Source organism: Rhodothermales bacterium (assembly GCA_034439735.1).
Classification (GTDB): Bacteria; Bacteroidota; Rhodothermia; order Rhodothermales; family JAHQVL01; genus JAWKNW01.
The window spans coordinates 57,672-112,540 of the sequence record JAWXAX010000302.1 but is presented as its reverse complement, the minus strand read 5'-3'; the positions used below and the strand labels follow the sequence as shown (position 1 = coordinate 112,540).

Here is a 54,869-nt window from a genome sequence, read left to right as displayed (position 1 = left end):
TCCCCGCGTACGCGGGGACCCATTGAAGGCTTGAGAATACCTCGCGTGATGTTCCTTGCTCGGAACTCCGCCAAAGTTAAAACTGGTATGGTTCCCCGCGCAGGCGGGAAACGAGCGAATCGACTTACGAAGTAATCCAGCCATCAGACTGGCATTTTTCTGGGTCCCCGCCTACGCGGGGATGACTTGCTCTCTATCGAATACGCAAATCTCGACAGTTTCTTAATGGTCCATATCCTTTATTCAAATCCCGAACAACCGCCGCGCGGTGACCGTCGTGGCCTCAGCGATGGCTTCCAGCGTGAGGCCCTTCACCTCAGCAAGCCTCTCGGCCACCAGCCGGGTGTACGCCGGCTCGTTGCGCTGCCCCCGGTGCGGCTCCGGCGCCAGGAACGGGGCGTCGGTCTCCAGGACGAGGTGCTCCAGTGGGATCTCCTTCACCAGCGCCGCGACGCCGCTGTTCTTGAACGTGAGCGTCCCGCCAATTCCGAGCAGAAACCCCAGCTCGATGGCCTCATCCGCCAGCCACGCCGGCCCGCCGAAGCAGTGGAAGATGCCGCGCAGACGCCGGTCGCCGGCGGCCTCTTCCTTTAGTATCCGCACGGTGTCGCGGTACACCTCCTCCCGCCCCTGCTTGTCGCGTGTGTGGAGGATCAGAGGGAGGTCCTTCACCATCGCCAGGCGGATGTGGAAGCGAAACGAGCGCTCCTGGTCGGCGTCGAACGAGCGGTCCCAGTAATAATCCAGGCCCGACTCCCCCACCGCCACCACCCGGGGGTCGTCGCAAAAGGTGGCAATGGACTCGAAATCGGCCTCGGTGGCCTCTTTCGTGTCGGAGGGGTGGAGGGCGGACATGGCATGGACGCCGGCGTGCCGGTCGCACAGGACAAGGGCCTTTTCGATGGACGGGACGTCGATCGCCGGCAGGACCATCACCTCCACGCCCGCCTGGCGCGCGCGGGCGACAACGGCGTCGCGGTCGGACTCGAAGCGGTCGTGGTACAGGTGGCAATGGGCGTCTATCAGCATTGCAAAATGAAAAATGAAAAATGAAAAGTGGGTCGCGATCAATGGGTAATGCACGCTGTTCGCATGATGAAGGCCAACGCCCCATCGCTATTCGCTAACCACGAATCGCTAATCGCTAATCGCCTGGACGCTATTCGCTAACCACGAATCGCTAATCGCTAATCGCCTGGCCCCATCGCTATTCGCTAACCACGAATCGCTAATCGCTAATCGCCTGGCCCCATCGCTATTCGCTAACCACGAATCGCTAATCTCAGACTTCCGTATCTTGCGCCAAACACCTGCCACGGCGTGAAACGTTTCCTTCAAATCGCTCCCATTTTTGTCATCCTCGTGCCCATCCTGGTCCTCATCCCGGCCGGGACGGTGGCGTGGGAGTGGATCCAGTTGGCCCGCATCGTCCCGCTCGACGGGCCGGGGGCGTCGGAGCGGGGGTTCGACTGGGTTTCGTGGCAGGATGTCGAGGGGGGGATCGTGGCTACATTCGTGGCGCCGCGTGGGCCGGCGGCCCGGGCTGGCATCCAGGTTGGCGACAGCTTTTTTTCGCTCGACCAGCAGCAATACTTCAACGCCGAGGACCTCAAGGAGGCCATCAACGGCATCACGCCCGGCAGTTCGCGGGGGTATGTGGTGCTCCGGGGGGCGAATCAACAGGTGGTCGAGGCTCGCGTGCGGGTCACCCGGTATCCGGCGTTTCTCTACCCGCTATCTTCGTCGCTATGGCAGTTTTCGATCTGGAGCTTCGCGCTCGCAGCGTTCCTCCACATCCTGGGCCTGCTCATCGTGGCGCCGCTGGCCATCCGCAACCGCAAAGCCAAGCGGGCCCAGCTGTCGCTGCTGCTCATCCTGACCTCTTCGTTCTGGATCTTCGGCAACTGGCTGCGTCTGTTGCTGGTCGAGACCGTCGGCCCCGCGGAAATCACGGGCGGGGCGTACGACCTCCTCTTCCAGATGCTCACCGTGCTGAGCATCCTGGGCTGGCTCATCTTCCCGGCCATCCTGCTGCGGAAGGTCCTGGGGGATGCGCACCTGATCGGCGCCGGCCGGCTCGGGCGCATCCGGCACCTCATCTACCTCCCCACCGTCATCTTCGCGCTCGCCGCGATTATTGCGACGGTTGAAGGCAACCTGGGACCTTTTTCGCTCGACAGCCTGATTGCCACATTGCTCCTGTACGCGTCCTGTTATGTCGCCCTGGCGGCCGCGCTGGTGCTGGCACTGTATGGCATCAAGGGGGACGAGGCGGAGGACATGGTCGGCGGCTGGAGCCGGACCGGCAGCGCGCTGACGCTGATCGTGGCCCTCACCATGGCGCTGCTGGTACTGGGGGTGTTGCCGCTGTTCGGGTCGGCGCCGGATGTCACCGCCGGCTGGCTCATCGTCAGCGCCCAGCTCCTCTCGCTCGGGCCCATGATCCTCGTCTCGCTCGCCACCCTGAAACAGGGCAAGATCGACCAGGTGCTCAACCGGGCCCTGACCTATGTCTCACTCCTCGGCGTTATCTTTTTCGCCTTTCTGGGGGGGATGGAGATCATGGAGAAATACATCGATGACTTCGTCGTGTCCCAGAAAGTGCTCGCCGGCTTTTATGTCGTCATCCTCCTGTTTGTATTCGAGCGCATCGTCCAGCGGCTGCGGTACTACGCACCCCGCTTTTTTACGACCGAGCGGCAGAGCCTGCGTCAGACGCTGAGCCAGTACCAGCGGCAGATGGGGACGATCGTCGACCTCTACGCCCTCGCCCGACAGACGACGCAGACGGTCGGCGAGGCGTTTAACGCGCGTTGGGCGGTGTTTTTTATCCGGCCTGACGAGGCCGCCTCCAGCTGGATTTCGGCTGCGTTTAAACCGCAGACGCCCTATGTGACCGAGCGTATCGCATCGACGGTGTGGCCGGCATTCGAGGCCGAGGGGAAGATCTGGGCGGTGATGCCGGAGCTCAACGAAAGCGCGCTGCCGGCGGACATCCACCAGCTGCTCAAGGAACGTGGGACGGCGCTGGCCATCCCGATCGGCGAGGCCGGCCGGCTGGAGGGGTTGCTGCTTATCGGCGAGCGCACGCGTCGGCGGGCGTTGTATAATCTGGAGGATCTGGATCTGCTCCGCGGCCTCAGCGGCCAGCTGGCCCTGGGCATCGAGCGGCTCGTGCTCGTCGAGCGGGAAAAAACGCTCATCCGCGTTAGCGCCGAGGCTGAACTCAAAGCGCTCCGCGCCCAGATCAACCCGCACTTCCTCTTCAACGCGCTCAACACCATCATCGCCCTCATCGAGGAACGCCCAAGCGAAGCCGAGGCGACCGTGCAGCATCTCGCGGCCATATTCCGGCACATCCTGAACACGAGCAGCCGGCCCTTTGTCACGCTGGACGAAGAGCACCGCCTGGTGAATCATTACCTGAGCATCGAAAAAGCCCGTTTTGGGGATCAACTGGAGGTGGAGATCGACATTGCTCCCGGGCTGGGCGGCCACCCCGTGCCGGCGTTCGCACTGCAAACGATCGTCGAAAATGCCGTCAAACACGGCCTCGAGAAGAAACGCGGCGTAGGACGCCTGCGGATCGCCGGCCGCCGCGTCGATGCCGGCGGGATCGAGCTCCAAGTGGCTGATAGCGGCGTCGGTATCCGGGACCTGTTCGAGGCGCACGCCGGCGAACAACCGCACGGATTTTACGGTATCGGGCTCCAGAACATCGCCACGCGGCTGGAAAAGTTGTACGGGGAAACGGACCTCCTCCAGATTCGTAGCAACCCCGAGCGCGGCACCCACGTCACCCTGCGGCTGCCGCGCCCCCCGGTCCTGGTCGATGCCCCCCTCGACATGCCGCCCGCTATCGGCGTCTGACGCCACGGACTCGCACTTTTCGCCTACGCCTATGTTGCGCACGCTGATCGTAGATGACGAACCACCGGCCCGGAAACGCCTCCGCACCATGCTCGCCGGCATGGTCGCCGAGGGCCGGCTGGATATCGTGGCCGAGGCCAGCGACGGCGTCGAGGCGCTGGAGATCGTCCAGAAACAACCGATCGATCTCCTATTCCTGGACATCCGGATGCCCGAACTCGACGGCTTCGAGGTGCTGGAGCGCATCGAAAAAGCCTCGATGCCCGTCGTCGTGTTCACCACGGCGTACGACAACTACGCGCTCCGCGCGTTCGAGGCGAACGCCATCGATTACCTGCTCAAGCCGATCGAGCGGGAGCGTCTGGAGGAATCCGTCGCCCGCGCCGAGCGCGCCGCCGGCACCCACGAAGAGCGCCAGGAAAACGACGACCGGCTGGCCAGGCTGTTGGACTGGATGGAGAACCAGACGGTCCGCACCGGGGCCTCGGTTCCGCTGCCGGGGTCCCCGGCGCCGTTCATGCGCCAGATCTCGATCCCGTATCGCGACCGGATCCTCGTCATCCCCATCGAGCGCCTCGCCTCCGCCGAAATCAACGAAAGCATCACGAGGCTGTATATCATCACCGAACCGACGGACCCGTCGAAGAACCGCGTCCGCCAGCACATCGTGAACTACACCCTCGAACAGCTGGAGGAACACCTGGACCCCGGCACCTTCATCCGCGTCCACCGCTCGGCGATCGTTCACATCGAACACATCAAAGAGATGATCCCCTGGTTCAGCGGGCGGTATAAACTCATCCTGACCGGCGGGCATGAAGTGATAGCAAGCCGCGAGCGTTCGAAGGTGCTGAAGGACCGCCTGATGGTCGACCTCAAAAAGTGACGACCGTTTTTCCTGCCGGGCCAAAACCGCTGCCGGCGGCCAAAAAATATCCTACGGAGGAGCTTTTTCAGATGAGCGCAGGTATATTCCGTTATTCTAGCGTGTCGATCCACCATTCCGTCGCTCTCACATGCCGCAGCACGACGCACGCCGCTGGGTATCGATCCTGCTCCTCGTGAGCGCGTTCGCTGCGCCGGCCAACGGCCGGCCACCCGTCGATTATTCCCCGGACCCTCAACGGATCGCGGCCCCCACCCCGTTCGACTCGGTGCAGGTCCGCCTGCTGAAAAGCGCGATCCCGCGGACGATCGTCGTGAGCGGCTCTAAGGGGCTCGATGTATACTCGGCCAACGAACCCAATCCCCTCCTACGCCTGGCCGCGAATGAAAAGATGACGATCACGACGAGTGGCTCGCGGCTGTTTTTTACCTCCGGGCAGGCCGGCGGCATCTACGCCATCCGGATGACCCTTCGCCAGCCCGAAGATGGCCATCTTCAAATCGAACTGGCCGAAGCACAGTCGAAGCCGACGCGGGAGCATCGCTATGAGGGCATCCTCAAGCTAGAGGTCGACCCCACTCGTGCATCGACTGTCAAGATGGTCAACCAGGTGGCGATCGAGGATTACGTTACCAGCGTGTTGGCGAGTGAGTTTGGTTTCGAGGAAATGGAGGCGTCCAAGGCGATGGCGATTTGCGTGCGGACGCTGTCGTGGCGGAGCCTGTTGCAAAACGGGCCGGACTACGAATTGCCCGACCACGATATCTGGCAGGTCTACCACGGCATCGGGCCAATAACTCGCACGGCGCGCGAGGCGACGCGTTTGACCGAAGGGCAGGTTCTGACGTACAGCGGCGACCTCATCGAGGCCGTTTATCATTCCTCCAGCGGCGGTGTCACGGCCAATCACGAAGACGTGTGGGATGCCCAGCTTGTCCTACCCTACCTCCGCGGCAGAAGGGATCCGACCGACGCCATTTCGCCCTATACGGACTGGACGATCGAGTTGCCGAAACGCGAACTGCTCGAAGCGCTCTCGGAGGACAATGAGATCAAGGTGACCGGCATCCGTACGGGAGCGATCGGGGACGATCGACGGGTGCAGGAAATCACGCTACTCCAGAGCGGCAGCGAGGGGCGAACAATCCGTAGCAATGCCTTCCGGCTTACCGTCAACCGGCGGTTCGGGAAGGATAAACTGCGGAGCACCCTGTTCGAGCTGGATAGTACCGACGACGCCTACATCTTCAAGGGAAAAGGCTATGGGCATGGCGTCGGGCTGAGCCAGTATGGCGCCCTTGAATTATCGCGCCAGGGGAAGCTGTACAATGAGATACTGGCGCACTATTTTGACGGCGCGACAGTCAACGTCCCGCAGAACCCGGACCAGCTGGTGGCCGCCGGCGACGGCGCGGTCGTCCCGACGTCCGAATCCCTCGGGCTGTCTTCCGACCGGTCGTCGACTCGCCCGGCAACCGAGGCTGTGACCCGGACGCAACCCCGGCCTACCCCAGAAGTAGGGCCCACCACCATCGCTTTCGAGGGACAGGCTCCGGCTCCCTCGTCGGCGCGCACCGCCAGAAAAACGGCGCGCCGCAAGATCGGCTGGTGACGGCCTTTCCTACCACCTTTGAACCAGTCTACCCCTTGGCCCCACGTAGTTTTGTACTCGTCTTCTTCGTGTTTCTCCTGTTCGCCCCCACGGCGGCGGCTCAGCTTGTGCCGGCGGAAACACTTTCGGTAACCCTGCCCGGTATCGCCATCGAAGCCACCCGGTCCCCGGCCGCCCAGGCCCCCCTTGCCGCGATGGAAATTTCGCGCCTCGAACGGGTGCTCTACGAGCCGGCGACGAGCCTCGACGATGTGCTCAGCGAGTTGCCAGGCCTGTGGGTGAACGACCGAAATAATGCCTCGCTGGGCGAACGGATGTCTATCCGTGGGATGGGCTGGAGCACGGCGTTTGGCGTGCGCGGCATCCAGGTGCTGCTAGATGGCATCCCGCTCACCATGCCGGATGGCCAGGCGATCACGGACATCATCGATCCGTCCATGATCCGCCGTGCGGAGATCGTCCGCGGGCCGGCTTCGTTCCTCTGGGGCAACGGCAGCGGCGGCGTCCTCTTTCTTTCCACCGACGACACCGCGCGGGAAGGTTATGCCCGCCTGCGCGCCGCCGGCGGCAGCGACGGCTTCCAGCAGCTGGCCGCCGAGGCCGTGGCCCTGCCGGGCCGACACCGAGTCCACGCCTTTGTGTCCGACAACCGCCGCGGAGGCTTCCGCGACTACAGCGAAAGCCGGCTCACCCGCGCCTCTCTGCATGGCGACGTGGCCGTAGGCCGGCAGACACGCCTCAAGCTGATGGGCGCCTTTGCCGACCAGGACGCGCAGAACCCGGGCGCCCTGACCCTCGAACAATTCGAAACGGACCCCCGCATGGCGGATAGCCGGAACGAGCCGGCCCAGGCCGCCAAACGGAGCACCCAGTTTCAGGTCGGCGGCACCCTCTTTCACGAGACCCCGGTCGGCGTCGCCCAGCTCACCCTCTACGGCATCCGTCGCGACCTCGACAACCCGCTCACGTTTGCGTATGTCGATCTCGGACGCGTCGCCGGCGGCGCCCGGCTCTCGTTCCAACGCGATACCGACCGCTATTCGATGGGCGTCGGCGCCGACGCCGGCCTCCAGTCGGACGACCGGATCAACCGCAACAACGACGCCGGCCGGCCCGGGGAAACGCTGTCGTTGGATCAGCAGGAGGACGTTTCGAGCGTCGCTGCCTACGGCTTCCTGACGGCGCACCTGACGCCGGCCCTTGACTTGAGCCTCGGCCTGCGCGGCGACCGGGTGGTCTTCACGATGGATGACCGCCAGCTCGCGAACGGCGACCAGTCCGGCGACCGCACCTTCTCGGCCGTCAGCCCCTCCATCGCCCTCGCCTACCGCCTCGGCGCAACGCAGCTCTACGGGAACGTGCGAACCGGCTTCGAGACGCCCACGACGACCGAGCTCGTCAACCGGCCCGACCTCACCGGCGGGTTTAACCCGGACGCCGACCCGCAGCGCGTTTCCGGCTTCGAGGCCGGCGCCCGGGGCGCCATCGGCCAGGCCGGCGCCCGGTTCGACATCGCGCTGTTTTCGATGCGCATCACAGATCGCCTCGCGCCGTACCAGACCGAGGAAGGCGGCGACCGCACGTTCTACCGGAATAGCGGCGCCAATACCCACCGGGGCGTGGAGGTATTCCTCAACGCCCCGGTTTCGCCGGCGATCGCCCTGTCGGTGACCTACAACGGCGGCATCTACGAATACGACGAGGACGACCTCGCCGGCTCTCGCCTGCCGGGCATACCAGACCACCGACTCATGGCCTCCGCCCGCTTTGCCCGCGGCCGACTGTGGGCCCGGGTGACAACCGAAACGGCCACCTCATACTTCGTGAATGATGCCAATACGCAGAAAAACGACGGCTATACGCTCATCGACCTCAACCTCGGCGCCCGCATCGACGCAGGAGGGGTCCAGGCCACGCCGTTCGTGCGGCTCGCCAATGCTTTCGATAGGAAATACGCCGGCTCGGTGGTGGTAAATGCCTTCGGCGGACGGTTTTTCGAGCCGTCGCCCGGCCGGTCGATCCAGGCCGGTGTGAACGTGACCTTGTAGAGACGCAATACATTGCGTCTCCAATGGACGGCCGGGGCGATGGGCCGACGCGATGGGGCGACATGATGCGGCGACATGATGCGGCGACGCGATGGGGCGACGCGATGCGGCGACATGATGCGGCGACGTGAGGCGGCGACGTGAGGCGGCGACGCGATGGCGGCGACGCGATGGAGACGCAATGTATTGCGTCTCTACGACGGGGGACGACCGAACCACGGCCCCTCTGTAACATCGGCGGCGCGGCATCCGTAGATCCCGTCGTTCCGATCTCGCCTTTCATTCTCCTGGAGCCGTCCATGCGTGCCGTAGAATCCACCGCCGTTGTCCTGCTGTTGTCCCTGCTCTCTTATTCCAACGCCGGCTGCAGCGGCGAAGCTCAATCCAAATCCCCCGAAGAAGAAAAGGCGGAAGAAACGACGATCCCCGTCGAAGCCGTGTCGGCCTCTCGCGGGACCATATCCGCTTACTACACGGGCACCGCTTCCCTGGAAGCAGAAGAAGAGGCCAGTGTTGCCACAAAGGCCGGTGGCGTCGTAACCGAGTTGTTTGTCGAGGAAGGCCAGTATGTCAAAGCCGGCCAGCCGCTTGCGAAGCTGGACGGCGAGCGCCTCGCGCTCGAGCTCGCCCGCACGGAGGTCAATCTCAACAAACTCAAACGCGAACACCTGCGCAACGAAGGGCTGTACGAGAAGCAACTCATCAGTGTCGAGGAATACGAGCGGATCCGGTCTGACTTCGAGGCTCAACAGGCGGCGTATAACCTGGCGAAACTGGAGCTCGATTACACGATGATCACCGCCCCCATCGCCGGCATCATCGCCCAGCGGTTCATCAAGATCGGCCATAGCCTGCGGGTGGGCGATCCGGCCTTCCATATCTCCGATTTCGACCCGCTACTTGCCGTTATGCACGCGCCGGAGCGTGAACTGGGCAAGTTGCGTGTCGGGCAGGAGGCGCGCCTCGGCGTGGACGCCATGAGTGGCAGCGTCTTCACCGGCTCGATCAAGCGCATCAGCCCGATCGTCGACCCCGCGACCGGGACGTTCAAGGTGACGATCGAGGTGCGGGATGCGAGCCGGCAGCTCAAGCCGGGCATGTTCGGGCGGATCCAGATTGTGTACGACACCCGCGACAACGCCCTCCTCGTGCCAAAAGAGGCCGTAATCGTGGAAGATGAAGTCGCCTCCGTCTACGTCGTGCGTAACAGCGAAGCCTTCCGGCTGGATATCGAGCGCGGCTACGGCGACACGCAGCATTACGAAATCCTCGCCGGCCTCGCCGAGGGCGACACCGTCATCACCGCCGGCCAGTCCAGCCTACGCGACAGCAGCAAGGTGGAGGTGATCTGGCAATAGGTTGCAGGTTGGCAGGTTACAAGTTGGCAGGTTTCTCAAGATGAAGGCGCTGCCCTTGCCCTGACGATAAAACCAACCTGTAACCTGCCAACCTGCAAACCTGCAACCTGCAAACCTGCAAACCTGCAAACCTGCAAACCTGCAACCTGTAACCTGCCAACCCTCAACCTCTCATGTCCCTGATCGACCTATCCATCCGCCGGCGGGTCACGATCGCCATGTTCACGCTGGCGGTGTTATTGTTCGGGGGGGTTTCCCTGAGCCGGCTGTCGCTGAACCTGCTGCCCGACCTCACGTTTCCGACACTCACCGTCCGCACCGCCTACGACGGCGCGGCGCCGGCGGAGGTTGAAAATCTGATCTCAAAGCCAGTCGAGGAGGCCCTCGGAGTCGTGAAGAACCTCGTCAAGATCGAGTCGATCTCGCGCACGGGGCAGTCGGATGTCGTCCTCGAATTCGCCTGGGGGGCGGACATCGACGTGGCGCGGATGGAAGTCCGAGAGAAACTGGACGCGCTCCAGCTCCCGCTCGAAGCGGAGCGACCGGTGCTGCTCCGGTTCGACCCGAGCCTGGATCCCATCATGCGTTTCGGGCTGTTCCGTAAGCCGGATGCCCCACTCATGGCGGACGCCGGCGCCACGCCAGTCGCCCTGGCCGGGGACGATAGAGCGACCGAGGAGCCTACGTTCAACGACAGCGAACTCAAACAGCTTCGCCGATTCGCCGACGAGCAGCTCAAAAAGGACCTGGAATCGACCGCCGGCGTCGCGGCCGTGAAAATCAGCGGCGGGCTGGAAGACGAGGTCCAGGTGCTTCTCGACCAGAAAAAGCTCTCCCAGCTCAACCTCACCACCGGGCAGGTCGTCCAGGTGCTGAGCGCGGAGAACGTCAACCTCTCGGGCGGCCGGCTCGAAGAAGGCGTACAGGAATACCTGGTGCGGACGGTCAACGAGTTCGGCACCGTCGAGGAAATCGGCGACGTGATCATCGTGCCGGACGGGAATGCGCCGGTATACCTCCACGACATCGCCACGGTGAACCTCGGCTATAAAGAGCGCGAGGCCATCACCCGGATCAACGGTCGGGAGGCCGTCGAAGTCGCCATCTACAAAGAAGGCGACGCCAACACGGTGGACGTCGCCCGCAACATCGAACGCCGGCTGGAGGCGATCCAGAGCAGTCTGCCGTCGAGCATGGCGGTCGAGAAGGTATACGATCAATCGACCTTCATCGAAAGCGCCGTCAACGAGGTGGTGAACGCCGGCCTCTTCGGGGGCCTGCTGGCCATCTTCATCCTGTATCTGTTTCTGCGGGATTTCCGGACGACGGTCATCATCTCTGTCTCGATCCCGGTGTCAATCATCGCCACCTTCAACATGATGTACGGCTTCGATCTGTCGCTGAATATCATGTCCCTCGGCGGCCTCGCGCTGGGTATCGGCATGCTGGTGGACAACTCGATCGTCGTGCTCGAAAACATCGCGCGCCATCGCGAACTCGGCGCTTCCCCCGTTGAGGCCGCGCGAACCGGGGCAACGGAGGTGACGCAGGCCGTAGTCGCCTCGACGTTGACGACCATCGCCGTCTTTTTCCCGCTCGTTTTTGTGCAGGGCATCGCCGGCCAGCTCTTCCGCGACCAGGCGCTTACGGTAACGTTTTCGCTGCTGGCGTCGTTGCTCGTGGCGATTACCCTGATTCCAATGATGGCGTCGCTCCGAAAAACGGGCGTAGCGGAGCCGCCGCCGGTACCTGTCCTTAAAGAGCCGAAGACGCGTTTCGGCCGGGCGATGCGGACGGCGCGGCTGGCGGTGTTCCAGCGGTTTCCAGACGCCGTCGCTCGCTATGTGTACGGCTTCTTCAGACTGGTCTCGCGGGGCGCGCGAATCGCCTTTTCTCCGCTCGTGGCCGGCTTCAACGCGGGGTACGGTTTCCTCGCCGCGCGGTACCTCCCCCTGCTCCGGTGGTCGCTCGGTCACCGCGCCGTCGTGCTGGGTCTCGCGCTTCTGGCATTCGGGGGATCGTTGGCCCTGGTGCCCCGGCTGGGGATCGAACTGATCCCGCAGCTCACCCAGGGAGAATTCAACGTGTCCTTCCGCCTCGCGCCCGGAACGCCGCTGGAGCAGACTGATCAGGTCCTGACCCGGATGCAACGAGCCGCGCTGGACGTGCCGGCCATCCAATCGTCCTTCGCCGTCGCCGGCACGGGCAACCGGATGGACGCCAACCCGGATCAGGGCGGAGAGAACTGGGGCGAGGTGCATATTGCCCTGGACCCCGCCGCCGGCTCCGACGGCGAAGCCACGGCCATGGACGCCCTCCGCACTTCGCTGCGCGGCGAGCCCGGGGTACAGTACGAATTCAGCTACCCAACCCTCTTTACGTTCGACACCCCGATAGAAATCGAGGTCTCGGGCTACGACCTGACGCGGCTAAAGGAGGTCTCCCAGGCTATCGCCGCCGGCCTGGCCGACACGGATCGGTTCGCCGACGTCAAATCCACCATGGAGACCGGCAACCCCGAGGTCCAGATCTTCTTCGACCGCGACCGCGCCGCGGCGCTCGGCCTGCCTGTGCACGAATTGGCGCGCCGCGTCGTAAGCAGCGTCCGGGGCGATGTGGCGACGCGGTATTCGTGGCGCGACCGCAAGATCGACGTGCTCGTACGGGTACAGGAGCGGGATCGGCAGGACATCGACCGGATCCGCGAGCTGATCATCAACCCGGAAAGCGACCGCCCCATCCCGCTGTCGGCCGTCGCCGAGGTGGTGGTGAATGTCGGCCCCGGAGAGATCCGGCGGGTCGGGCAGGAACGGGTGGCCATCGTTTCGGCGAACCTGGCCTATGGGGATCTGGGCGCGGCAGCGGAGGAGATAGACGCGGTGATCGGCCGTGTGGCGATGCCGGCAGGACTGTCGGTGCGGCTCAGCGGCCAGAGCGAGGAGATGACACGCAGCTTCCGCTCGCTCCTTTTTGCCCTCGTGCTGGCCGTTTTCCTGGTGTACCTGATCATGGCGTCGCAGTTCGAGTCGTTGCTGCACCCGTTGATCATCTTTTTTAGCATCCCGCTGGCCCTGATCGGCGCCGTGCTGGCGCTCTGGGTGACAGGCTCCACCATCAGTGTCGTCGTCTTTATCGGGATGATCTTACTCGCCGGCATCGTCGTCAACAACGCCATCATTCTGGTGGATGTCATCAATCAGCTTCGGCAAGATGGGATGCCGCGCGCGGAAGCCGTGCTCGAAGCCGGCCGGCTGCGGCTGCGGCCGATCCTGATGACGACGCTTACCACCGTACTCGGCCTCGCGCCGCTCGCCCTGGGCATCGGCGATGGCGCCGAGATCCGCGCCCCGATGGCCATCACCGTCATCGGAGGCCTGTCGGTCTCCACCCTGCTGACCCTCGTCGTCATCCCCGTCATGTACACCCTCGTCGACCGCAAGCCCGACGCCACGCCGACCACCGAACCCACATGAGCCTCACCGATCTTTCGTTGCGGCGCCCGGTGACGGTCGTCATGTCGTACCTGTCGCTCGTCGTCGTCGGCCTCATCGCCGCACGGCTGCTGGCGCTGGAGTATTTTCCGTCGGTGGACTTCCCGGGCATCTTCGTCCAGGTACCCTACCGGGGGTCCACGCCGGAGGAAGTTGAAAAACAGATCACCCGGCCCGCGGAAGAAGTACTGGCCACGATCAGCGGGCTGAAAGCGCTCAGCACCACCTCGCACGAGGGCGGGGCGGATATATTCCTCCAGTTCGATTGGGGTGAAGAGACTACGCTCAAGGGGCTGGAGGTGCGCGAGAAGCTGGATGGCATCCAGCGGCAGTGGCCGTCGGATGTAGAGCGGTATTACACGTTCCAGTTCTCGACGTCGGACATGCCGATCCTGATGATGCGCATCTCTTCGGAGCAGGATCTCTCGGGCGCCTACGAACTGCTCAACCGCAAGGTGAAGCAGCGTCTAGAGCGCGTGGAGGGCGTCTCGCAGGTGGAGTTGTATGGCGTGTATCCCCGCGAGGTGCGAATCGAGCTGCGGGCGGACCGGGTGGCGGCGCACCGGATCAACCTCGTCGACCTCGCCGACCAGCTCAGTAAGAGCGATTTTTCGCTGACCGCCGGCCGCATCACCGACAGCAACCGCCGATTCACCCTGCGGCCGCTGGGCGAACTGCACACGCTGGAGGAGATCCGCGATCTCGTGCTCAACCCGGATGGCTTGAGGCTCAGCGACATCGCGGAAGTCTCCTTCGAGCAGCCGGAGCGGACGGAAGGCCGGCACCTTAACGGGACCTACGCCATCGGTATGAACATCCAGAAGGAGTCCGGCGCCAACACCGTCGCGGTGAGCCGGCTGGTAGAGGCGGAGATCGAGTCGATCAAGGCGGATCCCGAACTGCTCGGCGTCAACATCTACTACATGGAAAACGCCGCCGACGGGATCATCTCCTCGCTCACGGATTTGCTCCAGAGCGGCGTCATCGGCGCCGTGCTTTCTCTCATCGTGCTGTACATCTTTCTCCGTCGGATGAGCACGACGCTCATCGTCACCCTGGCCGTCCCGATATCGATCATCATCACCCTCGGCGCCCTCTATTTCCTTGACTTGTCGCTCAACGTGTTGTCGATGATGGGACTGATGTTAGCCGTGGGGATGCTGGTGGATAATGCCGTGGTGGTGACCGAGAGTGTGCATCGACATCAGGTGATGGACCCGGATGCGCCATTTGAGGCGACACGGCGGGGAGTGAAGGAAGTGGCCCTGGCCGTGACAGCCGGCACGCTCACCACCGCCATCGTCTTCCTCCCCTTCATCGTCAGCCCGGCCGACGAGGTGACGCTGTTCATGAAACACGTCGCGATCTCCATCTGTATCGCACTCGGCGTCTCGCTGCTCATGTCGCTGACGGTCGTGCCTTTGCTCATGGCCCGCCTCAAGCCGTCGCCCGATTTGGTCGAGAAAAAAACCGCGATCGATGCCGTCGTTCGCGTGTACGACCGGGTGCTGGAGTGGCTGGTGGATCGGCGTTGGACCGCGGTGGGCATCACCCTGGCTACCCTGGTGAGCGTCGTCATCCCGGCGCGGTTCGTCACGATGGATTTTTTCCCCGACAACGATGGCACGGAGCGACGCATCGACCTGCACTACCACATCAACGGCTCGTACACGCTGGAACGGGTGGAAGAGGCTGTCGAACAGGTCGAAGCGTTCCTGTTCGCCAATAAAGAAGCGTTTGAGATCGAATCGGTCTACACCTTTTTCGAGCCTGGTTACGCCGAGTCTTCGCTCCTACTGGTATCGGCGGACTCGTCCGTACGCTCGCTTGAGGCCATACAGGACTCGATTCGCGCCGGCCTCCCGAAGCTCGCCATCGCCAATCCCTCCTTCAGCTGGCAGGGCGGCAACGACGAAGAAGGGCTCCGCATCATGATCTCGGGTGAATCCAGCGAGCGGCTCGTCGAAATCACGAACGAAGTCGCGCGCGTCCTGAGCCGGGTGGATGGGTTCGTGGATGTCCGTTCCGAAGCGGCGCGGGGGGATGAGGAGATTCAGGTGGTAGTGGACCGGGAACGGGCGCGGCAGTACGGTTTTTCGACGCAGCAGATCGCGAGCACCGTCTCCACGGCGATGCGCGGGTACAACCTGCGGCGATTCCGGACTCCGGACGGCGAGGTGGACATGCGGCTGGCGTTCCAGCGGACCGACCAGGAAAGCCTGGAGGATCTCGAAAACCTGACTGTTCAGGGGCCGGATAACGCCTCCGTCCGCCTGGCCTCCATCGCCCGGCTCGACGCCCGCCGCGGCCCGCAGTCGATCCAACGCGAAAACCGGATCACGATGCTGGGTGTGCAAGTCAACCTCGTCGGCCTCACCAAGGACGAGGGCCGGGAGCGTCTGGAGGCCGTGCTGGCGAACTACGAGCTGCCGGCCGGCTACGAATGGGGCTACACCCAGCGACGGAGCGACGAGGCGACCAGCGAGCAGCTGATGCTGATCAACATCGTCCTCGCGCTGATGCTCATCTACCTGGTGATGGCGGCCCTGTTCGAGTCGCTCATCCATCCGGCCGCGATCTGGTCGTCCATCGTCTTCGCCATCGTGGGCGTCTTCTGGTTCTTTTTTCTGACCAACACCACCCTCCAGATTATGGCGTGGATCGGGGTGCTGATCCTGATTGGCGTGGTGGTGAACAACGGGATTGTATTGATCGACCACGTCAACTACCTCCGCGGCACCGGACTGGCCCGACGGGAGGCGATCCTCCAGGCCGGCCACGACCGTTTTCGCCCGATTGTCATGACGGCCGCGACGACCGTGCTCGGCCTCATCCCGCTTTGTTTTGGATCGACCCAGATCGGCGGCGACGGTCCGCCGTACTTCCCGATGGCCCGAGCCATCGTGGGCGGGCTGACCTTTTCGACCGTCGTGACCCTCATCATCCTGCCCACGATCTACATCGTGCTGGACGACTTGCGGGAGTGGAGCCGGCGGGTCGGGTACGCGGCGCGAATCAAATCGAGCGATGGGGCGTGATGCGGGGCATGACCTTCCAGCTACCGCTTTCCACCGTCGTCACCGAGTCGCCCGAGGAGGCCGCCGCGTTCATCCGGCGCGGCCAGCTGGCGGCTTTTCCGACCGAGACCGTCTACGGCCTCGGCGCCGACGCCTTCCAGCCGGCGGCCATCGAGGCCATTTTCAGCGCCAAGAGCCGGCCGGCGGACAACCCGTTGATCGTCCACATCGCCTCCATCGAGCAGATCGAGCAACTCGCCGAGACCGTCCCCTCCGTGGCCCATGCGCTGATAGAGGCGTTATTCCCGGGGCCGCTCACGCTCGTCCTGCCCCGCCGCGCCGACGTGCCGGCGGGCGTGAGCGCCGGATTGTCGACCATCGCCATCCGCATGCCGCGCCACCCCGTCGCCCGCGCGTTCCTCGAAGCGTGCGGCACGCCCGTCGCGGCCCCGTCAGCCAATCGCTCCGGCCGGCCGAGCCCGACGACCTGGGAAGATGTCTATGCGGACATGATGGGCCGGATCGCCTGCATCCTCCAGGGGGACCCCTCCGACGTGGGCCTCGAGTCGACGGTGGTCGATTGCACCACCGATGAGCCGCTGATCCTCCGCCCCGGGGGCGTTACGCTGGCCGACCTGCAGGCGGTGGCGCCCGGCATCCGGTACGCAGATCTGAGCCGCCTCACCGAGGTGCGCAGCCCGGGTCTCCGCCATCGCCACTACGCCCCGCAGGCCCGCGTTGTATTGATCGACACGCCAGCAGAGGTCCCGGTAAACGAGGGCAATGCCTTTATCGGCCTCACGACCCATGCCCGCCCCCAGGCGCTGGGCCTGCACGAAACGCCGGCTGATACCACGGCCTACGCCCGCCTCCTATTCCAGTTTTTCCGTCGCTCGGATCGGGCCGACATCGAGACGATCTACTGCCAGCGCGTCGAGCCCGAGGGCATCGGACGGGCCCTGATGGACCGGCTGGAGCGCGCGGCTAAGGGGTGAAACCTATTATCCCCCGATCAGCGTGATCGCGACGGAGCAGGTGGGCGCCGGCTGGGCGACGACGAAGAGATCGCCGTAGGAGACGATTTCGCTGAATGAATCGAAAATGTACAGCCGATGTATACCGTTTTCGCTCAACAGCGAGGGGCTGAACTGGAAGATATACTCGCCTGGCGCGCCGGCATCGAGGATCGTATCGAGCACAAGCAGCGTATTGGCCGCGCCGAACGCGCGGAGGACGAGTCCGCCACGCACGCGATCGAACTGCAACACGCGCAGGGTGACGGTTACCAGGGCGCTGGAGACCGGGTTGGGCGCCGGCGGGCGATCGACAAACACGACGCCGTTGTAGACCGGCGCGATCCGCCAGTCGTCGGCGTCTTCGCGGCAGATGGCGCCGCCAAAGCTGTCGTCGAGGATGACGGTGGCCCCGGCCGGGAGCTGATTGGCGTCATCCACGAATTCCTCCTGGGCCTCCTGGGTGTCGCAGCCGGCCAGCGCCAACGCCAGACACAAACAGAAGGCACCACTACGCGGGACACCTGCGCGCAGGATACGGATGAGTTTCATACGATAGTCGCGGGACAGGACGGGTACCATGGGTATGGAAACGAAGGTAGGGTTGACGAGCGATGAGGTCTGTATTGGCGTCGATATCGGGACGACGAGCACCAAGGCCGTCGCCATCGACCGGGCCGGCCGCGTTCGGGGCCGGCGGGAGGTCGGTTACCCGCTCCTCACGCCGGACGACGCCACGGCGGAGCAGGACCCCATCGCCATTCGCGATGCCGCGTTCGAGGTGCTGCGCGAACTGGTGGCCTCGCTAACCGAGGCGCCTATCCGGGGCCTGTCATTCAGCAGCGCCATGCACAGCCTGATCGCGCTCGATGCCGACGGAAGCCCTCTGACGCCGTGTATCACGTGGGCCGATACACGCAGCCGACGCCAGGCCGACGCCCTACGGGGCACACCCGCCGGCGACAGCGTGTACGCCGCAACGGGGACGCCGATCCATCCTATGACGCCCCTGTGCAAATTGATCTGGCTAAGGGAAGATCACCCGGACCTCCACCGCCGCGCCCACCGTTTCGTCTCGATCAAGGAATTTGTCCTCCACGCGCTCACCGGCGAGTTGGCCGCCGACGCCTCCCTCGCCTCGGCGACGGGACTGTTCGATATCCGAACGCGCCAGTGGCATGCCGGCGCACTCGCCCTGGCCGGCATCGACGCGGGCCGGCTCGCGCCGCCGGTCCCGACCCGGCACCGCATCCCCGCGCTCCTTCCCGCCGCCGCGGCCGCCATCGGGCTTCCCATCGACACCCCCGTCATCGTCGGCGCCAGCGATGGCTGCCTTGCCAACCTGGGCGTCGATGCGCTGGAGCCGGGCCGATTGGCCGTGACGATTGGCACCAGCGGCGCGGTGCGTATCGCCACACAGCGGGCGGACTTCGACACGGCCAGCGGGCTGTTCAGTTATATCCTCGACGAAACGACCTACATCCAGGGCGGCCCGATCAACAACGGCGGCATCGTCTACCAGTGGTTCGCCGAGCGCTTTCCGGGTGGATCTCCCCTGGACATGGACACGCTGCTCCGTGAAGCCGGCACCCTGCCGGCCGGCGCCGACGGCCTGTTGTGTCTCCCCTACCTCCTGGGCGAGCGGGCCCCCTACTGGAATGCTCGTGCGCGCGGCGTATACTTCGGGATCAGCATCCAGCACACCCTCGCCCACTTCCTCCGGGCCGCGCTCGAGGGGGTTATCTTTACCCTGTATGCCATCGCCGAGCGCCTCGCCGCGAACGCGCCGCCCGTGACGGCACTCCATGCCACCGGGGGGTTCGTCCATTCTCCATTGTGGACGCAAATCCTGGCCGACGTATTCGGCCAACCGGTCCACTTGCTCGCGACAGGCGATGCCTCCGCGCTGGGCGCCTGCATCCTCGGCTGGGAAGCTGTGGGGGAACCCATCCCGCGGGAGGCGTTAGACGCCCTTTTCGCGGTCGACCGCGTGTGCCAACCCGATGCAGAGCGACACGCCGTGTATACGGACCGGTACCGTGCATTCGACACCCTCTACCGCCGGCTCGACGCCTCCTTCGCCGATCTCCTCCGATGAACGCACCGCGCATCGCCGCCGAGGCGCTCTACGTCCACCTCGGCCAGCGGACGGTCCTCGCCGGCCCGGGGTTCGAGGTAGCGCCCGGGAAGTTCACGGCACTCATCGGCCCCAACGGCAGCGGCAAGACGACGCTGCTTCGGGCGATCGGTGGGTTGTTACCGTATAGCGGATCCCTCACCCTCGCGGGCCGCGAGGTGGCCGCGTGGCCAGCCCGCGAACTGGCCCGCACGCTGGCCTTCGTCCGTCAGTCGGCGGCCGTTTCGTTCGACTTCACGGCGCGCGAGTTCGTCGCCCTCGGCCGGACCCCACACCGGCCCTGGCTGGGTGGTTCGTCGCCGGCCGAGAAAGGTCAGGTGGATGCCCTGCTCGATGCGCTGGACCTGACGCGTTACGCCGACGCGCCGGCTACCCGCCTCAGCGGCGGCGAACAGCAGCGTCTCTTCCTCGCCCAGGCCCTGGCGCAGGACACCGAGGTGCTGCTGCTCGATGAGCCGACACTACACCTCGATCTGTACCATCAGTACGACCTCATGCGCCGGCTCGAAGCACTCGTTCAGGCCGGCAAAACCGTCCTGGCCGTCGTGCACGACCTCGCCCTCGCCGCCCGCTTCGCCGACGCCGTGCTTGTCCTCCAGGATGGGCGCCTGGCCGCGGAGGGGTCGCCGGCGGAGGTGCTCACGCCGACCCTCCTCGCCGATGTCTTCCGCATGCAGGCGGACGTCGCCCTCGATGCCGCGCAGCGCCCTACCATCCTGTTTCATCAAACCCTACCTCTGTGAAAATCTACACCCGAACGGGCGACGACGGCACAACGGGCCTCTTCGGCGGCGGCCGCGTCTCCAAACACCACCTCCGCATCGAAGCCTACGGGTCGGTCGACGAAACGAATTCCTTCCTCGGCCTGGCGATCGCCCATGCCGCGGGGCATCCACAGGCGGATGGACTCGTCGAGGTGCTGACGAGTATCCAGAAAGACCTGTTCACGCTCGGGGCCGACCTCGCGACGCCGCTCGAAGCCAGGGCATCCGTGCCCCGCACGACGCCCGATCAGGTTACTCGCATCGAAGCCGAGATCGACCGGTACGAGGCCGAGGTGCCGGTGCTCAAGCACTTTATCCTGCCGGGTGGCCGGCCAGCCGGAGCGGCGCTGCATGTCGCCCGCACCGTCTGCCGCCGGGCCGAGCGACTGGTCGTGGCGCTCGCCGAGCAGGAGGCGGTCAACCAGCAATCGGCCATCTACCTGAACCGGTTGTCGGACTTCCTTTTCGTTCTCGCCCGCTGGGCCAACCATCGGGATGGCTCGGGCGAAACGCCCTGGATCCCTGGATGAAGTAAAGCCCGGGAGGTGCTTTTCTCGCCGGCCGTTCGTAGTTTCGACACCCGCCCCGTCAACGAAACTCCCTCCAACGCCGTGTAATCCCCCTACAGGCGCTATCAGGCACTTTCGCATGCCCCACCGACGACGTTCTGTGCTCGCCCTCCTGGGCACCTACCTGTTATTTGTCTGCCTCTTCCTGTTTTATCCGCGATCGACCGCCTCGATCGGGACCACGGGCGCGCCGCCCATACCGTTCACCTCCGCCGGCCTGCCGCTCATGTTCGACGCGTTCGGCATGCGCGAAGGGGCTTTTGCGATAACGGATGGCAGGGTCCAGCGCAACGAGACGTTCTCCGACCTCCTCACCCGGCACGGCGTCGCTTCTAATCGCATCCACACGATCGCCGAAACCTCCCGGCCCATGCTCGACGACCGGCGCATGCGCGCCGGCAATGCCTATCGGTTCTACTTTGCGCCCGACGCCCCCAAAGCGCCTCGCTATTTCGTATACGCGAAGAACGCGATCGACTTTGTCGTCCTCGACCTTTCCGACAGTCTCCGCATCCTCGAGGGCCACCGCGAGGTGAGCGTTCGCCGCCAACAGGCCGGCGGAGCGATCGACGGGTCGCTGTATGTGACGCTACAGAACCAGGACAAGGACCCACAACTCGCCGTCGCGTTGTCCGATGTGTTTGCCTGGCAGGTGGACTTCTACCGGATCATGCGGGGCGACTCCTTCGCCGCGGTGTACGAAGAGCAGTATATCGAGGGTGAGTCGATCGGTGTGGATAAGGTGCTGGCCGCGCGCTTCGTGCACCAGGGCCGGACGTATACCGCTTACCGCTTCGAACACGAGGGCCGGGTGGATTATTACGATGCAGACGGCAACGGCCTGCGCCGGCCGTTTCTCCGCGCACCGCTCTCCTACTCCCGCATCAGCTCCCGCTATTCCGGCAACCGGTTCCATCCGGTGCTGAAGCTGTACCGGGCGCACCTCGGCACCGACTACGCCGCGCCGGTCGGCACGCCCGTACGCGCCACGGCCGATGGGGTCGTCGAAGAAGCGGCGTACACAAAAAACAACGGCCGCTACGTCAAGATCAAACACAACAGCACCTACACCACCGGCTACCTGCATCTCTCCGGCATCGCGGACGGTGTGAAGGCCGGCGCCTTCGTCAAGCAGGGCGACGTGATCGGGTTCGTCGGCAGCACGGGGCTCGCCACGGGGCCGCACCTGTGTTACCGGTTCTGGCGCAACGGCACCCAGGTCGATCCGCTCCGCGAAGAGTTGCCCGACACGGCCGAACCCCTGCCCGATTCGCTACGGCCGGAGTTCGAGAAGATGAAGGCTGATCTCGCCCCATTGCTCCCGTAGGGCCACGACACAAACTGGCGATCGGTTTTCGGGAAGGAGACGCTTCACAGGAGCGTCTCTACGGGCGTGCCGGGGTCAATTCTGGCCTGATGGCACCTGCTCGTACGATTCGATGATATCTTTGGCCAGATACCGATCGTCGCTGTTGTAGTACCACGCGCGGACTCGCGGCAGCGTGATGCCGCCGGCCGAGATTTGCTCCTCAAAATACAGGTACTCCCCGTCGTTTTTGGCCTCGTCGTGGTAGAATCGGGCGCCGACGAGCGCGAACGTGGTGGGGTCGAAATAGAAATACCAGACGTCCCCGCCGACGGTCGGGTCGTAGGTGACGCGGACGGAGAGGGCCTCGCGGCCATTGAAGGTGGCGGTTTTGGCCTCGGCTTCGAGCGTGGCGCCGGCGTCTCGAATTTTCATCGGTAGCCCGTACAAGTATTCCTGATACCCGCGCCACCAGGCGACACCCTCGCAATCCAACCGGTACTTCTTCCGGTCGACTTCCGCGATTTCCGTCGAGCCGTCCAGCGTGGCAACACATCCCCCTTCGTCCTGCAGGCGCATTTCTATCCGCCGGCCCTCGCGTACGGTGGTCATGACAAACAGACCGGCAGGATAGTCGAGGACGACCTCCGTCAATCGGTCTTCGGCCTCCGGCCGGGTTTCTCGGAGCTGGAGCCGATGGGCACGCTGGTACCATACGCCGCCTGGATCGTGTAGCGCCAGGCTACGGGCCACCACATCGGTCGAGGCCGTCGGCTGGGCAGCCCCCGATCCCGGCGCGAGGCAGAGGAAGAGAAGCCAGGCAGCAGCGTGGGACACGTTCATGGGTGTCTTTATAACGAGGAAGAAGGCCAAACCATGCCCTCATGATACGCCACGAGACCGAGACGTGAACATGAAATCACATCACAAGGCTGGTCGCCATGGGGCGGTGTGACCGGATGACGTGTTTGTAATCTTTCTGGATCTCATTCCACGTTTCGATCGGCAACAACGTCTCTTCATTTTTCATGTTGACGAGTACATGATGCGGCCGGCCCGGGTACTGGGCGCAGAAGGTCAACCATTTGGCGTACTGCAGACCGAGACGCTCCGGACTATCGTACAGATCCTGGATCATCTTGAACCGTTTCAGCTTGTGGATCTGTTGCGAGAATCCCTCCTTACCGAGCGCCAGCTTCGGCATGAAGGCGATGGTCTCGCGCACGCGTCGTTCGTGGATTCGCTTCGAAAGCACGGGCTGCGGCACCCACAGGGTGACAAACACCACCTCGTCCGAGTCCGCGATGAGACCCAGCGCATCCTGCGCAAAGTATTCTTGCTTGCCGTTTACGAACGGCCCCAGGAAGTCATAATGCAGGACGAGCCGCTCGACCACCGGCTCGGCGATATCTTTCAAGGTGGCGGCGCGGGCATACACAAGCTGCTCCGGGTCGCCGAGATTTAGCGCCTTGACGATGCCGGGGAGTCCCCCCGCGTGGATTTTGTCCATGAGATAGGATTTCCCGGCGACCGGCGGACCGCCGAGTAGAAAGAGCTTTTTAGCGTGGACCATGGTGGATTCGGATGGCTAACGAGAAACTTTAAACGCTCATCATTTTCTCATCATACAGTATCATCGCGGGGCAAAATATCTCCAGAAAGAGGAAAAACTTCTGCCCCGAGATTTCCTGCTGACAGGCCGCCGATCGAACTTCAGGCGCCAAATCGCCGAGCGCGGCCTGGATGCATAGGGGATCGGCTATTCAGCGACATTACTTAAATGGCGTTCGGCAACCCCGCCGGCCGTGGTTTGTCTGGTAAGATATGAGTTCATCGGAGAAAATCGTATCCTACCGTTGGGTCCAGTTTATCGGTAGGGCCGGCGCAACGAGTTCATCCACTCATCTCCTCTGCTCCATGCGACATCGCTCATTGGTTACGCTTGCCGCCTCGTTCATCGCGCTACTGATCATGAACGGTTGCGCCAGCTTCAAACAAACGGGGCAGAACCCATCTCGCCTTCATCTGTCGGACTTCATGCAGCAGCTCTCGATGCAGGGCATCACGGCGCGTGAAGAGGGTCCGGTTTCTGAGACGACCATCACGTCCACTTTTGGCGAGCGGCTGCTGCTAAACGAGCGGGACATCGTCGATGTGTATTTCTTCCGGGACGAAGAGCAGGCCAAAAAGGAGTCCAACGTTGCGGAGACGCTCGCGCTCTACGAGGTGTACCACCAGGGTAGCATCATCCTGATCCACCGCGTCAGCTACGACCCGATGGTCCGGAACGCGATCGAGGATATGTTCGGGCTGCCGAAGTAACCAACGTTACGCGTTGATCCGTTGCGCGTTATGTGTTGCATCCTGGAATCACGCTCTACAGCCAGATAGCGCGTACCAACACACAAAACGTTCAACGCAAAAACGCGCAACGTGACACGGATCCCCCTCACTGCCGGCGAAACGGCGAATCGACAAACCGTGCAGCTGTCGGGCCGGTGCGGTTTTCGGGGATATCGGGCATCCAGATGATCTCTTCGACGGTTTTCTGGAGATAAAATAGGTCGTAGAGTACGGTGTCCGCGATGATGAGGGAATCCTGGCGGAGGACGAACAGCATATCGTAGGCGTTGACGGTGTCCGGCTGGGCCGGAGGCGGCGGAGTGTAAGCGAGGGCGTCCTCGTTGTAGTCCCACATCTGAAACGTAAACGCCTCCTCGTTGCGCTCGAACAGGATGCTCAGGGGCGCGTCGCGGTAGTTGCGTTCGAGCGAGCGGAGGAGGTCGTACAACACGGCGCGTTCGGCCTTCTGCCGGCTTGTGCGAAGTTCGGGGTCTCGCTCCGGGTCATAGACGGATGCGCGGTCGTTGGCGCCGTCGTACTGGGTGTTGGCCTCGAGCTCCCATCCGTTCATGAGGTCCTGCACATCTAACGGGAGGACGGGCGGCAGCTTGTGTGTTTCCATGGAGGGGTGGACGACGACCACGTCGTCCGGGCCGAAGCCGTTCCGAGTGATGTCGATCACTTCAAGGGAAGTCGTCTCGCCTTCGGTAAGGATGATGAGCGCATCGAGGAGGAAGGCGACGAGTTGGGGATCCTGGACTTCAACGACGGGCCGCGTGACCTGGCTAAAATCGAGCCGCGCCTGGCCCAACGCCGGCGTCGCAGCCGCCAGCATGGCGCCCGCCAGAATCGCGGTAATGGCAAAGGGTTGGATGGACGTCGTCATGTCGGTGGCTCGATTCGTCGACAAAAAGGGTGCGTGCGCGGCCTGACCGCGCCTGATCACATCGCGCGGTAGAGTTCGAGGTACTTCCGGGCCTCGGCGAAATTCCCTTCGGTGCGATGGAAGGTGGCCAGCAGGCCGTAGAGGGCTTTCTGGTCCTCGCCGGAGAGCCGTTCGACCTCCTCCAGCGCCCTCTCGGCCCGGCGTTTGGCCTCGGCGACGTTGCTCCGTAGCAGCTTCGCACTCTCGAGGTACGCGCGCGGCCGGTCCTGCCAGGGGATCGACGCCGCCTGCTCGAGGTACTTGAGGGCCGTCCGGTTATCCCGTTTTTCTCCCAGATAAATCATGGCCTGGTTGAAGCAGATCGTCCCGAAGGTGTCGAAATACCGGGTAGAAAGCGTATCCACCGGCACGCCGGCGGCATCGACGCGGGTCCGCTGCACGAGGCCCAAGAGCCGGTTGGCCGCCTCGTCCCCATTCCCGTTTTTATACTGGACGGCCGCCAGCCGCCACTCGGTTTCGTCGCGCGCCGGCTGGGTCGCAAGTTCTCCCAGGAGCCGGCTGAACCCGCGCTCGGCCTCGACAAGCTGGCCCTCCTGCTCGATCATGACGAGCGAATCACGCGCAAAGCTGGCGGCGATGTTGCCATTATCCCACCCGATCCACTGCATTTCGCCACGGACGAAATCGACGTCCTCGGGGATGCTGGCGAGCGCGAGGGCGCGTTCGTACGCGGCGAGCGCCGCCGGCGCGTCGTAACGCCAGACGTGGACGTCGGCCTGGCGGGTGACGTACTGGAAGAGCAACATGGAGTCCAGCGCCGCCTCGGCCGGATCCGGCACGAGGTCGTACGTGGCAAGGTAGACATACTCGGCGCGTTCGTAGTGCTGGAGCGCCGGCCCCCACTGGCGCGTCTGGTAGTAGTTGTTGGCGAGGGCAAGGAACAGGCTGTGCTGATCGGGGCGCAGACGCGTCAGCTTTTCCAGGACCTGTATGGAGGCATCATACGCATCCTCGCGACCGAGGCGTTGCGCCTGGGCCGTATACACCCGGGCCAGGACGCTCTGGGTTTGTTCGTCGAACGGGTTGAGCCGGATCGACGCCTCGAGGGCCTGTTGCGCCTGATCCAACAACACGCCCTGCCGGCGGAGCCCCTGCTCGGTATCGAGGTCGCCGGCACGGGATAGCTGGATCAACTCGTTCAGCGGGCCTGCCGCCTGGTTGGCGGCGCGCAACGCGGCGTCGGCGGCGGGAGCATCCACCCGGCCGGCGCTGTCGCCGGCAAGCTCGAGGTATTCCCAGAGGGTATCGCTGAAGGCCGTCCACGTCACCGCCTCCTCGCGGGCGCCACTCGCCTGCTCCTGATCCGGGATCGAGACAAACGAAGCCTTGCTGAGCGAGTCGGCGTAGGCAGCGACGGTGCTGTCGACGCCGGCGGGAATGACGAGCACCTCCGCCGTGGGCGGCGGGCCGGTGGGCCGCGTCGCGTTCCGGGAGCCCGAACAGCCGGCCAGCAGCAGGCTGGCGACGAGGACGATACGAGAAAGGGTTATCATACGTACGGGGTCAGATGGCATACCAAAAGTAAGACGCTCGAAACACGGCGAAGCCGCTATTCCGTGCGCGCCTGCTCCCACCAGGAGAGAAAGAGACCATAAAATTCACGCGAGTGTTCGCTCGAGGCGGCATCGCGCCGGGAGTTGACGGCGACAATATCGCGCCCGTCGCGGCGCACCCCGCCCTCCCGGAGATAGGTGCTGAGTTTCTGGAAGCTACGGTCGACGAGGTAGGTGGCCTCCTCCTGCTCCACCAGCACGATGTGTACCTCATAGAGGCTTTCCTTGCACATCAGGTAGAGCTCGTAGGCCTTCCCATCGATGGAAAACGAAGCGACGGAAGACAGGAACGAGGGGCGGTGACGCACGAGTTGACGAATGCCAATCGGCAATTCGGCCGGATTTTTTTTCATCCAATCGATGAGTTCGCGGACCTCGAGGTTCGAATATGCGTCGCCGAGTGCATCCAATGAGATCCGCTCGACCGCCGGCCCCTGCTGTAAACCGGTCACCTGCCGGGCCTGCTGCCCCCCCACCACGCGGGTGTCCCCGCCGACCTGTTCGCCGAGGCGGGTCCCCCCTTCTCCTCCAGCGCCCGAGGCCAGCGCGATGTCCGCGGTCCTACCGGCGCCGGCGCGTCCGCGGCTGCCGGTGGGCTGGGCGGTATTGAGCCCATCGAGCGCGCTGAGGTCGCCGATGCCGGAGAGGGCGTCGGCGGTTTCGACGCCGGCGGCGCCGGCCGAGGGCTGGCGCGAGCGCGTCGCCTCCGGCGCATCCTCCACCGGCAAGTCCAGCTCCTGCGGCAAGAAGGCGCTCAGATCCAGCTGATCCAGCGCGCTCACCGCCGAGGCATTTGGCTCGCGGGTCGTCTCGCGGGGCGCCGTCTCGGGCGCTTCACTCTCGGAAGCGGCCGGCTCAGGCGCGAGCACGGGCGCCGGCGGCGCGAACAGCGCAAAATCCACCTCGCGGAAGAGTTCTCGCGTGGGCTTATCGATGGAATACGAGGCAGCCACGAGCAGGCCATAACAGACCCCGCTAAACACGACCGTGGTCAGCAAGGCGCGGCCGCGTCGGCCGGCCGTGTCGCCTCTGGGTTCCGGTAATATCATGGCCCGCCCCGCCCGATCGCGGTGTTGATGTTCTTTTTGACGCCGAGCCGTTCGCAGAGGTCGTGCACATCCACCAGCCGCTGCATGACGGCATTCGGATGCGGCTCGATCACGACTTCGATCGCCCCCCCCACCGCCTCGTGCTCCTCGACGAGCCGGCGAACGAGGACTTCGAGATCCGCGATCTGCTCGACATTTACAAATAACGGCACATCGGTGGCCATTTCGCGAATCCGGTACAGACCCGATTCTTCGATTACGACGCCAATCATCCGTGTGTTGTCGTCTGGTGGATCCGCGGGACGATCCTGCTCGCTTCCCGGAAGCTGGATCTGCGAGATCACGGTCAGGTCGCTGATCATCAAAAACCCGAACAGGATGATCAGCCCGATGTCGATGAAGCGAATGATATATCCTTTGCGTTGCATCCTGCTTCGTGGAGTCGTTAGACGCCGTTGAGGTTGAGTTCGACTTCGATCGATTTCTGGAGGCCCAGTTCGTCGCACAGCGCCGCCACATCGAGCGCATAATGCACCGGAGCGTCCCAGCTGCTGCGGATGCGGATCTTTAGCGACGCGACGCCAGCCGCGGCCCGGCGCTGGGCCAGAAACCCGCGCAGCGCCTCGACGCTGCTGATGAGCGTCTGCTCGTCCTCGATTAGAAACGTGCCGTCCGGCAGGATGCCGATAAACTCGACTTCCTCGGTATCCATGGGGTGCAAGTCGGTCTCGCCGCTTTCGGGGAGCGCGACTTCGGAATCTTGCAGGTTCGATATGGTGATGAAGCCGAACAACATGATCAGCACCACATCGACGAATCGCATGATGAAACCGGAATTCGTCATTCCATCGCTCAGTTGGTGTGTGGGGAGGGCCGGCTCACGACATGGACATGGCCTGGAACTTCAGGTCCCGCCCGACGCCATCGACCGTCACCTTCACGGTGTTGAAACCGGGCTCGGTGCCCACGCGAAACGTGATGCCGATCTCACCGCGTTTGTCTGTCTTCGCTTTGATCTCCTGCTTCCCATTGTCGAACGAGCCATCGCCCAGTTCCACGACATACACGACGGGCCAATCGGAGATCGGGTTCTCGAACTCATCCAGCACCAGCACCTTGAGCGGCTTCGGTAGCTTTTCGCCGGCGGGGCCTCCCTGATTGTTGCCAAACTGTTTGAGTTTGCGTGGCAGACCGGGGCGCGCCATCATGGTGTGTTTGATCGACAGCCCCGGCGCCTCGGCGCCAGGCACGCTGGCGGTAAATGTCTGCAGGCCGGCGCGTTGAGGTAGATTCCAATCAAACCGGATTTCCCCGCGTTCGTCCGTCGTGGCCGACACCTCGGGCTCGCCCCCGTTTAGGCTGCTCTCCCCTTTGTCGACCGTCACCACGACCTTGCGGCCGGCCACGGGGCCATCGGCTTCATCCACGAGTTGCAGTACGACATGCTTCACCGTCCGCCCCGCCGCCTCTTCCTTGGGCGCGTTCAGCACACGAAGCGCGTACGGCGCCCGGGTGACGTCGACGGTCGCCGACTGGATCGACTTCCGAAGTGCCGAGGTGCCCGAGTCGCCGTACAGGCTGTTCGAAAAACGATCCTGCAACACGGCCTCTACATGGGCGATGGGTTTACCTTCGGGGGCCGGCCGCATGGATTCGGTTTTGACGACCGGGCTGCCCGAGACCGACACCACCGGTGCCAGGGTCTCGGTGAGCATGGTGTCGATGTCCAGATGCGTATCCCCGCCGCCTTTCTGTTGCGGGAGGGCGAGCTCCATGAGACGGAAGCGCAGTTCGTCCGACTTGCCGCCGATCCGTTCCAGCCGGCGGTTGAAAAAGCCGAACACCTCCGTGGAGCTCAGGTTCAGGATGATACTCACGACGAGGCCCATCAACGTTGTGATGAGCGCGAAGCCCATGCCGGTGAGGATGACCTGATCGTCCAACAACCCCTGGGAGAACACCGTAAAGATGCCCCAGACGGTGCCGAGCAGACCGAGGGCGCCGGCGGTGTCGGACATAAAATCCACCCGCCGCTTGAACGTGTCGAACCGATCCTGCTGATACCGGATGTAGTTTGCGATCTCGTCGTGCAGATCGGCCTGCGACTGCTGCGACTGGAAGACGTTGAGCATCGTCGCCTGCAGGCGGGCCAGCATGCTGTCCTTCTGGCCGGAGATCGTCTTGATGATCTGCGGCAACCCCATCAGGCGAAAGTCGATGTGCTCCAGCGTGCGAGACTCCCGACGGTCGGACATCAACTCGAACCACTTCAGGCAAACGAGAAACATGCCGATGATGAATACGCCAAAGATCGGCCAGCGCAGCGGCCCGGCCTGCTCGGTGAGGGTCCACATGTTGCTCATCGTAAACCCTTCCGCCGTCCCCTCGGGTACGGATTGAGGCATCACGCCGGCCGCGAGGGCCGTTTGGCCGACGCCGCCCGGCGCCTCCAGCACGCCGGCGGCAACAATCACCAGGAAAATGCGCAGTAGTCGGTTCATGGATCTCACGATGCTCGTGTTTGATACTAGTGTTGAATACGTAGTTCAATGCGGTCGGCCTCCCGCCGCAGCGCCTCGGGGTCGCGGGTGACGCGGACGGTCGTTTTTCTCAGGAATTTTTGGACATACAGCGTGCGCCGGTTCGACACGTGGCGCTCGCCCTGCCGGTCGGTCCAACTCATCCGGTACTGGTAGACGCCCGGCGCGATCACGGCTCCAGTCTCGTCCATCCAATCCCACATCAGCTGGTCCGGCACGGCGCCGGCGCCAGAGAAGGACCTGACGACCCGTCCGTCGGCGTCTTCGACCCGCACTTCCCAGTCCACGGCGGCACTATCCTGATTGGCGCCGAGGAAATACAGCACGGTCTCGGCGGGTTCGAGTCGGAGCATGTAAGCCTCTGGCAAAAAGCTCTCCTGTGTTGCCGGCTCGAGCATCGAATCCGCCGGCGCCGGGGACAGTTCGATGCGGTTCTCGGGAATTCCCTGTGCCACAAGCCGGTTACGGATTCCCGTGGCGCGCAGCACGTCGCCCGATGGCGCCGTCACCCGTATGGTCTGTGTTTCGTCACGTCCCACAACGCGTCCGGCTTCCCGCAATGAAGCTTCATACTGAGACGAATACGATCCGGTCATCACCACCCGTTCGTTCGGGTCGTAGATCGGCGCCGGTGCATAAGCCGGCGGACGCGCCACGAGCACGCTATCGAGCGCGCCGAGATCGGCCTCGGTGAGCTGCCGCAACGCCTCATCAGGCACGTCGCTGTCGATCTGCCGAACGATGATCTGCTCGTAATAGCGGAGGTAGTCGCTTGTCGCACTGGTATAGACCCTTGGCCTCAGGACGGGGTCGAGCGCCGGCAACTCGGTGGTATACAGGAAGGCAGGCGGTACGATCGGGTCGGGCAGATCGGGCGTGCGGCCGAACTCATAGACTACACTCACGGTATGGGATCCGTTCGTGGCGCCGCCGAGGGCTCCGAACGGTAGTTCGTAGCCATAACTGACGCTGATCGGGCCGCCGACATGCAGCAGCCCCTCCACCCGCGCCTGGTCGAAGGCCGTGTTGCTGCTGAACCGGAGGTACGAGCCGGCCAACGACACGGCTTCGACGCTCCACCGCGTTTCGGCGCCGTACGGGGTGCCGACCAGCTCGAGCAGCGCCCGCACGGGCCCGACGGCATAACCGGCCCCGATAAACGGCTCGGGCGATAACAGGACCCCGTCGCCCACCAGCGATAGATCGGGACTGTTCGCATTACGCACGCCCAGAGACAGGCTCAGCGCCGGCAACGGCTGGGCGTACGCGCCCAGCGAGGCGTTGATCACGGTGCGGCTATAGCCGCCGGCGAACACGGGGTCGGCCGGATCGAACTCGATGAAATTCGCCGCGTCGTACGACAGGTTGAAGGCGGCGAGTTGGACGCCGACCGACACAAAGCGGAGCACCCGAGCCGAAACGCCCAGGCCGATGGAGGTCCGCTGGAAAATGGGGCTGTCGAAGTACTGCACCAGGGCGCCGGCGCCGAAGCGGTCCGAGAGCAAAAACGGCGTCGAGAGCACAAACGCCCCCTGGCGCAGCGGCACGCCGCCGGCCTCGCTCACGCCGAGGTGATAGGCCTTGGCGCCCAGCGCAAGGCGCGCGCGCTGAAACGACAGGATGGCGGGATTAGCGAACACCGCCATCGGATCTTCCATGCTCAGCGACGGCCCCATCAGGGGCTGTTGCGCTCGGGCGGGAGTCCCCCCGGACCAGTAAAAAAGTACCAGGCCGGCCGCGGCCAGCAGCCGGCGCAGGGTCACGCGTTGAGGTCTCATGCGGCTATCCATCGGCTACCTCGCCAGCGTGATATGACCGGTGGCGACGGTTTCGCGCGCCTCTTCCACCGTGTAGAGATAGACGCCGGGCCGCAGCTCGCGCCCTTCGTCATCGCGGCCGTCCCAGGCGAGTGCGCCCTCCACTACTTCGTCGAACGTGCGCAGAAGCCGGCCCTCGAAGCTGAAGATGCGCACGACGGGCTGGGCGAGCCCGAACTCCTCGATGCGGAACGCCACGCGGTCGTTAAAACCGTCGTTGTTCGGCGTAAAGGGGTTCGGACCCACCGGCAGCGCGTCGGGCAGTTCGACATCGAAGGGGCCGAGGATGAAGTCGTTGTTATCCTCCAGGATCTCATCAATCCCGAAGCCGGCGTCCACCCGGAAGATGAGCGTGTAGGCGCCCACATCGGGGAAGTCCACGGCCGCGGTGAAGGTTGCCTCCGCGCCCACGGCCAGCCCTTCGAGCGTCAGCGACTCGACGACGAGGTCATTGAGCAGGATCTCGACCTGAAACGGTGCGGCGACGTCCTGATCGCCGATGTTACGGACGGTGCCGGTATAGTCATGCGTCTGCCCCCGCCGGATGGCGTCGGTAATGCCGTCCGCGCGAACGAGGTCGGCAGCGAGCAGATCCGGCAGGAGCGGACGCACGTCGAAAGCCTCCAGACAGAGGCGGTTGTTATCCTCGACGGCCTCGAGGACTGCGTCGAGGGCGTCGGCATCGAAACAGAGCTGGTGCCGGCCGGGCTGGGTCAGCGTAATCGCCGGGCTAGACAGCCCGACGATCGTCTCCACGCCTATCCCCTCCGTGATAATGTCGCCGGCGGGCTGGCTGACGCCGTCAGGGCGGATGAGCACGAACCGGCTCAGGAAGGTATCGGGCACGGCGTAAAACTGATTCTGGAGGTCGACCTGCGCATCGAGGGCATCCCCCACCCGCAGTCCGGTGAGGGTCTGGCCGGCGACCAACGCCAGGTTCAGCGGCAGGAGATCGGGTAAGGGGTCGACGGATCGCGCGCGGAGGTAGACGGTGAGGGTGTCGCGCCCGCACAAATCGACCGTAGCCACCCGCAACGAATCGAAGTACACGCCGGCGATGAGGGGCTGAAACTGGACGTCTACGGGCTGCCGGCCGCCGGCCGCGACGGTCTGCGGCGTGAGAGGCGCCAGGACGGTGAAGAGCGGATTGCCCGAGAGGAAGCTCGCGATATCGCCCCCGATATTGCCATCATTGAGCAGGTCGAACGAGCGCACCAGTGAGTCGCCCACGACAACAATCCCGAAATCGAGCGTATCGGGGACGGCGGAGAAGCGGGTGGCGATGCCGCGGCCGACGAGTGGGACGGTCACTTCGACGATGCTCTGCTGGGCGTCGATCCCGCACAACTCGGCCAGGATGCGGGTACGGAGGACAAGTTCGGCGAAGTAGTCCTCCGCCGCCAGCGGCGAGAACCGCACGGCCACGCTACGCGTTTCGCCGGGAGCGAGCACGACCGCCGAGGTGTCCGGAAAATAGACGCCGGCGTCCGGGCGGACGCTGATCTCCACCGAAATGGGATGGTTGGTGGTATTGCGCAGCTGCACGGTCTGGGTAGAATCTTCATCCACACACAGTTCACCGTAGCTGAGGATCGGGGGGAACGCTTCGACGGGCGCCTCGCGGCCCCCGATATTATAAAAGACAGCCAGATTGCCCGACGTCCCGTTCACTACTAGTAGGTCCAGGTCGCCATCACCATCGACATCCGTGGAGGCGATTGAGATCGGATTACGGTCCTGCGCGAGTGCGGCGGTCGGATACACGTCCGGCAACCCGCGCTCGAAGCCCTGCGCGGCGGTGTTGATAAACGGTCGGATCTCGCCGGCCGCCAGGTGGGCCGTCACGATATCGAGGTCAAAATCCTGCCCGAGACCGCGGAACGCCCCCAGGGCATCGCTGCTGTCGATATCGGCCACGACGAGGGCCAGCGCCTGGGAGGAGGACGAATCGACGGGTAGCGGCGCGGCCAGTTGGAGCGCGGCGCCGTTGCCGGTATTCTGGAGGATGAGCACCTCCCGCGAATCCTGGGCGGAGACGACGAGGTCCAGCCGGGAGTCGCTGTACCGGGTGGTGTCGGCGCTGAGGAGGTCGGCGGCTTCGATGGCCGCCGGCGAAAACGGCAGCGGCGTCGTGACGGAGACCCCGAACGCGCCCGCGCCATCGTTGCGAAGAAAATCCAACCGCTGATCGCCGAGGCTGGCGGCGTAGAGGTCCAGGTCGCCGTCGTTATCGAAATCGCCCGCCACCAGGCCGGCCGGCGACGCGCCTACGGGATAGGTCGCCGGCAACGCAAAGGTGCCGTCGCCGTTGTTGAGGTGCACGTAGATCAGATCGACGCCAAAAGCGGACACCGCGATATCTTCGTCGCCGTCGTTGTCGAAGTCGCCTACCGCGGTGCGCACGGGGCGCTCCCCGGTTTCGATCGTCGAGGTCGAGAACAGGCCGTTGCCGTCGTTCACGACCAGGGTGAGCGAGCTTTCAAGCAGGTTGCTCACGACGAGGTCGAGCCGGCCGTCGGCGTTCCAGTCGCCGCCCGAGATCGCAAACGGACCCGAGCCGACGCGCACATCGGTGCGCTGTGCAAACCGACGCGCACGGATGCCCTGGTTGAGGTAGATGCCGATGGAGCCCGAGCCGCTGTTGGCGACGACGGCGTCCGGCAGGAGGTCGCCATCGAGGTCGCCGGCAAACACAAACGCCGGCGCATCGGCCAGGCCGAGGTCGAACTGATCCGGCCCTTCAAACCGGCCGCTGCCGTAGACGACCGCCGGGATGAACTGCCACTGAAACGGCGCGAGCACGCCGCCGGACATCGACCGTATCCCCGCCGCCGTGACTGAAACGCGCTCCCCTTCCTTGAGGGCGCAGGGAAGCGTATAGATGACGGTGAGGGTCGCCTCGTCGTACGAAAGCGTGCCCTCGTACAGGCCGGTCTGGCTGCCATATACCCGGAAGACCGCCGTCGCGAAGCTGGTCGTGTCGATCGGGGTGTCGAAGGTCAGTCGAATGGGATCAAACGGCAGGCTACTGGCCGAGTACGGCGCCGGCTCGATCAACGCCGGAAGCAGCGTCTGACCCACGGCGTCACGGCCCACCACGATAACCAGGCACCCGATGATCAGGGCAACGCGCGTCCGGTGGATAGGATGCTTCATAATTCGTCCTCCATGCGCGCGAGACGCTCGCGGTACAGCACCACGTGCTTGTTGTCGCCCACCTTTTCGTACGCCAGGATCAGATTACTCACCACGTCGCGGTCTTCGGGCCGGCGATCGTGCAGCAGGATGCCTATATCGATTGCCCGTGCGAAGTCTTCAACAGCCAGATAACTCTCGCACAACACCTTGAGCACGTCCCAGTCGGGCTGCCCGTGGTCCGCCAGGATCTCGAGATGTGGCAGCGCTTCGGCGTAGTTCTGACGGTTGTATAGCAAGAAGGCAAAATTGCGGGCGTCGGCCTGGGTGTGGCCGCCGTCGACCAGCTGGCGGTAGTGCGCCTCGGCCTCGTCGTCATGGCCCAGCTTTTCTTCGACGTAGGCCAGCCGGCGCAGACCGGGCCGAAAGGCTGGATCCAGCTGGAGCACCTGGCGCGAGTAGACGAGCGCGGCCTCGTAATCGGCTTCAAGGGTCGTCAGTTCGGCGAGGTTATTCCACAGTTCGACGTCGGCCGGGGCGAGGGGGCTGGCGGTGCGGTAGGCGGCAATGGCCGAGGTCCGATCGCCGGCCTGGACCGAGGCGTGGCCCAGCGCGCGATACGCATCCAGGGCGACGGTATCGACGCGGGTAGCGGCGGCGAAGTGGGCGGCGGCGTCCGCGAAACGGGCCATCCCATAGGCCGTTGCCCCCTCCGCCATCGCGGTTCGATAGGCGGATTCAAGCAAAAAGGCGATCTGGTCCGCATACCGGGCCGTGCGGGTGTTAGCGCGTTCGAAGGCGGCGTGGGCTTCCGGGTACGCTCCTTGCGCCAACCAGGTGCGGCCAAGTAAGAAGTGCGCTTCACTATTCGCAGGATCCGACTGGGCGGCGCGCTCGGCGGCCGTACGGGCTTCCTCCAGGTTACCGACACGTTCGTGGTAGGCGACCTCCCGCATCAGCGCGCTGTCGCACCCCATCGCACAAACCGCAAGGAGCACGACAAGCGATACGAGGTGAACGTTATCCAACAAGGCCTTTCAGAGCGATGCGCCCGCGAGACCTAAAGCGAATGGTCAGGGGCGCCGTTTACGGCGTTCCATGCGTCATCCGTGCACGTAAGGGTCCATGCGCAGCGTGACCACAGAGTTTCGATTTCTGAAAATCCTTTGTCAAACACTGTGCCGAAATGATTCGTACTCTGGATCAGTCTTTCTCGACCAGACCCTGCCGCCAGGCCCACGCCGCCGCTTCGGCGCGCGAGCCCAATTCGAGCTTTGTGTAGATGTTGCTGACGTGTTTTTTGACGGTACTTTCCGCGATGAACAGCTCATCGCCGATCTGGATGTTGTTGAAACCGCGGGCGACCATCTTGAGGACTTCGATCTCACGCCGGCTTAACTCCTGCATCGCAGGGTCCGCCTTGTGCGATCCGCCCCGGCGCTGCTTCATCATGGCCGCCGCCACCTCGCGGCTCAGCCAGCCCTCCTCACCACGCGCCACGCCGCGAACGGCGGCCACAATCGTCTCGAGAGATTCCTGTTTGGTGAGATAACCCGACGCCGCGCCGCTCTCGAAGAGCTGCTCGAGATAGTCGTCGTTTTCGTGGGCGCTGAGGATGAGTATGCGGATCGTATCGTCCGACTCTCGCAACTGTCGAGCGACATCCAACCCCGTCATGTCGGGCATCTCCATGTCCAGCACCAGCAGATGAGGTTTGAGATCGCGTACCAGCCGCAACGCGTCGCGGCCGTTGTCGGCCTCGGCGATGACGGTGATGTCTCGCTCCTGCTCGAGACGCATCCGGATGCCGGCGCGGAGCGGCGGGTGGTCGTCCGCGAGGACCACCCGGATCGGCGCCATATCTTTTTCTCCTTGCATGTACCGCGTCGCGCGTCTGGCGTGTTTGGTGGATAGGGCGAAAATAGCGCTTCTGCACGACACTGACACGTTTTTTTCTCAACGCCGGACGGCGGCCTCAATCACGAGCGTTTCGCGCGCCTTCGCGCCTTCCCGAGTCACCTCGATCGTGTACGTCCCGACGTCTCCCCATTACCGGAAACGCCGCGTCGGTCCACCGTTTCTGCCGCAGTGTCTGCCGCAGTGTGTGAAACAGTGTCTACCGCAGTGTCTGCCGCAGTGTCTGCCGCAGTGTCTGCCGCAGTGTCTGCCGCAGTGTCTGCCGCAGTGTGTGAAACAGTGTCTTCCGCAGTGTCTGCCGCAGTGTCGGCCGCAGCGTGTGAAACAGTGTCTGCCCCTCAGAAGCAAGGGCCGGGGGCTGAAGAAAGACGCCGGGCTGTGATTTTTGCCGCAGAATCGCTATTCTATGGCTGATCTGCAAGCTTACCTCCCAGGGCCCCCATGAATCATCGCTCCGCCGGATCCCGCCGACTCGCGCCGGCGCTTCTCTTCAAGGTTTTTAAACCCCTGTTGCGGCGAAGCATCGGAAAGGCGCATGGCCTGATCGGCCGGCGAGTGAGGTTATGGAACCTGCTCCGCAAGGTGGTCGACAAGATGGGCCACACGCCGGCGCTTCTCCCGCGCTTCCGCACCGAAGTCGGCGCCTTCGCCCGTCTCCTCTATCGGTGGTTGCGTGGGGAATACACCAGCTTCTCCAAGACTCCGCTGGTGCTCATCACGGCCGGCCTGCTGTATTTCATCAGCCCCATGGACCTGATCGTCGATTTCCTGCCCGGCATCGGTTATCTGGATGACGCAACGGTCATCGCGCTCCTCTACCAGGCTCTCAGGCCGGAAATCAAGAAATTCGAGGAGTGGGAAAGGCAGAGGTAGGGGTGTGGGGGTGAGGGGTCATTCCCCTCTCACCGCATCCGCTTCCTGCTCTGTCGCCGTCATCTGGCCGGCGGTCAGCTCGAGGACGATCCGATCGGCGTCGTACATCTCATCCAGCGCTTCCAGAATCCCGCGAGCGTCAACCGAGATGGCGCGGGCGGCTTTGTCGGTATAAACATACTCGTTGGGCAGCGATTCGATATTGCCGTCGAAGATCAATCCCACCACTTCTAGATTCTTGTTGAGCAGCGGGGAGCCAGAGTTACCGCCGGTGATGTCGTTGGTGGAAACCAGATTGAGCGGGGTAGACAGGTCGAGGCCAGGAGGCACACGCTTCCAGGCTTCGGGCAGATCCCACTCGGAGTTCGGGCCGTAGGTCACATAGTGATCGTAAACACCATAAAAAGTCGTCTTGTACGGTGCGACTGTTCCGTTGTAGGCATAACCCTGTACGACGCCATCGGTGAGGCGCAGCGAGAAGGTCGCGTCCGGCGGGCTGGTGAAGCCGTCGACGGCGAAGCGAGCGCGGGAGAGTTCGGCGTTGAGATTGCCCTCGCGGTCGCCAAAGCTTCCGATCTGCTGGCCGAGCGTAAAATACAGGGGCGCGAGGGCGTTGATGACGGGCACCGACGCGTCTTTGCTGGAGAGGTAGGTGCCATCCAGCAGGACGACGAATCGGGCGGAATCGACGAGGGCGGAGGTGGCGACCAGGGTATCCGCCAACGCTTCGGGCGTGAGGCCCTGGAGCATGCCACGAATGGTGGGGTCCGTGCGGCCGAGGTATCTTTCCATTTGACGGATGCGGGCCACGATGAGGCTGCGTTCCACTTCAGGCGGGTAATCTTTCAGTTCGTTGGCGTCCTTGAGCAGCTCGTCGAGGGTTGTTTGCGTAGCGCCGCGTTGTTTGAGGAGCGTGTAGGCATAGCCGTAGAGTGCGCGAGTGAGGATGCGCGACCCTAGCGCGGAGCCATAAAAGGTGAGCGCGCCGGCCTGGCGGGCCGTTGCCTTCTTAGAAGCCTGCACGGCAAGGAGGTCATCTAGCACGTTCCCGTAGTCGGCCTTCAGCTTCGGGTCGGCGTCGATGGCGCGGCGGAGGTTCTGCTCGGCAGCGCGTTTGCGCGCCATAAGCGCGGGATCGCGGAGACCGGCAAGCTGGCCCTCCATCGCCTTGATCGAGTTGGAGAGCGAGTAATAATCGTTCCGTATGTCCCCGTTCGCGTCACCGGGTGGCTGGGTATCGAGGTAAGTCTTCATGATGCCGGCGAACGCGGTCAGCACTTCGAGCTGCTGCGGGAGGTCGAAGTCGCGCTCATACTCCAGCTGGCTGATGGTATTGAGCCGGCTGGTGGAGCCAGGGTTACCGACCACAAAAACGGGGTCACCTTCCTGCACGCCGGCGGTGCTCCACGGGAAGAAATAGCGGGTTTCTATGGGCGCCCCGTCGGGGCCATACACCCGGAAGAACGTCATGTCCAGCGAATACCGCGGATACGTGAAGTTGTCCGGATCGCCGCCGAACTTGCCCATCAGCAGCTCAGGCGCGACCACGAGGCGCACGTCGCTGTAGCGCTTAAACGTGTAGGCCGAATACTTACCGCCGTTGTACAGCGGGACGATCTGCACGATATGCGTGGTATCCTGACCGCGCGCGTCGCGGGTCATCCGCTCTTCGAGTGCTTCGATGGCGCGCTCGCGCGCGTCGGCCTCCTCTTCGTCGTTTTGATAGTCCGGGATGTCATCGGTAAGCTTATCCGTCACGTCCGCGATAAACAGCAGCTGATCGACATACAGGTCCTCCACTTTCCGTTCGGCGTCGAGGGAGGTCGCGTAGAACCCGTCATCGAGCAAGGACTCGCCGGCGCCGCTTACTTTGGTGATGCTCTCACGGGCGCAGTGGTGGTTGGTCATCACAAGGCCGCGACGGGAGACAAACGAGGCTGAGCAGCTCTCGCCGAAACGCAGAGCGCTCCGGCTGGCGACTTCAAACCACTGATCATTCAGTTCGAGACCGTACGCTTCGCGGAAGTACTCGAGCGGCGGGTTGTCGAACGTCCACATCTTACCGCCATCAAACCGGCCGGGCTGGATGGTCTCTTCAGGGGCGGGCGTCGTCACGTCGGCCGCCGGCGTGACGGTTGGGGGCGCGGCTGGCCGGGGGCGCTCGGTGATGACGGCCATCTCACTGGTCGTCGTGGCGCAGCCGGTCATCAGAACCAGGGCGAGGGCGACGAGTGCTGGGCGCGCGAATGCTGTCATGAAAATCATCGGCTAAGATAGTTCAAAAGCTATCGTTCAAACGCTATCGTTCAAACGCTATCGAGGGGGCAGGCGGCGCGCTCAGCGCTGGCTGCCGCGGCTACGGTCGGCCTCGTCCTCGGTAGGGACGAGTTCGTCCTCCGTGAGTTCGAGGACGATCCGATCCGCATCGTAGATCTCATCCAGCGCCTCCAGTATACCGCGGGCATCAACAGACACCGCGCGGTTTTTCTCGGGGAGATACATAAACTCGCCGGCGAGGCTCTCGATGTTGCCGTCGAAGATGAGGCCCACCAGTTCGAGGTCCTGATTCAAGACCGGAGAGCCGGAATTGCCGCCGATGATGTCGTTCGTCGAGGCGAAGTTCATGGGTACCCCCATATCGAAGGTCGCCGGCGGCTTGAGCCAGCGCGCCGGCAGGTCCCACGCGGAGCCTGCTCCGTAGGAATAATAGTGATCGTACAACCCGTAGAAGCTGGTGAACGGCGAGGCAAAGGTGCCGTTGTAGGGGTAGCCGGCGACGACCCCGTCGGCGATGCGGAGCGAAAACGTGGCGTCGGGTGGAACGTCCGTGTCATACACCGCGAAGCGCGCCCGGCCGAGTTGGCTGGCTAGTTCGTTCTGCCGGCCGGTGAGCCCGGCCGAGGCGCTCTGAAAGTCACGATATCGCTGGATGAAGGCGCCGACCAGGATCACCGCGGGATCCTCCATCGTGAGCGTCTCATTTGCCATCGCCTGCTGTGTCTTCTCGGCGGTGGCGAGGGCGGACGACGCGAGGAGCGCCGCGGCGCGGTCCTCCGGCGAGGCGCCGGCGAGCGCAGTTTGCACCACTGTGTCCTCCGTTCCGAAGTACGTCAAAAAATCGTGCAGGCGGGTCGCGAGCAGTTCACGGGCGAGCCCCTCGGGCTGATCGGCGATGCCGTTGATCTGCGTTTCAAGGGGGTCGAGGGCCGCGCCTTGCTGGCCAGCTGCCCGGCGTTCCAGGTAGGTGTAGGCGGCTATCGCCCGCCGCATCAGCGCCGAAGAATAGGCGGCGCTGGTGAGGCCGAAGAATGCGCCGTATTCAGCGCCGAGCTCGCGGAAGCTCGTCTGGGTTTCGGCTATCTCCGAAATCACGGACCCATAGGTGGCGGTCAACGCGGCATCCGCCCGGATCGCCTCCATAAACGCGCGCTCGGCATCTTTTTTACGCGCGACCACCACGGGATCGACCAGTGCGGCCTGCTGCCCGGTATACGCCTTCTGGGCATTCCGCAGCGAAAAGATCTGATTGCGCGTCGCGTCCGAACGTTGCGACGGCGGCAGGGATTCCTGGTACCGTTCGAGGGCGGCGAGGCGGCTGGAGACAAACGCGAGCAGGCTTTTGTCCGTCACGTCGCGGCGGAGGTCAAGCTGGGCGACAGTCTCGAGGCGGCTCGTGCTACCCGGGTTGCCGATGACGAACACCGGATGCCCCGGCTGCACGCCTTCGAGGCTCCAGGTGAAGTAGTGCTCCGTTTCGAGCGGCTCGCCGGCGTCGTCGTACACCCGGAAAAAAGTCATGTCGAGCGCGTATCGGGGAAAGGTGAAATTATCATCGTCGCCGCCAAAAAAGCCCATCTGGAGTTCCGGCGCCATCACGAGGCGGACATCCGGGTAGCGGCGGAAGGTGTAGGCCGAGTAGCGACCTCCGTGGTACAGGGGGGTGACCTCGACCACGATGCCGGCTTCGGCGCCGCCGGCTTCCGTCGTGAGGCGGTCCTGGATGCGCTGTACAGCCTCATCGCGCGCCGCCGCCCGCTCCGCGTCGGTCTCCATGCCCTGCTGGGCCGCGAAAACCTCGTCGGTCACATCGGCGATGGCGATCATCTGATCCGCATAGAAACCGGGAACGATCCGCTCTTCGGCCAGCGAGGGGGCATAAAAGCCATCGTCCAAAAGGTTTTCGCCGGCCTGCGTCACCTGAGCCACCGGACCGCGGCCGCAATGGTGGTTGGTGAGCACCAGACCCGTCGAACTAACGAACGACGCCGTGCAGCCCGGGATGCGAAGCGCCCCCAGACGCGCCCGATCGAACCAGGCCTCATCCGGCGAAAAACCATAGGCCTCCTCGAAGTAGTCGGCCGGCGGATAGTCGAACGTCCACATCTTCCCATTGTCGAACCGCCCCGCTTTCAAGGGGTCGTTCTGCTCGGGCTGCGCCTGAGCGGAAAGCAACGTACCGCTCAAGAGCAGAAGGCCCAGCAGGCTCTTTCCGCGGGCCTCGATACCAGTGATCATAACGTCGTAGTCTGGGTGGGAAAATAGTTCATCATTGCCGGCCGGCCACCGCGCCGCCGAAGCGGCATCGGAACCTCCAGGGGTGCAGCGCCATATCATTTTCGCTCATGCGAGAGTGGCGGAATTGGTAGACGCGCTAGACTTAGGATCTAGTTCCTCAGGGAGTGGGGGTTCGAGTCCCCCCTTTCGCACATGGAATGGTTGGCAGGTTGCAGGTTGGCAGGTTGCAGGTTGGCGGGTTGGCGGGTTGCAGGTAGATAGGTTTCCGATCGGTCGTAACCTGCAACATGCCAACTTGCCAACCTGCAACTACCTCAGTTCACCAGCTTATCGTATTTCGACAGGTTCGCGGGGTCGACACGGCGGAGCACATCGTACGCCTGTGAACTCAGGGGAGAGTCGTCAAACACCGCGGCGATCTCCTCGGCTTTGCTTGAGAAAAAGATGTCGAACACATACGATCGCGACATCTCATCATAAAGAGCGTCCAGGCTCTCAATCGCCGCGAGAATACTGCCTCGCGCCGCCTCATTCTCCGAGACGAAGGCGTCAAGGCCGGCGTAGTGGTAGTCGAAATAGACCTTCCGGAGTGGCTTAAAGCGGGGATCCAGCACCTGCTCGATCAGATCTTTCCGGCCCCGGTTGTCACCCAGATCGACCCAACCGAGCGCGTTCTGGGACTCCGCCAGCGCCGCGATGCGCCGCGCCCGCTCGAAGTGGGCGGAGCCTCCAAATTCCGCAAATGTGTCGTAGTCGTAGCCCAGCATGATGTAGGCGTAGAAGTTGAGCACCGACGTCAGGGGATCGAACTTCTCGAGATCGAATACCAGCGGCGACCCCTGGGCGTAGTTAAACTGCCAGCCGGTATCGCTGATTTGAAGGACCGTCGAGACCTGCGGCACACCGTAAATGGGTCGCCGGCTGGATAACACGATCCGGGCCTGAAAGCTGGTGAGGGTGACCGCTTCCTCGAAGATCACCTGCATGAGGCAGTCGATGCGCTCGACATCCAGGTACCGGTCCTGCGTGAAAGACCGCTCGTTCATATAGAGCTCGATCTGTTCGCCAAGCTCCTGCAAGAACGTAAACTCGGAGCCCGTGAGTTGGGCGATGGAGACCGTGACCTGGCAGTTAAATTCCTGTGCGTGGGCCGTCGGCGCGGTAGCCGGCGCCCCTACCATAACCCCCAACCCCAGAAGCAGGAAGCGGATAAGGCGAGAAGAAAAGCGAGACGTGCGTCGGGTTGGGTTCGGCATGCGGTTAGGATAGACTGACGGTTCCGAATCGAGGCTGTTACGAGCGAGTGCGGGTGCTGTTTCCAGCCGGCGAGGGCACTGGCTGTGTCGGACGGTATGCGGGAGCACGCACATACGTCTAGTAGGAGAAACGGTCCATCAGCCTCTATCGTATCCGATGCACACTTCGCCTCCAGCTTCCGCCGCACTGCGCGGCGTGATCGCCCTTCTTCTGCTCCTTCCCATGCGGGCCGCCGGCGCCCAACCGGCGCGTGAAGGCGCGGCCGCCATCGCTCTGGGCGGGGCCACGCCGGCTCTCGGCGGCGACCTCTGGGGGATCGCCAACCCGGCGTCCTGGGCGGCCATTCGCTCGGCGACGGCGGGCTTCTTTGCCGCGGAGGGGTTTGGTCTTCCCGAGCTACGCGAAGGCGCCGCGCGTGTCGCGGTGCCGCTTGGGCGGACGGTCGTCGCGGCCGGCGCCGCCAGTTTCGGCGACGCGGCCTACCGCGAATCCAGCTGGCTGGCCGGCGTGGCGCGACCCCTGTTCCCCGGCACCCATCGCCCCATCGCCATGGGCGTCCGTATCGCCCTGCACCGGGTTACGATCGAGGACTACGGCAACGCCACGGCCATTGGACTCTCCGCCGGTTGGCAGGTGGATGTCGTCCCCACGCTCCGCCTGGGCGCGGCGGCGGAGAACGTCAATGGCCCCCGATGGGCTGCGGGCGAGCCCCTGTCCCGGCGGTTTGCCCTGGGCGCGCTGTACCAGCCGACACCCGAGACCGCACTCCTCCTCGCCCTCCGACGGAGCGGCCGCGCGTCGACGTCGCTCCATGCCGGCCTCGAGTGGCGTCCTGTGCGGGCGCTGGCGCTGCGCGCCGGCGCGACCGGGGAACCATGGCGGCTATCGGCGGGCGTGGCCGTCCGAACCACGTGGATTCACGCCGAAGCCACCGCCGAACGGCACTATGCGCTGGGGTGGACGCCGGCCGTGGCCATATACGTCCATGGACGTGGCGCATTGTAGCATATAAGCCGCGCCAAAGGCGAGTGTGGATTGCGTGCGCCCGACCCCGTCCTTGCCCGCGTGTTTCGTTTCTTGTAACCGGTTCCGCTCCCACTCGCCCCCGCTCCCATGACCCTCCGCCTCCTGGCCTCGCTTATGACGCCCACATCCAACGCGATCTCTCGTAAAGCCGGCGCCTTCGCCGCCTTGATGTCGCTCTACTGGCTGTTTTACGCCATCGGCGCCTGGTACGCGCACCGATTCGAGGTGCTGCTCGCCCTTCCATCGGGGCGGCCGGGATTCCTCTTCGGCGCGACCTTCGTCGTCTGGTTCGTCTCGTTTTTCGGAGCCCTCGCCTTTTATCTCGCAAAAAATATGCGCGACAGACGGTACGCCTGATCTCCAAAAACTGTCTAGTACGGGTAGAGCCCCCTTCCTCCGGCCGCCCGTACCATGCCTTCGTCACTACTTGTTGCCTGCCTGATCCTGCTCTGCGGAATGTCCGCAACGTCGGCCAGGGCACAGACGCCCGAGTCGTTATTCGCCGGATGGGACGACCTGCTGGAATCCCTCCCGACGGACGAATCGGATGCGGAAGCTCTCCTCCACTTCTGGCAGACGCTTCTCGAACAGCCCCTTTTACTGGATGCCGCCGCCGTGCGCGACGTCGACCGCCTGCCCTACCTGAGCGCCATACAAAAAGCGGCGCTCACCGCGCGACTCTCGCTATCCCCTGCTCTCGCGTCCCTCGACGCTCTGGCGGGACTCCCCGGCTTCGATGCCGATACCGCCCGCCGGCTGGCCCCTTTCGTGGCTTTCACTGACCCGGAGACACCAGGAGCTGACAGGAGCCCGCCCCGCACGCGCATCGAAATCCTGCAACGGTTCAGCCGCGACCTCGACCTCCGCAGCGGCTTCCGTTCCGATCCCGGCGATTCCATCGGGCCGGCTTTTTCGGGGTCGCCGCTGGCGGCGTATACGCGCCTCCGCCTCGATCGCGGCGGCGCCTCGGTTCGGTTTGCAATGGAGAAAGACGCCGGCGAGGCACTGAGCTGGGAGCCCAACCGGGGAGTCCTGGGGATGGATCACGTTGCTGGCAGCATTTCGTGGTCCGGCCGCCGCTGGCTTCGTCGCCTGGTCGTGGGGGATTACCTGGCGCAGGCCGGGCACGGATTGCTCCTCGGGGCGCCATATCGCGCGATCGCCGGCGCCGCGCCTACCCTCGATCCGCTTGTTTCGGGCAGCGGGCTCAGCCCGTACGGTAGTGCCGGCGAAAGCGCCTTCTTCCGTGGCGCGGCCGTGGAAGTGGCTCCGCTACGTGGGACCCAACTCCTGGTATTTGCTTCCCGACGCGCACTCGCCGCCTCGATCGACACCGTCCTGACCGATACGGGCCCACTGGCCGAGGTACGGGCCATCAACCGGACCGGCCTCCACAGGACGGCCACCGAACGCGCCCGGCGCGGCGTTCTGCGTTCGAATACGGCCGGGTTCCGCCTGCTTGCCGCCGCCCGTTCGTGGAGCGTCGGGATCGTGCATGTCCTCGGCCAGTTCGACATGCCCATCGCTGCTGGCGACGCCCTCTATGAGGCCTTCGACTTCCGGGGCAGGCGTCAGTCCGCCTCCAGCGCCTTCGCGAGGTATGGCTCCCGATCCGCCCACCTGTTCGCCGAGTATGGCCGCACGGCCGGAGGTGGCGATGGGCTGATTGTCGGAGGCCAGATCGTGCCCGATCCGCGCCTCGAAGCGCTGTTCGTGGCGCGGCGCTTCCAGCCGGCGTTCGCCCCATTGTATGGCAATGCCTTTCGCGCCGCGGGGTCCATCCCTCAGAACGAGGAGGGCGTCTACCTCGCGATACGCATCACCCCGTCGCGGCGGTGGTCTATGGCCGGGTATATCGACCGTTTCGGGCACCCGTGGCCACGCACCGGCCTCCCCCTCCCCGGTCAGGGCCGTGAAGCCAGTATCCGCCTCAATGTCGAGCCGGCGCCGTACATCGGCGGCTACCTCCAATACCGCCAACAACAGACTGAAACCGGCGGCATGTATGTGGATGCAGCCGGTCGCGTGGTCGATGGGTTATATGCCACACGGAGACGCACCTTCCGCCTCCACGCCAGCTACACGCATAGCCCCGCGTTGCTCCTTCGTATGCGGGCGGACTGGGTCCTGGCGGACAGGCCTGGCAAGCGCCAGCGCGGGGTCCTGCTGTATAGCGACATTACCTGGAGGCCGGCGACGTGGCTTCGCCTCACCACCCGGTTTGCCTCGTTCGCATCCACAGGTGCGGACGCGACGGCTTTTGCCTATGAGGACGATGTATATTCACGCTTTATCGTTGCACAGTATGCGGGGAATGGCGATCGGTTTTATATTCTGATGTCCTACCGGGCAGGCCCTGCCTTGACGTTTGAAGTCAAGTTCGAGCGTGCGTCGTACCCGGTGGATCGTCGGGCCGGCAGCGGGCCGGATCTGTTCGAGGGCCCTCGGTTCCGCACGGTGCGCATGCAGCTACGCTGGAAGCACGATTCATAGTCCTATCACTATCTACTTTTGCCTTCGCCCGCAGCTGAGGCATAGATGAGGCCCAGAGCGAACGATGAGTATAAAGCCGGCAGCTACCCATATTCTGGTGGTCGAAGACAATGCCGACACACAGATCCTGTTGCGGTATTTTCTGCAGGCTTCATACAAAATCGACATCGCGTGCAAAATCGATGAGGCGCTGCAATTGACAACGCAGCATACGTTTGACTTGCTCCTGGTTGATATTCACCTCGGCGAAGAGCGTACAGGCATCGATCTGCTCAACATGATCCGCCAGAAGGGTCATTACGCATCCATTCCGATCATCGCGCTTACTGCCTACGCCATGCCCGGAGATCGTAACCGGTTCCTCAACATGGGGTTCGACGGCTATGTGAGCAAACCTTTCACCCAGAAACAGCTACTCGAAACCATTACCCAACTCCTCGCCGCGTGACTCCCGTGTCCTCATGCCTCGCCTTCCTTCGCTGCAAGCCCGCGGCCGGCCCGTGCCGGCAGCCCGGCTGCATCATCACATCTATCCTGTGATGGCCCGCGCCATCCGCCAGCTGTATGTGCAGGACGGTCATGTGCGCGCCGTCCTGTCCGACGGCAGCTGGCTCGTGTTCATGCAGGACGAGCTGGGGCTCGACGGGCCGGCGCTGGCGGAACGCTCCAATGACGGCGCCGTCCAGGTTGTCGTGGAGCGAATGTTAACATGGAAGGCCCGGCAAACCCGCCAGGCCTCCCTCTTCGAAGTCGATCTCAACGGCACCCGCCTCGTCGCGACGCCGGCCGCCCTCGCGTACTACGACGTCATTCTTTCTCGCAGCTGAGGGTCTCCACGGCGATCTTCGCGCGCGGGTTACTGTCCTTCATGTCCTGGAGCAGCTTAACATACTCCTTGCACCGAGGGCCCGACGGCTGCTCTTCGATGAACCGGATCATCTCGCTGATCCGTGCTTCCTTCAATTCCTCTTGCGAAGCACCGGGGGCTGCAGTGAAGGTCTCGCCGGCTTGCGGCCATCGAGATATTCGGAGTCGGTGTTCAAGTGCAGAATCCGAAAGATCCCGTTCAATCTGCAGCGCCTCCAGGCGTTTCATAAGTTCGCGACTATCCTGTTCTCCCCCGCCCTCCGTCTGACTGCGCTCTATGAATCCACGCAATGCTTCCATTTCTTGTTCGATGGCCTCCCGCTTGCGTTCGTTCTCCCATAATGCCTTCTCATTCAACAACTGAATATGCTCATTGTCCCGTGCCTGCGATCCAACACGCGCCAGATCATCCGAATACGCCATCACCCGCGCGCTGTCGTTCAAGCCCCGGCTATACCCCCAGACGGCCGGCGCCTCCGCCGATGAAAAAATCGTCCCCGGACCTGCCCCACTCCGAATCTGACCGGGCGCCAGGACGCCGCCCCAGGCCCGACCCACCGTACGCCGAACCTGCTCATCCCCCCCATAGTTGAGCTGGCTGAGCGCCTGGGCTGCCAGCCGGCGCACATCCACATCCTCATCCTCCAGTGCGGCGGAAAGCGCGTCCACCGCGCGGATATCGCGCATCATCCCGAGCCCCTGCACCGCCGCGATACGGACGTCGCGCGAGGCATCGTTGGCGAGCACATCCGCCAGCGCATCGACGGTCCCTTCCGCCGGATGGGCGGCCATGGCCCGTACGGCCGTCGCGCGGATCATGGCGTCCTCATCCTTTAACGCCTGCTCAAATGCCGGCGTCGCTTCGGTCACCTCCCGGCTGCTCAGCGCGATCAGCGCGTCGCGCCGGACATCCCGGTCGGCGTCGGACAACGCGGCGATCAGACCCTGCTCCGCGGTTTCGCCCCTGGCCCGACTAAGCGCCATGACGGCCTGCCGGCGTACGTCCGCACTCGGGTCGTTGCGGACGACCTCAACAAAGGCATCGACGGCATCGGCCCCGCCGATCTGATACAGCGCGATCACGGCGTCGCGCCGGATAGCCTCGTTTTCGTCGTCCAGCGCGCTGCGTAGCGCGACAATCGCCTTACGGCGCGCGGCTTTTCGCTGCTCATCGGTGGTGTCCGTGGAGATATCCAGCGTGAAGTACAGCTCCTGGTTCGCAATCTCCAACGCCTCCAGGTTGAGATGTACGGCCTCGAGTTCTGCCAACGCGGCAAGGGAAGCGTCCTCCGCGATCTTTTCATACTCGGGCGCCGGCGCGAGCATGCTGAAACGGGCCGGTTTCGCGGAAACGGTCTCTGCCGTTGGGCGCCAGACCTGCATCGCCGCAAGCGGTAGAATGAGCACGAAAGATGCCGCCGCCGTCCCCACAAGCCGGCGCCACGAGGGGGTCCGCCGGTCGTGCCGATCGTCCAGGATGGCGATCAGCCGGCCTTCAAGCTGAGACGGACGCGCCATCGACATCGCAGCGGATGGCGATACAAACGCGGAGCGCACGGTCCGGGCGAGGTCCATCAGGTGCGAGGCGTACGCGGTCGCCTTCATGCCATGGGACAACACCCGGTCGTCACACGCCTTTTCCTGTTCGAGTCGCATCTGGCCGGCGGCGCGCCACACCAGCGGGTTGAACCAGTTTACGGCGCACACGGCATAGGCGAGGCTCTGGGTCAGGTAATCCCAGCGCGCGATGTGGGCCACTTCGTGTAGGAGCACGGAGCGCCGCCGCTCCGCCGGCCAGTCCTCCGCGTCGACGGGCAACATCACCACCGGACGCCACACCCCCCACGTCATCGGCATCGCGATGCGGCCACTCGTCATGAGGGCTACTGGCCGACGCAACGCATATCGTTCGGAGATTTCATCGATGAGATCCTGCCAGTCCTCCCCCATCAGATGAGTCGACCGCTGGCGCAGCCAGAACAGCCCCACGACGCCCGAGATCATCCATCCTATCAGAAACACCACGCCGCCCAGCCAGACGAGCAGCATCCAGTCCGACCATCCCGCCGTCATCCCAAACAACAACACAGCGTCCAGAACAGGCATGGCCGTCTGCGTTCGAAGCAAAGGAGCAATGGGCGCGGCCGGCTCGATCCGGTAGCCGGCGTCAGGCGAACGGACGATGTATGCGTCACCCGAGCCTTGTTTGTCCCTCACCGCGGCCATGGATTCTTCCAGTGCAGCCTGCTCCTGCACATTCCGGTTCAATACCCCATATGAGTCGCCTTGCGAGGGCCAGTAGGCAACTACCGCATCCTCGGGCGCATTTTCACCAGCCAATCCCGTGGCGCCACTCACCCCCGGCAGGGCCCTCGGGTCGAGGATCGCCAGGTCCAGACCCGGCACGAGTCGCGGCGCGATCGGCACCAGGATCAGCAGCACCATCGCTACGGTCCAGATCGCATGCAGGATCGCCGCGGAGGCCGGCCGAAGCAGGTAGACGAGCAGGTTGGCGAACAAAAGAATGATCACGCCCTTGAGTGCGTAGTCGAAAAGCACGACGAAGGCCTCACGGGTGAAGGCCGGCGAGAAGAGCAGGTTGTCCATGGTCATTTTCCTTCGTTTTTGGCTTTTTCGATCAACACCGACAGGCGCTCCAGTTCATCCTCCGGCAACTCGTCCGTCAGATCCAACAACGCCACCATCGCCTGCGAAACGGATCCCTCGAAGAATGTCGACAACACGTGTTGTAGCGCGTTGTGCTTGGCGGTCTGCCGCGACACGGTCGGCTTGTAGATGTACCGATTCCCCGATAGGGCGTACGACAGGTGGCCCTTTTCGACCAGGATGCGCATCAGCGCACGCACGGCAGAGTAGCTGGGGGCGTCCGGGATCTGATCCATCACTTCGGCGGCCGTCGCCTTTCCCTTTTGATAGATCACATCCATGATTTGCCGTTCGCGGCGGCTGAGGTGTTCGTGCTGGGGCGTGGTCATGCGTACCTTCCTGGTGTGTCCGTACGTCCCCCGGCTCCACCGGGTTACGCGTGCTAAATATTTAGCAGAAAGATAACGGACGGACGGGCGCCTGTCAAGCACTAGTGCTAAATAATTAACACCTGAAGGACGGCGTCATCCGATGGACGTGGATCGAGTACGATTGGCCTCAGGTGCTCGTCTGACTGGTGAAGCTAGCCCTTCCACATAATCCGAACGAAGCGGCGTTTGCCCACTTTCACCACAAACGGAGCGCGGACGGCGAGGTCGATCTCGAGTTGCGGGTCGTCGACGCGTTCGCCGTCGATGGAGACGGCCTGTTGCTGCACGAGCCGGCGGGCTTCGCCGTTAGAAGACGCGAGGCCGGCCTGTGCCATCAGCTTCACGAGATTGATCGAAGAGCCGGTTTCCGCCTCGGGCGTAAACGACTCGATCTCGTCCGGCACTCCCCCGCCGATGATGGTCTTTTCGAAATGAGCGCGGGCCTGGCGGGCGGCTTCGGCACCATGGTACATCTGGACGAGGCGCAGCGCGAGGTCGTGTTTGGCATTCCGGGGGTCGCGCTCGGCGTAGGCCTTGAGCGCCGGCAGCTCGTCCGTGGACAGATCCGTGGCGAGTTCGAAATACCGGTAGATGAGCGTATCGGGGATGGACAGCGTTTTCCCGTACATCTGCTCGGGCGGTTCGGAGATGCCGATGTAGTTGTCGAGCGATTTCGACATTTTCTCGATCCCATCCGTGCCTTCGAGAAGCGGTAGCGTGATGCAGACTTGCGCCGGCATCCCGTTCGCCATCTGGATGTCGCGACCAACGAGCAGGTTGAATTTCTGGTCGGTGCCGCCGAGTTCGATGTCGGATTGGATGGCCACCGAGTCCTGCGCCTGGGCGAGCGGGTACAGGAATTCGTGCACCCCGATCGGCTCGCCGCCCTTGTAGCGCCGCTCGAATTCGTCTCGTTCGAGCATCCGAGCGACGGTGTATTTGCCGGCGAGCTGGATCACGTCGCGGAAGCTCATCGGTCCCAGCCACTCGGAGTTGTACAGGATACGCGCTTTGCCGCCGTCGAGGATTTTCGAGGCCTGTTCGTAGTACGACTGCCCGTTGAGGCGGGTCTCTTCGAGGGAGAGGGGCGGGCGGGTCTTCGACTTCCCGCTCGGGTCGCCGATCATGCCCGTGAAGTCGCCCACGATGAGGATGGCCTGATGGCCGAGATCCTGAAACTGGCGGAGCTTACGGAGGACGACGGAGTGGCCGAGGTGGAGGTCGGGCCGGCTCGGGTCGCACCCGAGTTTAACGATGAGGGGTTTACCGGTATCGTACGAGCGCTGAAGTTTCTCGCGGAGGGCCGCTTCGGGGAGGATTTCCTGGACGCCCCGGCGGATGTGCGCAAGCTGTTCGTCGACGGGTAAAAACATGGATATTAGAGGCTAATAACAGCGACTGAAGGCGTGAATATCGGCGCTACTCGTCTTTACCACTTCGCATGACGCGTTCGAGCCGGCGCTTCGATTCACGGTCCGCGATGTCGGAACGCTTGTCAAAAAGCTTTTTACCCTTTGCGAGGCCGATCTCGATCTTCGCGCGGCCGGCTTTGAAGTAGATCTTGAGCGGCACGATCGTAAACCCTTTCTGCTCGATCGCCTCGCGCCACTTCTCGATCTCCTTGCGGTGGAGGAGTAATTTGCGCGGATGGACGGCCTCGTGGTTGAAGTGCCCGCCGTGTTTAAACGGCGAAATATGGCAGTTCAAAAGCATCATCTCGCCGCCCTGGACGATGCAGAACGCGTCCGACATGTTGACTTTGCCTTCGCGGAGGGACTTCACTTCGGTCCCATGGAGCACCATGCCGGCTTCGAGCGACTCCTCGATGCTGAATTCGTGGCGCGCCTTGCGGTTGGAAGCAACGATTTTAATCTCCTCACTCATGGCGCAATCACAACAGAGGGATGTCGTCGGAATCGTCGGCTTCGGACTCCGGGACCTGGTAGAACGAAACCGGGGCGATGTCGTCGGTGGCCAGGTAGAAGTAGAGGTAATCCTGGAGGGCTGTGAAGCTGGCGACGGCGAGGTCGTCCAACCGGTACCGGATGTGGGATCGGTAGAAGGCCGCGCGACGTTCGTCCAGCACGCGATCGGCGAGCCACGACTCGGTGAGTTGCTCGGCCATGCCGGCATACGTCGTGAGCCGGCGCACGTGATCGCTGTTCGCGGCCCCGCGAGGGGTGACGAAGATTCCCCATACCATCGGGTAGTTCGTCAACTCGAACCACTCCCGACCGAGGTCCATCCGGTAAGTAGCCGCCGCGCCAGCGTCGGAGGCGGCATTAACCAGGATGGCGGCATCCGTCGACGCTTCGAGCAACTGGTTAACCGACTCCGCATCGACCGGTCTAAACACCGGGACGGTCTGGTAATGCTCTTTTAGCACGATCTGCGTTAGCAGCACTTCCTGGGCGTAGCGAGGATCGAAGCTGACCGTGCGTACGCCTTCGCCGAGCGGACGGTTGAGCACGATCTCCACCAGAGTGGATTCCCACGTCGAGATGGCCACCGCCGGCAGTGCATCGAAAAGCGCCTGCTCCCGGAACAACGTCAGGGTGGGCACGAGAGCCACATCCACTTCACCGAGGACGATCCAATTTCGGCACTGGGCGCGGGTGCCCCTGCGGATAGCCGATGGAGCAAAGCGTCCGCTTTGCTCCATCGCCACCGCAAATACATCGAGTGCCGGCTCGTCCCAGATGGCAATGCGCATCGTGGATCGATCGAGGGGATCAGTGGGCGCGATCGTACATCTTCTCTTTGATGCGGGCCGCCTTACCACGCAGGTTGCGCAGGTAATACAACTTCGCGCGACGGACGCTACCGCGACGAACGACTTCCACCTTCGCAACCTTCGGGGAGAAGATCGGGAAGATACGCTCGACGCCAACGCCGTTCGAAATCTTGCGGACGGTGAACGTGCGGTTGGAGCCGCTGTTCTGGATGCCGATCACGACACCCTGATACTGCTGGATACGCTCCTTGTCGCCTTCGACGACGCGCACATGCACATTGACCGTATCTCCGGGCGTAAAAGCGACGACATCGTCGCGAAACTGGGTCGCTTCTATGATCCCAATCAGGTCCTTAGCCATGGGCCACCTCCGCTTATCGATTTAGTACTCTTTTATGTACGCGGGAATCAGCAAAAACTGGGTCCCACAGGTAGTTGTCATCCCCAACTCGATTGGGGATCCAAGCAAGACCGACTGGTTGCATGGATCCCCGCTTTCGCGGGGAAGCCGAGAGCGAATAACTTCGACCCTCACTTGTCACTTCGTTACGATTGATCTCAATCCGCCGCGTCGAGCATGTCGGGCCGGCGCTCGCGCGTCCGCGCGAGGCTCTGTTCGTCCCGCCAGGCATCGATAGCCCGGTGATCTCCCGACATCAACACGTCCGGCACCTCGAGCCCGCGATACAAAGCGG

The 54,869-nt window shown here is 63.7% G+C and carries 43 protein-coding genes and 1 tRNA gene (1 of these 44 only partly in view); 20 read left to right on the top strand and 24 right to left on the bottom strand.

Annotated elements, in window-relative coordinates; genetic code table 11:
• Window positions 1–243: 243 nt before the first annotated feature.
• Window positions 244–1,029 carry a TatD family hydrolase gene (locus tag SH809_21345; GenBank protein ID MDZ4702269.1) on the bottom strand — a complete coding sequence of 262 codons (786 nt, stop codon included), beginning with the start codon at window positions 1,027–1,029 and terminating at the stop codon, window positions 244–246.
• A gap of 291 nt (window positions 1,030–1,320) precedes the next feature.
• Here SH809_21345 and SH809_21340 point away from each other — a divergent pair, with 291 nt between their 5' ends.
• The 8 genes from SH809_21340 (at window position 1,321) to SH809_21305 (ending at window position 17,277) form a co-directional block, all read left to right on the top strand.
• Complete coding sequence (locus tag SH809_21340; protein MDZ4702268.1) at window positions 1,321–3,870, top strand: histidine kinase; 2,550 nt, start codon at window positions 1,321–1,323, stop codon at window positions 3,868–3,870.
• Between the two features lie 31 nt (window positions 3,871–3,901).
• A complete protein-coding gene (locus SH809_21335; protein ID MDZ4702267.1) occupies window positions 3,902–4,756 on the top strand; it encodes a response regulator in 855 nt (284 codons plus the stop codon).
• A 130-nt stretch (window positions 4,757–4,886) separates the two neighbouring features.
• The gene (locus SH809_21330) at window positions 4,887–6,368 is read left to right on the top strand and encodes a SpoIID/LytB domain-containing protein (protein MDZ4702266.1); all 1,482 of its coding nucleotides are present in this window, start codon (window positions 4,887–4,889) and stop codon (window positions 6,366–6,368) included.
• A 35-nt stretch (window positions 6,369–6,403) separates the two neighbouring features.
• Complete coding sequence (locus SH809_21325) at window positions 6,404–8,416, top strand: TonB-dependent receptor (GenBank protein MDZ4702265.1); 2,013 nt, start codon at window positions 6,404–6,406, stop codon at window positions 8,414–8,416.
• A 299-nt stretch (window positions 8,417–8,715) separates the two neighbouring features.
• Window positions 8,716–9,774, top strand: coding sequence for an efflux RND transporter periplasmic adaptor subunit (locus tag SH809_21320; protein MDZ4702264.1), 1,059 nt, complete (start codon window positions 8,716–8,718; stop codon window positions 9,772–9,774).
• A 173-nt stretch (window positions 9,775–9,947) separates the two neighbouring features.
• On the top strand, window positions 9,948–13,247 hold the full coding sequence (locus tag SH809_21315; GenBank protein MDZ4702263.1) for an efflux RND transporter permease subunit: 3,300 nt from the start codon (window positions 9,948–9,950) through the stop codon (window positions 13,245–13,247).
• Window positions 13,244–16,303 carry an efflux RND transporter permease subunit gene (locus SH809_21310; GenBank protein MDZ4702262.1) on the top strand — a complete coding sequence of 1,020 codons (3,060 nt, stop codon included), beginning with the start codon at window positions 13,244–13,246 and terminating at the stop codon, window positions 16,301–16,303. Before SH809_21315 ends, SH809_21310 begins: the two co-directional genes overlap by 4 nt.
• Window positions 16,304–16,311: 8 nt before the next feature.
• Entirely contained in the window at window positions 16,312–17,277 is a 966-nt protein-coding gene (locus SH809_21305) for an L-threonylcarbamoyladenylate synthase (protein MDZ4702261.1), read from the top strand.
• Window positions 17,278–17,283: 6 nt separating this feature from the next.
• On the opposite strand, the gene SH809_21300 is transcribed toward SH809_21305, so the two are convergent.
• On the bottom strand, window positions 17,284–17,877 hold the full coding sequence (locus tag SH809_21300; protein MDZ4702260.1) for a hypothetical protein: 594 nt from the start codon (window positions 17,875–17,877) through the stop codon (window positions 17,284–17,286).
• A 4-nt stretch (window positions 17,878–17,881) separates the two neighbouring features.
• Here SH809_21300 and SH809_21295 point away from each other — a divergent pair, with 4 nt between their 5' ends.
• From SH809_21295 to SH809_21280, 4 genes are all read left to right on the top strand, one after another.
• Window positions 17,882–19,393, top strand: a complete 1,512-nt coding sequence (locus SH809_21295) for a gluconokinase (protein ID MDZ4702259.1) — start codon at window positions 17,882–17,884, stop codon at window positions 19,391–19,393.
• Window positions 19,390–20,175: an ABC transporter ATP-binding protein gene (locus tag SH809_21290; GenBank protein MDZ4702258.1), complete on the top strand. Its 786-nt coding sequence runs from the start codon at window positions 19,390–19,392 to the stop codon at window positions 20,173–20,175. Before SH809_21295 ends, SH809_21290 begins: the two co-directional genes overlap by 4 nt.
• Complete coding sequence (locus tag SH809_21285) at window positions 20,172–20,726, top strand: cob(I)yrinic acid a,c-diamide adenosyltransferase (GenBank protein ID MDZ4702257.1); 555 nt, start codon at window positions 20,172–20,174, stop codon at window positions 20,724–20,726. Before SH809_21290 ends, SH809_21285 begins: the two co-directional genes overlap by 4 nt.
• A gap of 118 nt (window positions 20,727–20,844) precedes the next feature.
• Window positions 20,845–22,092 (top strand): peptidoglycan DD-metalloendopeptidase family protein, encoded by a 1,248-nt coding sequence (locus SH809_21280; protein ID MDZ4702256.1) that lies wholly within the window; start codon window positions 20,845–20,847, stop codon window positions 22,090–22,092.
• 75 nt (window positions 22,093–22,167) lie between these two features.
• Here the strand turns inward: SH809_21280 and SH809_21275 are convergent, their stop codons facing one another.
• Both SH809_21275 and SH809_21270 read right to left on the bottom strand, forming a co-directional pair.
• Complete coding sequence (locus SH809_21275) at window positions 22,168–22,914, bottom strand: DUF6503 family protein (protein ID MDZ4702255.1); 747 nt, start codon at window positions 22,912–22,914, stop codon at window positions 22,168–22,170.
• A 76-nt stretch (window positions 22,915–22,990) separates the two neighbouring features.
• Window positions 22,991–23,644: a hypothetical protein gene (locus SH809_21270; GenBank protein ID MDZ4702254.1), complete on the bottom strand. Its 654-nt coding sequence runs from the start codon at window positions 23,642–23,644 to the stop codon at window positions 22,991–22,993.
• A gap of 344 nt (window positions 23,645–23,988) precedes the next feature.
• Between SH809_21270 and SH809_21265 the strand changes: the two genes are divergently transcribed.
• A complete protein-coding gene (locus SH809_21265; GenBank protein MDZ4702253.1) occupies window positions 23,989–24,393 on the top strand; it encodes a hypothetical protein in 405 nt (134 codons plus the stop codon).
• A gap of 127 nt (window positions 24,394–24,520) precedes the next feature.
• Here SH809_21265 and SH809_21260 read toward each other — a convergent pair whose 3' ends face one another.
• The 10 genes from SH809_21260 to SH809_21215 all read right to left on the bottom strand — a co-directional run bounded on the left by SH809_21260 (window position 24,521) and on the right by SH809_21215 (window position 37,332).
• Window positions 24,521–25,300 (bottom strand): hypothetical protein, encoded by a 780-nt coding sequence (locus SH809_21260; GenBank protein MDZ4702252.1) that lies wholly within the window; start codon window positions 25,298–25,300, stop codon window positions 24,521–24,523.
• A 56-nt stretch (window positions 25,301–25,356) separates the two neighbouring features.
• Complete coding sequence (locus tag SH809_21255) at window positions 25,357–26,853, bottom strand: hypothetical protein (protein ID MDZ4702251.1); 1,497 nt, start codon at window positions 26,851–26,853, stop codon at window positions 25,357–25,359.
• A 56-nt stretch (window positions 26,854–26,909) separates the two neighbouring features.
• Complete coding sequence (locus SH809_21250) at window positions 26,910–27,962, bottom strand: hypothetical protein (GenBank protein MDZ4702250.1); 1,053 nt, start codon at window positions 27,960–27,962, stop codon at window positions 26,910–26,912.
• On the bottom strand, window positions 27,959–28,390 hold the full coding sequence (locus SH809_21245; protein MDZ4702249.1) for a biopolymer transporter ExbD: 432 nt from the start codon (window positions 28,388–28,390) through the stop codon (window positions 27,959–27,961). The genes SH809_21250 and SH809_21245 overlap by 4 nt, the downstream gene beginning before the upstream one ends.
• Before the next feature lie 17 nt (window positions 28,391–28,407).
• Window positions 28,408–28,806, bottom strand: a complete 399-nt coding sequence (locus SH809_21240) for a biopolymer transporter ExbD (GenBank protein ID MDZ4702248.1) — start codon at window positions 28,804–28,806, stop codon at window positions 28,408–28,410.
• A gap of 34 nt (window positions 28,807–28,840) precedes the next feature.
• Window positions 28,841–30,463, bottom strand: a complete 1,623-nt coding sequence (locus tag SH809_21235; protein ID MDZ4702247.1) for a MotA/TolQ/ExbB proton channel family protein — start codon at window positions 30,461–30,463, stop codon at window positions 28,841–28,843.
• 26 nt (window positions 30,464–30,489) lie between these two features.
• Window positions 30,490–32,280, bottom strand: a complete 1,791-nt coding sequence (locus SH809_21230; GenBank protein MDZ4702246.1) for a hypothetical protein — start codon at window positions 32,278–32,280, stop codon at window positions 30,490–30,492.
• A 15-nt stretch (window positions 32,281–32,295) separates the two neighbouring features.
• The gene (locus SH809_21225) at window positions 32,296–35,475 is read right to left on the bottom strand and encodes an FG-GAP-like repeat-containing protein (protein ID MDZ4702245.1); all 3,180 of its coding nucleotides are present in this window, start codon (window positions 35,473–35,475) and stop codon (window positions 32,296–32,298) included.
• A complete protein-coding gene (locus SH809_21220; GenBank protein ID MDZ4702244.1) occupies window positions 35,472–36,452 on the bottom strand; it encodes a tetratricopeptide repeat protein in 981 nt (326 codons plus the stop codon). Before SH809_21220 ends, SH809_21225 begins: the two co-directional genes overlap by 4 nt.
• Window positions 36,453–36,657: 205 nt before the next feature.
• Window positions 36,658–37,332 (bottom strand): response regulator transcription factor, encoded by a 675-nt coding sequence (locus tag SH809_21215; protein MDZ4702243.1) that lies wholly within the window; start codon window positions 37,330–37,332, stop codon window positions 36,658–36,660.
• 480 nt (window positions 37,333–37,812) lie between these two features.
• On the opposite strand from SH809_21215, the gene SH809_21210 reads away from it, so the two are divergent.
• Window positions 37,813–38,244, top strand: coding sequence for a YkvA family protein (locus SH809_21210; GenBank protein MDZ4702242.1), 432 nt, complete (start codon window positions 37,813–37,815; stop codon window positions 38,242–38,244).
• Between the two features lie 18 nt (window positions 38,245–38,262).
• Here SH809_21210 and SH809_21205 read toward each other — a convergent pair whose 3' ends face one another.
• Both SH809_21205 and SH809_21200 read right to left on the bottom strand, forming a co-directional pair.
• Entirely contained in the window at window positions 38,263–40,500 is a 2,238-nt protein-coding gene (locus tag SH809_21205; protein ID MDZ4702241.1) for a S46 family peptidase, read from the bottom strand.
• An 81-nt stretch (window positions 40,501–40,581) separates the two neighbouring features.
• Complete coding sequence (locus tag SH809_21200; protein MDZ4702240.1) at window positions 40,582–42,759, bottom strand: S46 family peptidase; 2,178 nt, start codon at window positions 42,757–42,759, stop codon at window positions 40,582–40,584.
• Window positions 42,760–42,868: 109 nt separating this feature from the next.
• Between SH809_21200 and SH809_21195 the strand changes: the two genes are divergently transcribed.
• A tRNA-Leu gene (locus tag SH809_21195) sits at window positions 42,869–42,950 on the top strand.
• A 123-nt stretch (window positions 42,951–43,073) separates the two neighbouring features.
• Here the strand turns inward: SH809_21195 and SH809_21190 are convergent.
• Window positions 43,074–44,015: a DUF4835 family protein gene (locus tag SH809_21190; GenBank protein ID MDZ4702239.1), complete on the bottom strand. Its 942-nt coding sequence runs from the start codon at window positions 44,013–44,015 to the stop codon at window positions 43,074–43,076.
• Between the two features lie 157 nt (window positions 44,016–44,172).
• Between SH809_21190 and SH809_21185 the strand changes: the two genes are divergently transcribed.
• The 5 genes from SH809_21185 to SH809_21165 all read left to right on the top strand — a co-directional run bounded on the left by SH809_21185 (window position 44,173) and on the right by SH809_21165 (window position 48,362).
• Window positions 44,173–45,021 carry a hypothetical protein gene (locus tag SH809_21185; protein ID MDZ4702238.1) on the top strand — a complete coding sequence of 283 codons (849 nt, stop codon included), beginning with the start codon at window positions 44,173–44,175 and terminating at the stop codon, window positions 45,019–45,021.
• Between the two features lie 108 nt (window positions 45,022–45,129).
• Entirely contained in the window at window positions 45,130–45,399 is a 270-nt protein-coding gene (locus SH809_21180; GenBank protein MDZ4702237.1) for a hypothetical protein, read from the top strand.
• A 99-nt stretch (window positions 45,400–45,498) separates the two neighbouring features.
• Complete coding sequence (locus SH809_21175; protein ID MDZ4702236.1) at window positions 45,499–47,535, top strand: hypothetical protein; 2,037 nt, start codon at window positions 45,499–45,501, stop codon at window positions 47,533–47,535.
• A gap of 64 nt (window positions 47,536–47,599) precedes the next feature.
• Window positions 47,600–47,983 carry a response regulator gene (locus SH809_21170; GenBank protein ID MDZ4702235.1) on the top strand — a complete coding sequence of 128 codons (384 nt, stop codon included), beginning with the start codon at window positions 47,600–47,602 and terminating at the stop codon, window positions 47,981–47,983.
• A 13-nt stretch (window positions 47,984–47,996) separates the two neighbouring features.
• The gene (locus SH809_21165) at window positions 47,997–48,362 is read left to right on the top strand and encodes a hypothetical protein (GenBank protein MDZ4702234.1); all 366 of its coding nucleotides are present in this window, start codon (window positions 47,997–47,999) and stop codon (window positions 48,360–48,362) included.
• Here the strand turns inward: SH809_21165 and SH809_21160 are convergent.
• The 7 genes from SH809_21160 to trmD all read right to left on the bottom strand — a co-directional run.
• Window positions 48,343–51,009: a M56 family metallopeptidase gene (locus SH809_21160; protein MDZ4702233.1), complete on the bottom strand. Its 2,667-nt coding sequence runs from the start codon at window positions 51,007–51,009 to the stop codon at window positions 48,343–48,345. The genes SH809_21165 and SH809_21160 overlap by 20 nt on opposite strands.
• 2 nt (window positions 51,010–51,011) lie before the next feature.
• Window positions 51,012–51,398, bottom strand: a complete 387-nt coding sequence (locus tag SH809_21155) for a BlaI/MecI/CopY family transcriptional regulator (protein MDZ4702232.1) — start codon at window positions 51,396–51,398, stop codon at window positions 51,012–51,014.
• Window positions 51,399–51,592: 194 nt separating this feature from the next.
• Window positions 51,593–52,813, bottom strand: coding sequence for a tyrosine--tRNA ligase (gene tyrS, locus SH809_21150; protein MDZ4702231.1), 1,221 nt, complete (start codon window positions 52,811–52,813; stop codon window positions 51,593–51,595).
• A gap of 46 nt (window positions 52,814–52,859) precedes the next feature.
• A complete protein-coding gene (gene smpB / locus SH809_21145) occupies window positions 52,860–53,324 on the bottom strand; it encodes an SsrA-binding protein SmpB (GenBank protein MDZ4702230.1) in 465 nt (154 codons plus the stop codon).
• Window positions 53,325–53,331: 7 nt separating this feature from the next.
• Window positions 53,332–54,153 carry an MqnA/MqnD/SBP family protein gene (locus SH809_21140; protein MDZ4702229.1) on the bottom strand — a complete coding sequence of 274 codons (822 nt, stop codon included), beginning with the start codon at window positions 54,151–54,153 and terminating at the stop codon, window positions 53,332–53,334.
• Window positions 54,154–54,172: 19 nt separating this feature from the next.
• A complete protein-coding gene (rplS, locus tag SH809_21135; GenBank protein ID MDZ4702228.1) occupies window positions 54,173–54,535 on the bottom strand; it encodes a 50S ribosomal protein L19 in 363 nt (120 codons plus the stop codon).
• A 197-nt stretch (window positions 54,536–54,732) separates the two neighbouring features.
• Window positions 54,733–54,869: the end of a tRNA (guanosine(37)-N1)-methyltransferase TrmD gene (gene trmD / locus SH809_21130; protein MDZ4702227.1), read on the bottom strand. Its footprint extends 562 nt past the window's final position; the window shows 137 of its 699 coding nt (coding positions 563–699); its start codon lies beyond the right edge, outside the window; the stop codon is at window positions 54,733–54,735.

What these genes read in the sequence shown, in the direction of transcription:
- SH809_21345 (MDZ4702269.1), bottom strand. Translation starts at nt 1,029, where the DNA reads ATGCTGATAGACGCCCATTGCCACCTGTACCACGACCGCTTCGAGTCC.
- SH809_21335 (MDZ4702267.1), top strand. Translation starts at nt 3,902, where the DNA reads ATGTTGCGCACGCTGATCGTAGATGACGAACCACCGGCCCGGAAACGC.
- SH809_21330 (MDZ4702266.1), top strand. Translation starts at nt 4,887, where the DNA reads ATGCCGCAGCACGACGCACGCCGCTGGGTATCGATCCTGCTCCTCGTG.
- SH809_21320 (MDZ4702264.1), top strand. Translation starts at nt 8,716, where the DNA reads ATGCGTGCCGTAGAATCCACCGCCGTTGTCCTGCTGTTGTCCCTGCTC.
- SH809_21315 (MDZ4702263.1), top strand. Translation starts at nt 9,948, where the DNA reads ATGTCCCTGATCGACCTATCCATCCGCCGGCGGGTCACGATCGCCATG.
- SH809_21310 (MDZ4702262.1), top strand. Translation starts at nt 13,244, where the DNA reads ATGAGCCTCACCGATCTTTCGTTGCGGCGCCCGGTGACGGTCGTCATG.
- SH809_21305 (MDZ4702261.1), top strand. Translation starts at nt 16,312, where the DNA reads ATGACCTTCCAGCTACCGCTTTCCACCGTCGTCACCGAGTCGCCCGAG.
- SH809_21300 (MDZ4702260.1), bottom strand. Translation starts at nt 17,877, where the DNA reads ATGGTACCCGTCCTGTCCCGCGACTATCGTATGAAACTCATCCGTATC.
- SH809_21295 (MDZ4702259.1), top strand. Translation starts at nt 17,882, where the DNA reads ATGGAAACGAAGGTAGGGTTGACGAGCGATGAGGTCTGTATTGGCGTC.
- SH809_21290 (MDZ4702258.1), top strand. Translation starts at nt 19,390, where the DNA reads ATGAACGCACCGCGCATCGCCGCCGAGGCGCTCTACGTCCACCTCGGC.
- SH809_21280 (MDZ4702256.1), top strand. Translation starts at nt 20,845, where the DNA reads ATGCCCCACCGACGACGTTCTGTGCTCGCCCTCCTGGGCACCTACCTG.
- SH809_21275 (MDZ4702255.1), bottom strand. Translation starts at nt 22,914, where the DNA reads ATGAACGTGTCCCACGCTGCTGCCTGGCTTCTCTTCCTCTGCCTCGCG.
- SH809_21270 (MDZ4702254.1), bottom strand. Translation starts at nt 23,644, where the DNA reads ATGGTCCACGCTAAAAAGCTCTTTCTACTCGGCGGTCCGCCGGTCGCC.
- SH809_21265 (MDZ4702253.1), top strand. Translation starts at nt 23,989, where the DNA reads ATGCGACATCGCTCATTGGTTACGCTTGCCGCCTCGTTCATCGCGCTA.
- SH809_21260 (MDZ4702252.1), bottom strand. Translation starts at nt 25,300, where the DNA reads ATGACGACGTCCATCCAACCCTTTGCCATTACCGCGATTCTGGCGGGC.
- SH809_21255 (MDZ4702251.1), bottom strand. Translation starts at nt 26,853, where the DNA reads ATGATAACCCTTTCTCGTATCGTCCTCGTCGCCAGCCTGCTGCTGGCC.
- SH809_21250 (MDZ4702250.1), bottom strand. Translation starts at nt 27,962, where the DNA reads ATGATATTACCGGAACCCAGAGGCGACACGGCCGGCCGACGCGGCCGC.
- SH809_21245 (MDZ4702249.1), bottom strand. Translation starts at nt 28,390, where the DNA reads ATGCAACGCAAAGGATATATCATTCGCTTCATCGACATCGGGCTGATC.
- SH809_21240 (MDZ4702248.1), bottom strand. Translation starts at nt 28,806, where the DNA reads ATGACGAATTCCGGTTTCATCATGCGATTCGTCGATGTGGTGCTGATC.
- SH809_21235 (MDZ4702247.1), bottom strand. Translation starts at nt 30,463, where the DNA reads ATGAACCGACTACTGCGCATTTTCCTGGTGATTGTTGCCGCCGGCGTG.
- SH809_21230 (MDZ4702246.1), bottom strand. Translation starts at nt 32,280, where the DNA reads ATGAGACCTCAACGCGTGACCCTGCGCCGGCTGCTGGCCGCGGCCGGC.
- SH809_21225 (MDZ4702245.1), bottom strand. Translation starts at nt 35,475, where the DNA reads ATGAAGCATCCTATCCACCGGACGCGCGTTGCCCTGATCATCGGGTGC.
- SH809_21215 (MDZ4702243.1), bottom strand. Translation starts at nt 37,332, where the DNA reads ATGCAAGGAGAAAAAGATATGGCGCCGATCCGGGTGGTCCTCGCGGAC.
- SH809_21210 (MDZ4702242.1), top strand. Translation starts at nt 37,813, where the DNA reads ATGAATCATCGCTCCGCCGGATCCCGCCGACTCGCGCCGGCGCTTCTC.
- SH809_21205 (MDZ4702241.1), bottom strand. Translation starts at nt 40,500, where the DNA reads ATGACAGCATTCGCGCGCCCAGCACTCGTCGCCCTCGCCCTGGTTCTG.
- SH809_21200 (MDZ4702240.1), bottom strand. Translation starts at nt 42,759, where the DNA reads ATGATCACTGGTATCGAGGCCCGCGGAAAGAGCCTGCTGGGCCTTCTG.
- SH809_21190 (MDZ4702239.1), bottom strand. Translation starts at nt 44,015, where the DNA reads ATGCCGAACCCAACCCGACGCACGTCTCGCTTTTCTTCTCGCCTTATC.
- SH809_21185 (MDZ4702238.1), top strand. Translation starts at nt 44,173, where the DNA reads ATGCACACTTCGCCTCCAGCTTCCGCCGCACTGCGCGGCGTGATCGCC.
- SH809_21180 (MDZ4702237.1), top strand. Translation starts at nt 45,130, where the DNA reads ATGACCCTCCGCCTCCTGGCCTCGCTTATGACGCCCACATCCAACGCG.
- SH809_21175 (MDZ4702236.1), top strand. Translation starts at nt 45,499, where the DNA reads ATGTCCGCAACGTCGGCCAGGGCACAGACGCCCGAGTCGTTATTCGCC.
- SH809_21170 (MDZ4702235.1), top strand. Translation starts at nt 47,600, where the DNA reads ATGAGTATAAAGCCGGCAGCTACCCATATTCTGGTGGTCGAAGACAAT.
- SH809_21165 (MDZ4702234.1), top strand. Translation starts at nt 47,997, where the DNA reads ATGCCTCGCCTTCCTTCGCTGCAAGCCCGCGGCCGGCCCGTGCCGGCA.
- SH809_21160 (MDZ4702233.1), bottom strand. Translation starts at nt 51,009, where the DNA reads ATGGACAACCTGCTCTTCTCGCCGGCCTTCACCCGTGAGGCCTTCGTC.
- SH809_21155 (MDZ4702232.1), bottom strand. Translation starts at nt 51,398, where the DNA reads ATGACCACGCCCCAGCACGAACACCTCAGCCGCCGCGAACGGCAAATC.
- tyrS (MDZ4702231.1), bottom strand. Translation starts at nt 52,813, where the DNA reads ATGTTTTTACCCGTCGACGAACAGCTTGCGCACATCCGCCGGGGCGTC.
- smpB (MDZ4702230.1), bottom strand. Translation starts at nt 53,324, where the DNA reads ATGAGTGAGGAGATTAAAATCGTTGCTTCCAACCGCAAGGCGCGCCAC.
- SH809_21140 (MDZ4702229.1), bottom strand. Translation starts at nt 54,153, where the DNA reads ATGCGCATTGCCATCTGGGACGAGCCGGCACTCGATGTATTTGCGGTG.
- rplS (MDZ4702228.1), bottom strand. Translation starts at nt 54,535, where the DNA reads ATGGCTAAGGACCTGATTGGGATCATAGAAGCGACCCAGTTTCGCGAC.